General features: G+C 36.3%; 54 protein-coding genes, 1 tRNA gene, 2 pseudogenes and 1 CRISPR repeat array. Of the genes and pseudogenes, 28 read left to right on the top strand and 29 right to left on the bottom strand.

What is annotated here, in order from left to right:
- Positions 1-770: 770 nt before the first annotated feature.
- Positions 771-2,150 carry a UDP-N-acetylglucosamine 1-carboxyvinyltransferase gene (gene murA, locus H6F45_RS19425; protein WP_096567413.1) on the bottom strand — a complete coding sequence of 460 codons (1,380 nt, stop codon included), beginning with the start codon at positions 2,148-2,150 and terminating at the stop codon, positions 771-773.
- Between the two features lie 97 nt (positions 2,151-2,247).
- Here murA and H6F45_RS19420 point away from each other — a divergent pair, with 97 nt between their 5' ends.
- From H6F45_RS19420 to H6F45_RS19400, 5 genes are all read left to right on the top strand, one after another.
- Positions 2,248-2,397, top strand: a complete 150-nt coding sequence (locus tag H6F45_RS19420; RefSeq protein ID WP_190348124.1) for a hypothetical protein — start codon at positions 2,248-2,250, stop codon at positions 2,395-2,397.
- Between the two features lie 55 nt (positions 2,398-2,452).
- A tRNA-Leu gene (locus H6F45_RS19415) sits at positions 2,453-2,534 on the top strand.
- Between the two features lie 60 nt (positions 2,535-2,594).
- Positions 2,595-3,377, top strand: a complete 783-nt coding sequence (locus tag H6F45_RS19410; protein WP_096567412.1) for an RNA methyltransferase — start codon at positions 2,595-2,597, stop codon at positions 3,375-3,377.
- 120 nt (positions 3,378-3,497) lie between these two features.
- Positions 3,498-4,067, top strand: a complete 570-nt coding sequence (locus H6F45_RS19405; protein WP_190348123.1) for a thermonuclease family protein — start codon at positions 3,498-3,500, stop codon at positions 4,065-4,067.
- A gap of 90 nt (positions 4,068-4,157) precedes the next feature.
- Entirely contained in the window at positions 4,158-4,814 is a 657-nt protein-coding gene (locus tag H6F45_RS19400) for a polysaccharide deacetylase family protein (RefSeq protein ID WP_190348122.1), read from the top strand.
- A 203-nt stretch (positions 4,815-5,017) separates the two neighbouring features.
- On the opposite strand, the gene H6F45_RS19395 is transcribed toward H6F45_RS19400, so the two are convergent.
- From H6F45_RS19395 to H6F45_RS19380, 4 genes are all read right to left on the bottom strand, one after another.
- Positions 5,018-5,794: an ABC transporter ATP-binding protein gene (locus H6F45_RS19395; RefSeq protein ID WP_137666749.1), complete on the bottom strand. Its 777-nt coding sequence runs from the start codon at positions 5,792-5,794 to the stop codon at positions 5,018-5,020.
- Between the two features lie 46 nt (positions 5,795-5,840).
- Positions 5,841-6,839, bottom strand: a complete 999-nt coding sequence (locus H6F45_RS19390; protein WP_137666750.1) for an iron ABC transporter permease — start codon at positions 6,837-6,839, stop codon at positions 5,841-5,843.
- Between the two features lie 196 nt (positions 6,840-7,035).
- Complete coding sequence (locus H6F45_RS19385) at positions 7,036-7,227, bottom strand: hypothetical protein (protein WP_137666751.1); 192 nt, start codon at positions 7,225-7,227, stop codon at positions 7,036-7,038.
- Between the two features lie 398 nt (positions 7,228-7,625).
- Positions 7,626-7,810: a CRISPR direct-repeat array (repeat unit 31 nt; unit sequence CAAATCAACTTCCCCGCAAGGGGATGGAAAC).
- A gap of 16 nt (positions 7,811-7,826) precedes the next feature.
- Positions 7,827-9,254, bottom strand: a complete 1,428-nt coding sequence (locus tag H6F45_RS19380; RefSeq protein WP_190348121.1) for an isochorismate synthase — start codon at positions 9,252-9,254, stop codon at positions 7,827-7,829.
- A 298-nt stretch (positions 9,255-9,552) separates the two neighbouring features.
- On the opposite strand from H6F45_RS19380, the gene menA reads away from it, so the two are divergent.
- The 3 genes from menA (at position 9,553) to H6F45_RS19365 (ending at position 13,192) form a co-directional block, all read left to right on the top strand.
- Positions 9,553-10,452: a 2-carboxy-1,4-naphthoquinone phytyltransferase gene (gene menA / locus H6F45_RS19375; RefSeq protein WP_190348120.1), complete on the top strand. Its 900-nt coding sequence runs from the start codon at positions 9,553-9,555 to the stop codon at positions 10,450-10,452.
- 239 nt (positions 10,453-10,691) lie between these two features.
- On the top strand, positions 10,692-11,639 hold the full coding sequence (locus tag H6F45_RS19370) for an o-succinylbenzoate synthase (RefSeq protein ID WP_190348119.1): 948 nt from the start codon (positions 10,692-10,694) through the stop codon (positions 11,637-11,639).
- A 179-nt stretch (positions 11,640-11,818) separates the two neighbouring features.
- On the top strand, positions 11,819-13,192 hold the full coding sequence (locus tag H6F45_RS19365; protein ID WP_190348118.1) for a 2-succinylbenzoate--CoA ligase: 1,374 nt from the start codon (positions 11,819-11,821) through the stop codon (positions 13,190-13,192).
- A gap of 46 nt (positions 13,193-13,238) precedes the next feature.
- On the opposite strand, the gene H6F45_RS19360 is transcribed toward H6F45_RS19365, so the two are convergent.
- The 4 genes from H6F45_RS19360 to H6F45_RS19345 all read right to left on the bottom strand — a co-directional run bounded on the left by H6F45_RS19360 (position 13,239) and on the right by H6F45_RS19345 (position 17,159).
- Positions 13,239-13,688: a thioesterase family protein gene (locus H6F45_RS19360; RefSeq protein WP_137666755.1), complete on the bottom strand. Its 450-nt coding sequence runs from the start codon at positions 13,686-13,688 to the stop codon at positions 13,239-13,241.
- Between the two features lie 127 nt (positions 13,689-13,815).
- Positions 13,816-14,919 carry a T3SS effector HopA1 family protein gene (locus tag H6F45_RS19355; protein ID WP_137666767.1) on the bottom strand — a complete coding sequence of 368 codons (1,104 nt, stop codon included), beginning with the start codon at positions 14,917-14,919 and terminating at the stop codon, positions 13,816-13,818.
- Between the two features lie 76 nt (positions 14,920-14,995).
- The gene (locus tag H6F45_RS19350; protein WP_190348117.1) at positions 14,996-16,234 is read right to left on the bottom strand and encodes an aminoglycoside phosphotransferase family protein; all 1,239 of its coding nucleotides are present in this window, start codon (positions 16,232-16,234) and stop codon (positions 14,996-14,998) included.
- Positions 16,235-16,850: 616 nt separating this feature from the next.
- A complete protein-coding gene (locus tag H6F45_RS19345; RefSeq protein ID WP_096567388.1) occupies positions 16,851-17,159 on the bottom strand; it encodes a TMEM14 family protein in 309 nt (102 codons plus the stop codon).
- A 77-nt stretch (positions 17,160-17,236) separates the two neighbouring features.
- Between H6F45_RS19345 and H6F45_RS19340 the strand changes: the two genes are divergently transcribed.
- The 3 genes from H6F45_RS19340 to H6F45_RS19330 all read left to right on the top strand — a co-directional run bounded on the left by H6F45_RS19340 (position 17,237) and on the right by H6F45_RS19330 (position 21,560).
- On the top strand, positions 17,237-18,565 hold the full coding sequence (locus H6F45_RS19340; RefSeq protein ID WP_190348116.1) for an ATP-binding protein: 1,329 nt from the start codon (positions 17,237-17,239) through the stop codon (positions 18,563-18,565).
- A 222-nt stretch (positions 18,566-18,787) separates the two neighbouring features.
- Positions 18,788-20,074 (top strand): tellurite resistance TerB C-terminal domain-containing protein, encoded by a 1,287-nt coding sequence (locus tag H6F45_RS19335; RefSeq protein WP_242052680.1) that lies wholly within the window; start codon positions 18,788-18,790, stop codon positions 20,072-20,074.
- 160 nt (positions 20,075-20,234) lie between these two features.
- Positions 20,235-21,560 carry an ATP-binding protein gene (locus tag H6F45_RS19330; RefSeq protein ID WP_190348115.1) on the top strand — a complete coding sequence of 442 codons (1,326 nt, stop codon included), beginning with the start codon at positions 20,235-20,237 and terminating at the stop codon, positions 21,558-21,560.
- 174 nt (positions 21,561-21,734) lie between these two features.
- Here H6F45_RS19330 and H6F45_RS19325 read toward each other — a convergent pair whose 3' ends face one another.
- Positions 21,735-23,132, bottom strand: coding sequence for a serine/threonine-protein kinase (locus tag H6F45_RS19325; RefSeq protein ID WP_190348114.1), 1,398 nt, complete (start codon positions 23,130-23,132; stop codon positions 21,735-21,737).
- A 134-nt stretch (positions 23,133-23,266) separates the two neighbouring features.
- Here H6F45_RS19325 and H6F45_RS19320 point away from each other — a divergent pair, with 134 nt between their 5' ends.
- The 10 genes from H6F45_RS19320 (at position 23,267) to H6F45_RS19275 (ending at position 33,514) form a co-directional block, all read left to right on the top strand.
- Positions 23,267-25,441 carry a DEAD/DEAH box helicase gene (locus H6F45_RS19320; RefSeq protein ID WP_190348113.1) on the top strand — a complete coding sequence of 725 codons (2,175 nt, stop codon included), beginning with the start codon at positions 23,267-23,269 and terminating at the stop codon, positions 25,439-25,441.
- Positions 25,442-25,646: 205 nt separating this feature from the next.
- Positions 25,647-27,068: an FAD-dependent monooxygenase gene (locus H6F45_RS19315; RefSeq protein ID WP_190348112.1), complete on the top strand. Its 1,422-nt coding sequence runs from the start codon at positions 25,647-25,649 to the stop codon at positions 27,066-27,068.
- Between the two features lie 325 nt (positions 27,069-27,393).
- On the top strand, positions 27,394-28,224 hold the full coding sequence (locus H6F45_RS19310; RefSeq protein WP_096567377.1) for a metallophosphoesterase: 831 nt from the start codon (positions 27,394-27,396) through the stop codon (positions 28,222-28,224).
- A gap of 186 nt (positions 28,225-28,410) precedes the next feature.
- On the top strand, positions 28,411-29,094 hold the full coding sequence (gene bchM, locus H6F45_RS19305) for a magnesium protoporphyrin IX methyltransferase (protein WP_096567375.1): 684 nt from the start codon (positions 28,411-28,413) through the stop codon (positions 29,092-29,094).
- Positions 29,095-29,283: 189 nt separating this feature from the next.
- Positions 29,284-29,760, top strand: coding sequence for a hypothetical protein (locus H6F45_RS19300; RefSeq protein WP_096567373.1), 477 nt, complete (start codon positions 29,284-29,286; stop codon positions 29,758-29,760).
- Between the two features lie 31 nt (positions 29,761-29,791).
- Positions 29,792-30,172: a DUF423 domain-containing protein gene (locus H6F45_RS19295; RefSeq protein ID WP_137666762.1), complete on the top strand. Its 381-nt coding sequence runs from the start codon at positions 29,792-29,794 to the stop codon at positions 30,170-30,172.
- Positions 30,173-30,327: 155 nt separating this feature from the next.
- Positions 30,328-31,095 carry an ATP-binding cassette domain-containing protein gene (locus H6F45_RS19290; protein ID WP_137666763.1) on the top strand — a complete coding sequence of 256 codons (768 nt, stop codon included), beginning with the start codon at positions 30,328-30,330 and terminating at the stop codon, positions 31,093-31,095.
- Between the two features lie 103 nt (positions 31,096-31,198).
- A complete protein-coding gene (locus H6F45_RS19285; RefSeq protein ID WP_190348111.1) occupies positions 31,199-32,713 on the top strand; it encodes a glycine betaine ABC transporter substrate-binding protein in 1,515 nt (504 codons plus the stop codon).
- A gap of 70 nt (positions 32,714-32,783) precedes the next feature.
- Positions 32,784-33,029, top strand: a complete 246-nt coding sequence (locus H6F45_RS19280; protein ID WP_137666765.1) for a UPF0175 family protein — start codon at positions 32,784-32,786, stop codon at positions 33,027-33,029.
- Positions 33,026-33,514, top strand: coding sequence for a DUF3368 domain-containing protein (locus tag H6F45_RS19275; protein ID WP_187040362.1), 489 nt, complete (start codon positions 33,026-33,028; stop codon positions 33,512-33,514). The genes H6F45_RS19280 and H6F45_RS19275 overlap by 4 nt, the downstream gene beginning before the upstream one ends.
- Before the next feature lie 8 nt (positions 33,515-33,522).
- On the opposite strand, the gene H6F45_RS19270 is transcribed toward H6F45_RS19275, so the two are convergent.
- The 6 genes from H6F45_RS19270 to H6F45_RS19245 all read right to left on the bottom strand — a co-directional run bounded on the left by H6F45_RS19270 (position 33,523) and on the right by H6F45_RS19245 (position 39,028).
- A complete protein-coding gene (locus tag H6F45_RS19270; RefSeq protein WP_199291134.1) occupies positions 33,523-33,798 on the bottom strand; it encodes a nucleotidyltransferase domain-containing protein in 276 nt (91 codons plus the stop codon).
- A gap of 142 nt (positions 33,799-33,940) precedes the next feature.
- Positions 33,941-34,183 (bottom strand): hypothetical protein, encoded by a 243-nt coding sequence (locus H6F45_RS19265; RefSeq protein WP_228051956.1) that lies wholly within the window; start codon positions 34,181-34,183, stop codon positions 33,941-33,943.
- A gap of 283 nt (positions 34,184-34,466) precedes the next feature.
- On the bottom strand, positions 34,467-34,961 hold the full coding sequence (locus tag H6F45_RS19260; RefSeq protein WP_137669097.1) for a DUF427 domain-containing protein: 495 nt from the start codon (positions 34,959-34,961) through the stop codon (positions 34,467-34,469).
- A gap of 113 nt (positions 34,962-35,074) precedes the next feature.
- A complete protein-coding gene (gene egtD, locus H6F45_RS19255) occupies positions 35,075-36,067 on the bottom strand; it encodes an L-histidine N(alpha)-methyltransferase (RefSeq protein ID WP_190348110.1) in 993 nt (330 codons plus the stop codon).
- 82 nt (positions 36,068-36,149) lie between these two features.
- Positions 36,150-37,514: a 5-histidylcysteine sulfoxide synthase gene (gene ovoA / locus H6F45_RS19250; RefSeq protein ID WP_190348125.1), complete on the bottom strand. Its 1,365-nt coding sequence runs from the start codon at positions 37,512-37,514 to the stop codon at positions 36,150-36,152.
- A gap of 329 nt (positions 37,515-37,843) precedes the next feature.
- Positions 37,844-39,028, bottom strand: coding sequence for an FtsW/RodA/SpoVE family cell cycle protein (locus tag H6F45_RS19245; RefSeq protein ID WP_190348109.1), 1,185 nt, complete (start codon positions 39,026-39,028; stop codon positions 37,844-37,846).
- Positions 39,029-39,500: 472 nt separating this feature from the next.
- Here H6F45_RS19245 and H6F45_RS19240 point away from each other — a divergent pair, with 472 nt between their 5' ends.
- From H6F45_RS19240 to H6F45_RS19230, 3 genes are read left to right on the top strand one after another with little or no spacing between them, the layout of a single operon-like run.
- Positions 39,501-39,827 (top strand): TerB family tellurite resistance protein, encoded by a 327-nt coding sequence (locus tag H6F45_RS19240; RefSeq protein WP_334310687.1) that lies wholly within the window; start codon positions 39,501-39,503, stop codon positions 39,825-39,827.
- 35 nt (positions 39,828-39,862) lie between these two features.
- Entirely contained in the window at positions 39,863-40,084 is a 222-nt protein-coding gene (locus H6F45_RS19235) for a type II toxin-antitoxin system HicA family toxin (protein WP_096567347.1), read from the top strand.
- On the top strand, positions 40,084-40,305 hold the full coding sequence (locus H6F45_RS19230; RefSeq protein WP_096567345.1) for a type II toxin-antitoxin system HicB family antitoxin: 222 nt from the start codon (positions 40,084-40,086) through the stop codon (positions 40,303-40,305). Before H6F45_RS19235 ends, H6F45_RS19230 begins: the two co-directional genes overlap by 1 nt.
- On the opposite strand, the gene H6F45_RS26250 is transcribed toward H6F45_RS19230, so the two are convergent.
- From H6F45_RS26250 to H6F45_RS27375, 7 genes and pseudogenes are all read right to left on the bottom strand, one after another.
- Positions 40,306-40,446, bottom strand: a complete 141-nt coding sequence (locus H6F45_RS26250) for a hypothetical protein (RefSeq protein WP_199301858.1) — start codon at positions 40,444-40,446, stop codon at positions 40,306-40,308. It abuts the gene before it with no gap.
- A gap of 258 nt (positions 40,447-40,704) precedes the next feature.
- On the bottom strand, positions 40,705-40,911 hold the full coding sequence (locus H6F45_RS19220) for a phycobilisome linker polypeptide (RefSeq protein WP_096567343.1): 207 nt from the start codon (positions 40,909-40,911) through the stop codon (positions 40,705-40,707).
- Positions 40,912-41,238: 327 nt separating this feature from the next.
- Complete coding sequence (gene apcB, locus H6F45_RS19215; RefSeq protein WP_015213876.1) at positions 41,239-41,724, bottom strand: allophycocyanin subunit beta; 486 nt, start codon at positions 41,722-41,724, stop codon at positions 41,239-41,241.
- Between the two features lie 68 nt (positions 41,725-41,792).
- Complete coding sequence (gene apcA, locus H6F45_RS19210; RefSeq protein ID WP_137669508.1) at positions 41,793-42,278, bottom strand: allophycocyanin subunit alpha; 486 nt, start codon at positions 42,276-42,278, stop codon at positions 41,793-41,795.
- 422 nt (positions 42,279-42,700) lie between these two features.
- Complete coding sequence (locus H6F45_RS19205) at positions 42,701-46,090, bottom strand: phycobilisome rod-core linker polypeptide (RefSeq protein ID WP_190348108.1); 3,390 nt, start codon at positions 46,088-46,090, stop codon at positions 42,701-42,703.
- 585 nt (positions 46,091-46,675) lie between these two features.
- Positions 46,676-47,278: a hypothetical protein gene (locus H6F45_RS19200; RefSeq protein WP_096567337.1), complete on the bottom strand. Its 603-nt coding sequence runs from the start codon at positions 47,276-47,278 to the stop codon at positions 46,676-46,678.
- A gap of 160 nt (positions 47,279-47,438) precedes the next feature.
- Positions 47,439-47,624: pseudogene (locus tag H6F45_RS27375) on the bottom strand (hypothetical protein); the annotation flags it as partial.
- Positions 47,625-47,933: 309 nt separating this feature from the next.
- Between H6F45_RS27375 and H6F45_RS19190 the strand changes: the two are divergent.
- Positions 47,934-48,287: a hypothetical protein gene (locus H6F45_RS19190; RefSeq protein ID WP_137669165.1), complete on the top strand. Its 354-nt coding sequence runs from the start codon at positions 47,934-47,936 to the stop codon at positions 48,285-48,287.
- A gap of 14 nt (positions 48,288-48,301) precedes the next feature.
- The gene (locus H6F45_RS19185; RefSeq protein ID WP_096567333.1) at positions 48,302-48,727 is read left to right on the top strand and encodes a type II toxin-antitoxin system VapC family toxin; all 426 of its coding nucleotides are present in this window, start codon (positions 48,302-48,304) and stop codon (positions 48,725-48,727) included.
- A gap of 196 nt (positions 48,728-48,923) precedes the next feature.
- On the opposite strand, the gene H6F45_RS19180 is transcribed toward H6F45_RS19185, so the two are convergent.
- The 6 genes from H6F45_RS19180 to H6F45_RS19155 form a co-directional block, all read right to left on the bottom strand.
- Positions 48,924-49,271 (bottom strand): hypothetical protein, encoded by a 348-nt coding sequence (locus tag H6F45_RS19180; protein ID WP_137669490.1) that lies wholly within the window; start codon positions 49,269-49,271, stop codon positions 48,924-48,926.
- Positions 49,272-49,284: 13 nt separating this feature from the next.
- Positions 49,285-49,650: a papain fold toxin domain-containing protein gene (locus tag H6F45_RS19175; RefSeq protein WP_137669491.1), complete on the bottom strand. Its 366-nt coding sequence runs from the start codon at positions 49,648-49,650 to the stop codon at positions 49,285-49,287.
- 465 nt (positions 49,651-50,115) lie between these two features.
- Positions 50,116-50,292 (bottom strand): barstar family protein, encoded by a 177-nt coding sequence (locus tag H6F45_RS19170; protein ID WP_190348107.1) that lies wholly within the window; start codon positions 50,290-50,292, stop codon positions 50,116-50,118.
- Between the two features lie 111 nt (positions 50,293-50,403).
- Positions 50,404-52,449: a hypothetical protein gene (locus tag H6F45_RS19165; RefSeq protein ID WP_190348106.1), complete on the bottom strand. Its 2,046-nt coding sequence runs from the start codon at positions 52,447-52,449 to the stop codon at positions 50,404-50,406.
- Between the two features lie 886 nt (positions 52,450-53,335).
- Positions 53,336-54,130 carry a PP2C family serine/threonine-protein phosphatase gene (locus H6F45_RS19160; RefSeq protein WP_137669447.1) on the bottom strand — a complete coding sequence of 265 codons (795 nt, stop codon included), beginning with the start codon at positions 54,128-54,130 and terminating at the stop codon, positions 53,336-53,338.
- A 186-nt stretch (positions 54,131-54,316) separates the two neighbouring features.
- Positions 54,317-54,973 carry a VWA domain-containing protein gene (locus H6F45_RS19155; RefSeq protein ID WP_190348105.1) on the bottom strand — a complete coding sequence of 219 codons (657 nt, stop codon included), beginning with the start codon at positions 54,971-54,973 and terminating at the stop codon, positions 54,317-54,319.
- 249 nt (positions 54,974-55,222) lie between these two features.
- On the opposite strand from H6F45_RS19155, the gene H6F45_RS19150 reads away from it, so the two are divergent.
- A complete protein-coding gene (locus H6F45_RS19150) occupies positions 55,223-55,510 on the top strand; it encodes a hypothetical protein (protein WP_096567324.1) in 288 nt (95 codons plus the stop codon).
- A pseudogene (locus H6F45_RS19145) lies at positions 55,467-55,700 on the top strand (type II toxin-antitoxin system RelE/ParE family toxin); the annotation flags it as partial. The gene H6F45_RS19150 and the pseudogene H6F45_RS19145, both read left to right, overlap by 44 nt.

The following is a 55,700-nucleotide window of genomic DNA, read 5'->3' as shown; positions in this document are numbered from 1 at the left end:
AGACTTAGCTGCTGGTGAAGTTGCTCCTGTTGCTTTGACTGCTCCTGCAATCAACGGTTAATCTGAAACTGGGTTTAATAAGCTTAGTTAAATAAGAAAATACCCTCCAGAAATGGGGGGTATTTTTGTTTTGGGGTAAGCATTCAGCTATCAGTTAACAGCAATCAGCTTTTTGTATCGGTTAGTCCAAAAATCACCTATTGTTGACAGAGATCGTAAGTGTTCTACCGGACATGATATGAATCGCAAAAGCCAAAAGCCAAAAGCCAAAAGCCAAAAGTTAATATTCTCTAATATTCTGCTATATAAAACCTAGACAAAACTAGACTTTACTTTCTACTTCAACGGGAGCATGGGAGCAGTTATCCCTCAGTAGACTTTCACGCCTTAGCCAGACGCGATTGTGTTCCAATTAAGTTTCTGAAAAAGACTACCACCATCATTGCTTGGTTTTCGCGTCGGCAATAGTCTCAATTCAATACTTGATATCACCGTATTATATATCAAGTAGTTGATTTTTTCCTAAAAATATATTGATTTTTGTCAATATAAGTATAGTTTTGTCTATGAAATTGTCAACTTAGGACTTGCTCTAATATTCTCTCCCTGACTCCTGACTCCTGACTCCTATAACACCGATTCATTAATCGTAAGGGCGAAGCATTCGGACGGAATATGAACTGGTTTCAGCAATAGGTTATCACCCGAATGCTTCGCCCCTACAAGGTAAAAACAAATTACCTAGCATTACTGAATCGACGCTCTAGACCCTAGATAGATGCAGAAGCTGACGAGATTTGATGATTTGAATGTAATTCAGCATCTGCCGATGCTTCATTTACTCGAATAATTTTCGCTCCCAGTTGCTGTAACTTCATATCTAATCTGTCATAACCACGATCTAGGTGTTTTAGTCCTTGAATAGTGGTTTTTCCTTCTGCTGCTAGTCCAGCAATGACTAAAGCTGCGGATGCTCGTAAGTCTGTACCTATTACTGGTGCGCCGGATAACATTGGCACTCCGCGAACAAAGGCAGTATTACCTTTAACGCGAATATCTGCCCCCAAGCGGTTCAACTCAGAAGCATGGCGCAGCCGATTTTCAAACACAGATTCGTTAATGATACTGTCACCTTCGGCCAAAGTTAGCAAGGCCATAAACGGTGCTTGCATATCTGTGGGAAATCCCGGATGGGGTAAAGTATCAATATCTGTAGCTCTGAGTTTTTCGGCGGGTAAAACTCGCAAACAGTCTGAACCTTCTTCAATGATCGGTACACCAATATCTCGCAATTTGGCAATGACGGGAATTAGATGATCCGGTGCTACGGGAGACAGTAACAGTTCTGAACGAGTGATTGCGCCAGCGACTAAAAAAGTTCCTGTTTCAATGCGATCAGGAATAATTGTATAGTCGGTAGAATGTAATTTTTCGACACCAACAATGGTAATGGTACTTGTACCGGCACCTTGAATTTTTGCTCCCATTGAATTACAGAAGTTGGCTAAATCAACTACTTCTGGCTCTCTGGCTGCATTTTCAATAATGGTTTCCCCATCAGCTAAGGTAGCTGCCATCATTAAGGTTTCGGTTGCACCAACGCTGGGAGTATCTAAGTAAATTTTCGCCCCTTGCAATCTTTTATTGCTACCAGGAACGTAGGCATTACAAATACCATGCTCAATTTGCACCTCTGCCCCCATTGCTTGCAGTCCTCGGACGTGCAAATCAACTGGTCTCGCACCAATAGCACAACCCCCCGGTAATGGCATTTGTGCTACACCCAATCGCGCCAAAATTGGACCAATGGCAAAAAAACTGGCTCGCAGTTGGGTAACTAATTCATAGGGTGCTTTAGATGTGCTGATATCTATGGCATTGATATCTAACATATCCCCTTGTCTGGTTAAGGACAAACCTAAAGCGGATAAAACTTGCCCCATGCGTTCTACATCCGCCAATAAGGGGACATTGCGAATCCGACAATCTCCTGAACAAAGCAAAGCTCCAGCCATGATTACCAATGCTGAATTTTTTGCCCCGCTGATTCTTACATGACCTTGCAAAGAATGTCCACCCCAAATTTGCAAGACTGAGGAGTCTGCTTCAGGTGACAACTTGCCCTCTGGTAAGCTGCTAGAAGAATTAATAAGCCTACCTCCAAAAAATAAGTAACAATAAAGGTTTGAAGTTGGTTTCGATTCTACAGTAAAGAGTAGATTTGTCTACATTTTCTTTCTTTGGGCATTGGGCATTGGGCATTGGGCAAGATCAAGTCAAAAGTCAAAACTAAATAACTCTTTTCTCCCCTGCACCCTGTCCCCAGCCCCCCTGCTTCTTCCCCAGTCCCCAGTCCCCAGTCCCCAGTCCCCTGTTCCCTATAAAGAATTATATTGACAATTTTCAAGATTTACGCAATAATAGGAAATTGGTGATAAGATAATAAAAGCCAGCGGAACTGGCGGAATTGGCAGACGCGCTAGATTCAGGTTCTAGTGCCGCAAGGCTTCCGGGTTCAAGTCCCGGGTTCCGCATTATTAACATAATATTGGGTTTTAGATCATTCTAAAATCCGAAATCTAAAATTTAAAATCGTGCTGACCAGTTTACAAAATCCCCTAGTTAAGCAGATCCGCAAGTTGCACTCTACCAAAGAGAGGCATAGACAACAATTATTTTTATTGGAAGGGACGCACTTGTTAGAAGAAGCTTGTGCGGTTGATTATCCTTTAGATGTAGTTTGCTGTACTCCGCAATGGGAACAGACACATCCTCAATTATGGCAAGTGGCTTGTAATCAGTGTAATCGGGCAGAAATTGTCAGTACAGAAGTTTTAGCAGCGATCGCAACTACAGTACAACCAGATGGTGTGGTAGCGACTGCAAAACGGGGTGAACAGGAAAACCAAGTTCCTTGGAGTGGATTAGTTTTGGCTGTGGAAACTTTGCAAGATCCCGGTAATTTGGGAACTATTATTAGAACTGCGGCAGCTGCGGGTGCGTCGGGTTTATGGTTGAGTGATGATAGTGTTGATTTAGATAATCCCAAGGTTTTACGTGCATCTGCGGGGCAGTGGTTTCGTTTAAATAAGGCAGTAAGTGAAGATTTAAAAGCAACAGTTCAACAATGTCAGCAAGCGGGAATGCAAGTAATTGCGACTTTACCAACTGCGAGTTTAACTTATTGGGACGTAGATTGGCAAAAACCGAGTTTAATTTTACTGGGAAATGAAGGTGCTGGTTTGTCAGATGATTTAGCCGCAATGGCAGATACTCAAGTTAAAATTCCCCTTAGTCCTGGAGTAGAATCATTGAATGTGGCGATCGCCGCAGCTTTAATGTTATATGAAGCCCAGCGACAATTAACTCATAGGTGAACAATTCTTAATTTTTCGGTTTTTTGTCCTTTTGTGCTAAATATTGTTCAATATCCGCAACTGCATCTTCTAAAGCATCTAGATCAATATTGTCTGTGTCGTCACTGTTGTTATCGTTAAATGAATAAATTAATTAAAAAAATTATCATTGGTTTAAGTGCAGTTCTCATTGTTGTGAGTTTGATGGAATATAATATCCTATTTGCTGGCTCTGGTGAAGTTGTGGAAAGGGTAAGTGATGGTGATACATTGGTGTTAAGAGGTGCAGATAATCAAAAATTTACAGTTAGATTGGCTTGTGTGGATGCACCAGAAATACCTCACACCAACAAAGAAAAAAATAGTAGGCGGGTTCGGGATATAAATCAATTTAATTGGGGAGTAAAAGCACAAATACGGGTACAAGAATTGGTGAAACAGTCAGGCGATCGCGTGAAGTTGGGTATTATAGAAAGCGATCGCTATGGTAGAAAATTGGCAGAAGTGCGATTAAAAAATGGCACTTTTATCCAACAAGTTTTGTTAGAGGAAGGTTTAGCTAAAGTTTATCGTCCTTATTTAACCAAGTGTCCCAGTAAAGATATCATCCAACAGGCAGAAGCACAAGCACAACAGCAAAAGCTAGGAGTTTGGAATGATCGAAAATTTGTTGATCCTTGGGAATATCGGAAGTTTAGGAAGGCTAATTAACATGATGATAATTGCAGAAAATTAAATCTTAATTACAAATTATCAATTATCAATTATCAATTATCAATTATCAATTATCAATTATCAATTATGCAGTTTGCACCTCTATTTCCAATAGTTTACCGCATACTTCAACCAACTTTTCCCCACTGTCTTTGGTGTGGAGATAGTAAGACTAAAAAAATAGCACTTACTTTTGATGATGGTCCCCATCCTCAATACACACCCCAAGTATTGAAGGTTTTAGAACATTATAAAATTACAGCTAGTTTTTTTTGGTTGGGTGTTTGTGTTAACCGTTCACCCGATATTGCTAAAGCTGTTAAAGATAGAGGACATTGGATAGGGTTACATGGTTACGAACATCATTCATTTCCCACCCTGTCAGAAACTCAACTTAAACAGAGTTTAGAAAAAACCCAAACTGCAATTTATAATGCTTGTGAATTACAACCGGAACAAGTGAGAGATGTGCGTCCTCCTAACGGTTTTTTCACACCCAAAACATTACAATTATTTCAACAGTGGAATTATAGACCAGTGATGTGGAGTGTTGTTCCAGAAGACTGGGTGCGTCCTGGTGTTTCTATTGTTGTGAACCGAGTTTTAAAACAAGTTCAAAATGGATCATTAATAGTATTACATGATGGAGTTTGTGGTGGACAAGATGTAGCAGAAACTATCAAAATTTTGATTCCCCAACTGTTACAACAGGGTTATGAATTTATAACTGTTGATAAATTATGACAGTTATAGCAGGAGTCAGGAGTCAGGAGTAAAACCCTCTTGTAGTGGGAGGTTTTTTGAACATTTTTTTAACAATGGACAACTGAAAATTACCTCTTACTGGAAGTGAGAGAATTAGGAAATAGGCAATTTTTTATTTTCTCTCCTAGAAAGGAGAGGTTTTAAAACTTGAGTACAACAATTATCAATTGTCAATTGTCAATTTATAAAGATGAAACTGCACAAACCTGTAAACCAATAGGAGTTTGAATAATTAAAGATTCAACACCAAAAACTTCAGAAATATTACTTGGGTTTAACACAGTTTCCGGTGTACCAACTTCCCAAAGTTGACCTTGTTTTAATAAAGCAATTCTCGAACTATAACGAGCAGCTAAATTTAATTCATGTAAAACAGTGACGATAGTTAATTGTTGTTGGAGATTCAGATTTTTGAGTAATTCTAATAACTGAAGTTGATAATTGATATCTAAATAAGTAGTCGGTTCATCTAATAATAAAACCTTGGGTTCTTGTGCTAAAGCTAAAGCTAAAAAAGCCCGTTGTCTTTCACCTCCTGAGAGATTTTCTACTAGGCGATCGCTAAATTTTTCAAGTTGTGTTTTTTGAATTGCAGTTTCTACAATTTGTTTATCATTACCAGTTAATTCCCATTGCCACCATTTTTGATGAGGAGTTCTACCTAAACTAACTAATTGATGCACAGTTAACCCAGTAGGAACAGGTTGTTGTTGTGGTAAAAGAGCTAATTTCTGAGCAACTAAATTAGGTGGTTGAGAATGAATAGCTTTACCATCCAATAAAATTACTCCACCTTGAGGAGAGAGAATACGACTAACTAACTTTAATAAAGTAGACTTACCAGAACCATTAGCACCAACTAAACTCAACCATTCACCAGTTTGTAAAGACAAATTCACATCTTTAACAATGGGTAAAGCAGTGTAACCACCAGAGAGATTTTCTAATTCTAAAGGCATAGTTTTTAATTGATAATTGATAATTGATAATTGATAATTGATAATTCTAACCTAAACCACTGGAACGACGATAAAGTAACCAAATAAACAAAGGAGAACCTAACAAAGCAGTAACCGAACCAACAGGAAGTTCCACCGCACCGAGTCGCGCTAATAAATCTGCAAACATCAATAACCAAGCACCAGCAACAGCAGAAAAAGGCAAAACAAAACGGTTATCAGTTCCCACCATTAAACGTACAGCATGGGGAACAAGTAAACCCACAAAACCAATTAAACCAGCAATACTCACAGCACCAGCAGCTAATAAAGTGGCAACACCACCAATTAATAAACGAGAACGAAATAAAGAAACACCCAAACCCACAGTTAACTCATCACCCAAAGCCAAAACATTGAGCGATCGCGCTAACAAACAACCACATAATAAAGCCAAAATAATATAAGGACTAGCAGTAGAAATTTCTGGCCAACCACGACCATTTAAACTACCAACCAACCAACTTAAAGCAATTTGCACCTGACCATCTTCCGCCATTAATAATAACGTACTTTGCACAGAACCAAACAAAGCACTAACAGCAACACCGCCCAAAATTAACCTTTCTACAGAAATTCCTCCTGGAGAACGACCGAGGAAAATAACAAGAGCAGAAGTTAAAATTGCCCCCAACCAAGCAGCAAAAGGAATCGCAATAGGGAACACCTGCAAAACAATCATAATAATCACAATTAACCCAGCGCCCGCAGAAATTCCCAAGATAAAAGGGTCAGCCAAACTATTACGCAACATCCCCTGTAAAAGTGCGCCTGACATACCTAAAGCCGCCCCTACAACCATAGCAGCAATAATTCTCGGAAGTCGTAAATCCCAGAGAATAGTTTGTTTAATAGGGTCGCCTTCTCGAAATAAAGCTTGGTAAAAATCAACAAAATTAAAATTAACAGCACCTTGAGAAAGAGAGATAAAAAAAGTCAATCCCAAAGCACCGACCAGAAAAATAATAGACCAGAATAGACGATATTTAGTAAATAAACTCTGCATGGTTAGTAGTAAGGACTTCAGTCCTTTTATATTTTATTTTATATTTTACAATAAATCAAGGTTAAAAAGTTTGAAAAGTTTTTTATGTGAACATCAAAAATTGTAGTTAACCCTGGAAAATGAACACATTAAATAATCACATTTATATTTTAATACAGGTAGGGTGTTGCCAGAAAAATAATTAGTGTAGCCGAATTTAATAGATATTTGGGATTTTTGCTTCTGGATGGGGAATACTAAAATTAGATATTTCCTCACATCCGAGCAAACTTATACCAATATCAATACCTTCGCCAAAATCAAAAATATCTTGATTTGTAGGTTGGGTTGAGGAACGAAACCCAACAAATACGTTGAGTTTACAGCAGTTTTCATGTATTTGTACCACATCCTTCTTGTTATCTTCCTTTCTTCCTTTGCGCCTTTGCGTCTTTGCGTGAGATTAAAAAATGTGGTTCATTTACCTGAAAATCGCTGTAAGTTGGGTTTCACTTCGTTCAACCCAACCTACGGGAAAATGGCAAAGGTATTGTCATCTGTCAAAAACTTGACATTTATGGCGATGTGTTGTATATATGAAAAGTGTATCAAGAACATCGACACACATCTTCCGAACCTTGAAAACCTAATAAATTCGTTGACCTGTGTCGATTGCTTTTGTAGCAAGGCTTTTGACTCTTGAATGAGTCAGTTTTTTCTCAACAAGCACTGATTTTTTCTCAATAAAAAAAGGTGTGTAGATTGGGGTATCTGAAACCCTTGGTCAGTAAAGTTTCTAGAAGTAAACTCTTTACAAATCAACTTCCCCGCAAGGGGATGGAAACTCCCGGGATCAACTGCGCCAGGTTGTGGTCACAACCACCTTTACAAATCAACTTCCCCGCAAGGGGATGGAAACGCTCTCTTTGCTTTGGTGGCAATAAGAATCAAATCCACTTTCCAAATCAACTTCCCCGCAAGGGGATGGAAACAATTATTTACCAAAACCTAAACCAAAGCTTTGAGTAATGCTTGAAGTTTAAGCTGCACTTCAGCAAATTCTTTTTCAGGATCAGAACCGGCGACAATACCAGCACCTGCATAAAGTCTAGCGCGATCGCCATCAATTAAAGCTGAACGAATACCGACAATAAACTCACAATTTCCCTTTGCATCTACCCATCCCAAAGGTGCAGCATATAAACCCCTTTCAAATTTTTCATAACAGCGAATTTCTGCACAAGCAATATCTCTATCTGCACCGGCAACTGCTGGTGTAGGATGTAATTGGGCAACGATTTTTAAAGGGTGGACGTTAGCAGGTACTACCGCAGTAATGGGTGTCCATAAATGTTGAATATTAGATAATTGTCGCAGACGAGGGGCTAAAATTTGCGGAAATAAACCGAGTTGTGATAACCGTTGGGTGATAAAATCAATTACTAGGTTGTGTTCGTGTTTTTCTTTGGTACTATTAACTAAGTTGTTGGCATTGGCCGCATCTTCATTTGGTGTTTTACCTCTGGGGGCTGAACCTGCTAAAGCATCAGTAATGAGTTCCTGATTTTGAATACTAATTAACCGTTCTGGACTCGCACCTATAAAGTTTTGTCCTTTGCCATTGCTGATAGAAAAAACATAACAATTAGGATGGAAATGTCGCAGATTATTTAAAGATTTGAATAAGTTAAAAGAATTATATGATTTGACATCTAAAGCATCGGCTAAAACAATTTTTCTTAAATGTTTGGATTCAATTTTTTCTAAAGCTGATAGTACTGAATATTTAAAATTATCGGCATTATTAATCTTGGTTTTAATAAAATTGGCTGAAGAATGTTCAATGTTTGGCGATGATTTTACTAAAGATTGGAGAGTTTTAATTTTGTCCTGTAATTCCCGTAATATTGTTTGAATATTAATGTCAGCATGAATTAAATGATTCACAACTAAAGTGCAAGAAGAATTTTTGACTGCTACTTGTAATTTAGGCAGAAAAATAGTAGCAGATGAAAATGGATAATCTAAATAGTGATGCTGATCAAAAAAACTGAAGCTACAAAAAAAGTGAGTACCGGCAAAAGGTTGCCCCATTACAGGGTTTATATTGCCAAAATTAATGACGTTTTTGAGACAATCTTTGATAAATTCTTCGGTTTTATGAAATCTATTTTGACCACTAATATCTAATTTTTTGATAGCATCAATGGCTACAATAGCTTCACCTTTACTTCTGTTCTCAAAGTAAAAGTTTAATGTATTTTTTTGGGCAAACTTATCTAATACCACTAAAGGATCTATGAAATCAATTGCCAGGGAAATACTCACAATTTGCTGGCTACGCTGTTCATAGCACTTTTCTTGCACTGCTAACAGTAATTGATGCAAATCTTTATATTCTATAAAGAAACTGCTGCGACATGGTGAAATTGTCATGGATGTATAAGTTAATTTTTTTTAAGTTATCTTCCTAAAGTGTAATAAGTCATGGTCGTATTTCTATAGGTAGCATATTCTGTTACCATTAACCAGCCTCTAATTTGCTGGGTTCTGGTAAAACTGAAAACACATACTCTTGCATACTGCAAAATGTCAAGTCAAGTTTTGTTAACAGGAGGTAAACTATCAATCACAAAATTAGCATTTTTTGGTAATTTACTACCGTAAAATGTCTCAGCCAACTATAAAATCTAATTGATAAGTCAATTTTTAGTAATTTAATTTATCAAGACTGATGACTACAAATCAGATATCAATACCCAAAAATAAGTTATGGATGGCTGCTATCAAACCGCCAATGTACAGTGTTGCTATTATGCCTATATGGGTAGGTTCGGCGGTAGCATTTGCAGAAACTAAGATTTTTAATGGTTTAATATTTGCAGTTTTTATGACTGCGGCAATTTTAATTTTAGCTTGGGAAAATATCAGTAATGATGTTTTTGATGCAGAAACAGGTATTGATAAAAATAAACATCATTCTTTGGTGAATTTAACTGGTAATAAGCAGTTAATGTTTTGGTTAGGTAATTTGTGTTTAAGTTCGGGTTTGTTGGGGATAATAGCGATCGCCTTTTTACAAAAAGACCCTACTGTAATTGGTATAATCTTGCTATGCTGTGCTTTGGGTTATATGTACCAAGGACCTCCTTTTCGTTTAGGATACCAGGGTTTAGGTGAAATTCTTTGCTTTTTTGCCTTTGGACCATTGGGAATGACAGCAGCATATTACAGTCAAACTCAAACTTGGTCAATGACTAATTTAGCAGCTTCTGTGATTGTTGGTATTGTCACCAGTTTAGTTTTATTTTGTTCACATTTTCACCAAGTTAAGGATGATATAGCAGCAGGAAAGCGATCGCCTATTGTGCGGTTAGGTACAGAAAAAGGCGCACAGGTATTAGTTTGGTTTACAGCTAGTATTTATCCCTTATCTTTGTTATTAGTTGTGTTAGGAATTTTCCCCCTTTGGACTTTATTAAGTTGGCTAAGTTTACCTTTTGCGTTTAAATTATGTCGTCATGTTTTAGAAAATCATCACTTACCAGAAAAAGTTAGTAACTCTAAATTTATTGCTGTTGCTGTACATTTCTGGAGTTGCTTGTTATTTGGTATAGGATTTATGCTGGGATAATTGTAAGGAGTCGGGCGACGTAGGGGCAACGTAGGGGCGAAGCTTATGGGCGATAATTTAACGGAAAAATCAGAGATATAGATATCCCATAAGCTTCGACCTGCCCCCATACTGCCCCCATACATAAGTTCCATAATTTCTTTTCTGGAGATGTCTAATGGAAAGTTGATAATTTTTCAACATTGCATGAAACAATTGTCAATTGTCAATTGTCAATTATCTATTATCAATTGTTCAACATGAAATATCAATTTTCTTTTTGTAAGATTAGTCAAAAATTCACTCGTCCTGTGATTACCAATCATGGAGTTTGGGAAATACGAGAAAGTGTAATTATCAGACTGATTGATATAAAAGGTAAAATTAGTTGGGGGGAAATTGCCCCCATTTCTTGGTTTGGTTCGGAAACTTTAGAAGAAGCTTTATATTTTTGTCATCAACTACCAAGAGAAATTACATCAGAGATAATTTTTGAGATAATTTTGAAAATTCCCGATAAATTACCAGCTTGTCAATTTGGTTTTGAATCAGCACTAGAGAATTTACAAGAAAATCACGAATCTCTAAATTACCATCATCTGAATTTTAGCGGATTATTACCAGCAGGAAAAGCGGCTTTAAATCAATGGCAAAATTTATGGAAACAGGGTTATAAAACCTTTAAATGGAAAATTGGAGTTAATGATATAACCGAAGAATTAGCAATTTTAAATTTACTGATTGATCAATTACCAGAATCAGCAAAACTGCGGTTAGATGCTAATGGTGGACTTGATGATAATGCAGCTAAATTATGGTTAGAAAAATGCGATAATTTCCCCAATAAAATTGAATTTATTGAACAACCATTACCTGTAGATAAATTCTCAGAAATGCTGGAATTAAGTAATTATTATAGTACAAAAATTGCCTTAGATGAATCCGTAGCTACATTACAACAACTGGAAAATTGTTATCAACAAGGTTGGCGGAGTATTTTTGTCATTAAACCTGGTATAGTAGGTTCACCATCAAGGTTAAGAAAATTTTGCCAACAACATCAAATTGATGTGGTATTCTCATCTGTATTTGAAACTGCCATTGGTAGACAAGCTGCACTAAAATTAGCAGCAGAATTATCTAGCAATCATCGCGCAGTCGGTTTTGGTATCAATCACTATTTTACCGGTAGCATCCCAAATGTGTAAATTTATTTTTAACTAGGGAAATAAAATGCTCCAAGACTTGATATGATTGAACCGCAAAGGACGCAAAGCACACAAAGGTAAGAGATTATGAGAGATTTTTTAGTGTTGCTGCGTTCATTTTTCCTTTCATTGGGATACTCTCATTTTACCCAACTACAAGCAAACTGGCCTCAAAGTCTATGGAACAACCTTTAGAGTATTTAGAAAAACTCAAAAATCATCATTGGTTAATTGTTGATAATAGCCAGGAATTTTATCAAATAGCTACAGAATTATATTTAGAACTTTTAGAAATAATCGAATTATCTAAAAATACAACACTACCAAAAATCATTGTATCTGAACGCGAACCAGTGAGATTTTTAGCTTGTTTCATTGCTGCTTGTGCTGCAAAATGTCCAGTTTTTTTATGTAACCCAGACTGGGGAAAAAATGAATGGGAACAAGTTTTTAATTTGGTACAACCAGATATAGTTTGGGGAGATTGTTGTCAGTTTACTCCTCATTTACCAATTACCAATTACCAATTACCAATTACCAATTCTATCATGATTCCTACTGGTGGTTCATCGGGAAAGATTAAATTTACAATTCATACATGGGAAACATTAACCGCATCTGTGCAAGGTTTTACAGAGTATTTTCAGTTAAAAACAGTAAATTCTTTTTGTATTTTACCGCTGTATCATGTCAGTGGTTTAATGCAGTTTATGAGAAGTTTTACTACTGGTGGTAAATTAGTCATTACTCGATTTAAAGAAATTGAATTTCAACAAATACCAAATATTAATCCTTCAGAGTTTTTTATATCTTTAGTTCCTACTCAGTTACAAAGACTGCTGCAAAATACACAACTCACAAAATGGCTATCTGAGTTTGAAACTGTACTTTTAGGAGGTGCGCCAGCATGGGATGAATTGTTAGAAAAAGCAAGATTTCATCATATTAGGTTAGCACCTACTTATGGAATGACAGAAACAGCTTCTCAGGTTGCGACTTTGAAACCTGATGAATTTTTACAGGGTAATGTTAACAGTGGTAAAATTCTCCCCCATGCAGAAATTACTATTAATAATTTAACGGGAAATATTAATATTCAAGCTAAATCTTTGGCTTTAGGTTATTATCCCCAACTTTGGGAAAATAGGGATAGTTTAGTAGTAGATGATATTGGTTTTGTAGATGGAGATGGATATTTACATATTATTGGACGTAGTAGTAATAAAATTATTTCTGGTGGTGAAAATATTTATCCGATAGAAATTGAATCAGCGATTATAAAAACAAATATGGTAATTGATGTTTGTGTAATTGGTATACCTGATAAAGATTGGGGAGAAGCGTTAACAGCTATTTATATTCCTCAGCATTCAAATATTTCTATTTTAAATATTGAAAGTCAACTCAAGGATAAACTTAGTAGGTTTAAAATTCCTAAATATTGGATTTCTGTAGCAAATTTACCTCGTAATGAACAAGGTAAAATCAACCGTCAACAACTGCAACAAATAGCACTGGATTTTTTAGCTAAATCATCTCATTATTATGAATAATTAATCATCAATTATCAATTATCAATTATCAATTATCAATTATCAATTACATAATCTCTTCCCTTGACTTTCTTCTCTCAGCACCTTCTGCGTCTCTGCGGTTCGTTTCTAACCAAGAAATTATCTCTTCTGGTAATTCTTGCTTGGTTCTACTATTGACATCAATACAAACGTGGCGAGTAATTGCTTTAGCAACTATTACATCAGTTATGGTAATTTCATAAGTAATGTTAAATTTATCAATACTTATTTTTTGGGGTATTAAACTAATCATTAACTTGTCACCGCAATAAATCGGACGCAAAAAATCTACATTTGCATGAACGATGGGAAAAGCAACAGATGGATGTGTAAAAAAAGTTTTGATATTTATGCCAGAATGCCAAAGTGATTCTTCATAGGCTTCATGACAAATACTTAAAATATTGGCAAAATAAACGACTCCAGCAGCATCAGTATCGGCAAATCTTACAGTTCTTTGATATGTAAAAATCATCGACTAAAAATCCTCTATTAAAACAAAAAAACAGGTAAATTACATTTTCTGTAAGCAGTCAGCAGTCAGCTATCAGCAAAACTCATAAAAAACACAAATTACTGATAGCTGAATACTTACTAAGTTATTAACAATTTAATGGGATATATATATCTTCAGAACTGGGGTTAAGGTAAGGACGTTGTACATCAATTAAATGCTGTGCAAAGTGTTGGTTAATAATCTGTATACGTTCTTCAATGGCGTTTTTCCCTTTTTCCCAAGCTTCTAACAAAGCATTAGCAACTATTTGACAACGGTTCATCCCAAAACTTTCCTGGGCGGCAAATTTTTGGTTTGGTTCTTCTGCTAAACTCAGTCCAGGTGCTAAATATTTGGTAAATAGGGGAATTTCTGGGTGAAAATAAGATTGATTTTCTTGGTAAACTGTCTGAAGAATTTTGTGAATGATGGGGTAATCTTGTCTTTCAAAATAAAGTGTACCAGCATCATACCGCCCATAAGCACCGGGGTTATAAAGAACTTCAAAACTAAAGGGAATATGGTCGTTATTGAGTTGTTGTGTGAGGGTATCCATGAGAGCGATCGCACCTGATGGACTAAAATTAAAATAAATTCGCCCTACTCCTAGATTAGTCTCGGATGTATTTTGGCGTTGTTGTCCTAAATTACTAACCGCCACATAACAGTTATTTTGTAAACGGTTTTTTGGCATCCAAATTGCTATTAAATCACCTACTTTTATCGACTTTTTACTTGATTTGAGATAGCATTCTGGTTCAACATATAATGTTAACCCATTTTTAGTTACTGCTAGAGTTTTATCTGGTTCTCGTCTTAATACTTCCCAATTAGAATCATAGTTACCTATACCATGATTATTTTGGTGTAATTGCTCATAAAAATCCCAATCAATACCCACATTATAATTTTGCTCTAAACTTTTCTGTTGTGAGTTCTGTTGTGAGTAATTACCATCTTCGGCATTGACTGATAAAACAGTTTGCAGCGAACCATTATAATAAATACCGTGGAGAAAATTCCGCAATAGTAAAGCCAGATATTTATGTTGTAAATCTGGTGAATTGTGTTTAAATCTATTCGCTACTGTCGCTGGCAGTGCAAAAGGTTGATAATTGGGATGTTGAATACAAAAGTTTGGGGCAATCTGAATATTGCTGGCAATATCAAATAAAGAATTGAGAATTTGATTAGTAGAGTTATCTAACATGAAGAAATTGCACCTCCAAATTTGAATATCATCTAAAATACTACCTAAAATACTACCTAAAATATTACCTAAAATACTAACAACCACGTAGGCGAGTTTTTTCGTAATAAATCCGTAGTAGTTGTTTTTCTTTTTCAGGTTTAGCTTTGGTGTTTAATCCGGTTACTGATTGGAGAATTTCTGCTTCGGAACTGCCGAAAATAGTTAATACTGCTTGTTCAGGCATAATTAACAAACTTTTGGCAACTTCTAGCATACACAGGTGGGTATTATCAAAGTATTTGTGATACTCAATCATGTTTTGAATTTGGTGAGTTAGTGCCAAACCTGTAAACTGAATCACTCGCAGAATAAAGTCCCGACGGTAATCCAAAATTATGGGAAAAGCATGAAGATAAGCGTGGATAACTGCCAAAATTGAAGGTTGAATAACTTCTAAGGGAATGATTGCCAAATTTAGAGATTCTTCTAAATTTAAACTGGGATCTACTACTAAACTAGAAAGCCAAATTTTGACATAGCTTCCTAGTAAAGTACCTAAATCAAAGGCTGGATCTCCCCAAGTGCAAGCTTCCCAATCAATTAATCTTACCAAACAGTTATCTAGATTTTGCCAACGGGAATGCACCAAAATATTGTTTAATTGTAAATCGTTGTGAGTTAAACAACAAGGTTTCCATTCATAAGCTAAATCGGCGATCGCTGATTCTAAACTTTCATATTGTTGATAGAGTGTATGCAATTTGAGTGCTTCTGTAGGAATATTGCCAAAAATATCTTGATTTATTGATCCTATTCCTTGCGCTGGGTTGTAATAGTGATAGCGAAACTGTCCTTGGGGAGCAGTATTCATAAAATCACGATACTCTCGTTTTTGGAAAGTAGAACGATGTAACACCGCTAATGTATTACCAATGGCGGTGGCAATTTCAATGGGGAAAATACTGTTATTTTCGTAAAATTTCCCCAGTTCCATATATTCGCTGAGGTAACTACGAACCAGGATATAATTTTCTGCATCAAAATGGACCAATAATGATGCGATCGCCGAAATATTCCCCAGCACTGGAAATTTATCCAGTAATTGATGAAACAGCCACTCATTAAAAAATTCATGGGGACTGCTATCAAAATTCCTGCATCGTTCTTGTTTAACCAGAAGTTTACGATTATCTGCCAGCTTCACCAGTAAATTCCGATTATTACCGCCACTTTCTGGTAAATCAGATTCATATAATGCGCCATCTTCTGAGCTACACAGACCTGCTTTGTGCAGATACTGGATAACATTTTGAGAAGACAGTGATAATATCATGTATTAATTTCCTAGTTGCTTAAATTGCTGAAAGAATTACTTAGGTATGCCTTGATTTCCTCTGCTTAGGATTAGGTAGATAGCTACAATAGCGCAAACATTAATAAAGATTGCTACTATCTAGTAATATCCTATTTATTTCAGGAAAACCTGCCAATATGGCAAATTTACCTTTATTTTTCCTTTAAAGTATACTGAAGATACCATAAAATCTTTACACTATTGATAATACTAACTCTAGTATATATAGAGTTCTTTGTTTAAATCTTGTTAATCGTAATTTTTACTAACAATTTAATAATTGCTAGTTCATATCCTTTGCTCTCAAGGATTTTTTTTATCCATACCCTCAATGTGTCATAAAAATCACGCCTTTATTTATAATATAATTGTACTAAAATCAGGCTTACTAGGAACAGTATGTTTCAAATTTAACAGTATTTGTGGTCATCTGGGCGAAAATTCGCCTGTAAAGACCAAATTTACTCACTAACTTTTATCTTTACTGATACAGCAGATTGCATATCAACGAGGTACAGAATCAAAATTGAAACCTAGACACATTCGCCAGTTTCACTCCTGACTCCTGCCTCCTGCCTCCTGCCTCCTGCCTTCGTTAAATTTGATTCAATATGACTACTAATGTCACGATCCCAAAAATAATCATCAATCCCCCAGGCATAAATTTCCGTGTTTTAGCCAATCTAATGGAAAAGAAAAATACTAACACACCAATAACAAAAGCTGCTACACTTAAACCCCAGCTTTGTCCTTGAAGTTGGCAGTAAGCAGCAAAGATAATGAATAAGCCACTAATTATACCACTAATTAAGGAAACTTTGCTCTTGGCTTGGATGTAGCCAATGATTCCACCTAATAATGCTAAAATGCCGTAGCCAAAAGCGGCAACTATACCTAAATTCATTGTTACAGCCTGTGTTGATTTGGATTTTACTTTTAGATTGAGCAGACAAATACAGTTAATTGATGGATGATCAAGGAATGTCTACCGTAAATACTTCGTCTTACACCAAAGTTCAATTCTTCCAACGCCAAGCAGCGTCTCTTTTAATTTACCAATCAGTTCTTAAAGGCGAAGTAGCGATCGCATTTCTTGATCTGCTGCAAGCTATACGTTACACTGACGCAGATGGGCGCGACTGTCTCCAAGCTTACGGTAATTATTTTCAAGCTTTGGCAGCCAGTAAACAAACCTGGGAAGAATACTTAATTAAACAAATTCTCATTGCGGATAACCCCTTTACCAGACTAGCTCAACAGCGAGAATTTACTGATTTACCACCAGCCTTAATTGCAGCAGCCCAGCATGATTTACAAGCCTTACAAAATTTATATGAATGTAATAGTGCTGTTTTAAGTGAGTGGGTGCAAGTGGTATCTCATTTGCCAGTTTCCCCAGTCGTCTGGTATCAAGAACCCCAAGCAGTAGAAGTTGATACTGATTTAATCAGCACTTTACAACAATTAGATACTTGGGCTGATGCTGTTGAAGACTTAGCCGCTTATTATCAACAGCATGGCACTGGTTTATTTGCCCAATATCGCGCTTTTAGGTGGCAAGATGGGCAGTTTTTAGGTATACTCTATCCTGATCCAGTTAAACTAGATACATTAGTAGGTTACGATTGGCAAAAAGATGCTTTGTTAAAAAATACCCTGTTTTTATTGTCAGGACAACCAGCACTGCACGTATTACTATACGGTAGTCGCGGTTCTGGTAAGTCATCTTTAGTAAAATCTTTATTAAACGAATATAGCGACAAAAACCTGCGCTTAATCGAAGTGGCAAAATCAGAATTACAAAACTTACCAAAAATTGTTGAATATTTACGAGGAGTGCCGCAAAAATTTATTATCTTTGTCGATGATCTTTCCTTCGAGGAAGATGATGATGCTTTTAAAGCACTAAAAGTAGTTTTAGAAGGCAGCTTAACCGCTAGACCAGAAAATGTAATTGTTTATGCTACATCCAACCGTCGGCACTTGATTAGAGAGTATTTTAATGATAGACCTACCCCCAAGGATAACGAAGAAGTCCATGCTTGGGATACAATGCAGGAAAAGCTTTCCTTTAGCGATCGCTTTGGTTTAACATTAACCTTTGAAGCCGCAGATCAAAAAACATATTTACACATTGTTCAGCATTTAGCAGTACAAACAGGCATTAATCTTAAACCCGAAGATTTAGAATTTCAAGCTTTACAATGGGCAACTCGTCATAATGGCCGTTCTGGCCGCACAGCACGGCAGTTTATTGACTTCTTAAAAGCAGATTTAGCTGTGTATGGTAATAATAAAAATAGACTGTAATTAATTTACAGCAATCAGCAGTCAGCTTTTAAAACTCTTAACTTAGCGACAGCTATACTATTAAATTTTTAAATACAGCAGATTGCAGATCCATGAGGTACAGAATCTAAATTGAAACCTATACACTAAGCTAGTTTTACTCCTGACTCCGGTTGGTGAGCGAAGCCGAACCACTGACTCCTGCTGTAACACACCCTGACTTTCAATAAAATGTGAACAATAATGACCTTAATAACTACTGATTCTCACCAGATTAATAAGCTAAAAACCAGCAAAATGCAATCAGGAATAGTAAGCAATAAAGTGATTTTAGGGGTATCAGCCTTTAGTGTAAGTTTTGGTTTAAGTCTTGTTCCCAACTGGGATTTTACTCAAGCCTTAGTTACTGGAATCATTACCGTACTTGCCACCTATTCAGCCGCCTTATTTGTGGATAAAAGACGCAGAAATTATGAACTGATGGTTTTAAGTTCTCTCTATAGAAAAATTAGAGAATTGGAAGGCTTAAAATATCGCATTGCCAGAGAATTAGAACAAGTACAACAACATAAAATTCTTCTCTATACAGAATCACAGCAACTACAAAATCAAATCGCAGAATCTCGTAATCAAAGAGATAATTTACATCGAGAAATAGGTAATTTTGCTGGACAAAAAAAGCATTTGGAGCTAGAAATTAATAGTATAAAAAATGCCATAGACAAATTAGAAGGCAGCACAATAGAACTCAAAAAATCTTGTTCTGAACTAGCAGCAGAAAAACGCCGTTTAGAGCTAAATTGTAACGTATCCCGTTCAGAAATAACCCAATTACAAGCCCAAATAGAAGCATTTAAGCAAGAAAAAGAAGAAATCGAAAATCACCTGATTCTCTCCAATAGACTCAAACCCCAACTAGAAGAAAAACTCTATGAACTCAGAATAGAAATCCAAGACTTAGAAAGCAAAGTCTTCACTAAAAATAACTTATTAAAAGAGACAATTAACGCCCAAGAAAATCTAGAAAATAAACTGAAAAATTTACAAAATCAAAAACAAGCACAACAGGCAGAAATTAGCCAATTACACAATCAAATTTCCTTATTACAAGATGAGCGAGACTTATTACAAAACCAAGTTTGGGAACTACTGCAAAACATAGAAAACCTCAATCAAGAACCATTATCTGATAATACCCAGGAAAATGAAGTTGAATTATTTCCCTTTGATGAATTACTAGAACCTATAGAAGAAAAGCTACCTTCAGAATGGAGGAATTTTTTAGCACAAATGCCAACCCATCAAATTCAGGTATTAAAAGCCATAATCGAACAAGATAATCCCCAAGCTATTATTAAACAAATTGCCGAGGCACAAATCACCATGCCTAATTTATTAATTGATGCTATCAATGAAATCGCCAAAAATACTATTGGTGAATTAATTATTGAAACAGCAGAAGACAAACCGGAAATTTACCCAGAACATCTGCTCAATGTCCAAAAAATTATAGTAATTCATGAAGATTAGAGAAATAAATAGCCCTCATTTATAAACTAATTTTAACCAAACTAATTTTAACCAAACTAATTTTAACCATTGATTGAATAGAAAAAATTGTACTTTTATGATATAATATATTATGCTTTCAAGGAAAAATCAATTAATAACAAACACTAATACAAACTACATGAGCAAACAGAAAATATCAAAAAAAGTATCCACAGCTTTAATCAATTCCCTGGGTGCAGGAGTAGTTCCCAGAACCGGAATTGAACATATAGCCGTAGGTAGAGAAAAAGAACTAAATAGCCTCTTACAAAATCTCAATGATATAGCAGAAGGTGTAGCTGCATTTCGGTTTATAATTGGTAATTACGGTTCAGGAAAAAGCTTCATGCTACAGATGATTCGTAACCATGCAATGGAGCAAGGATTTGTAGTTGCTGATGTTGATTTATCCTCTGGAAGAAGACTAGGAGGAAGCAACAATGAAGGTTTAGCAACCTATCGAGAATTAATGAGTCGTTTAGCTACAAAAACCCGTCCTGATGGTGGTGCTTTAATTTCCATTTTAGAAGGATGGATTAATAAAATTCAGCAAGAAGTAGCCAAAGAAACAGGAATGCGTCCCAATGATGTAGGTTTTGATGACCAATTAGAAAACAAAATTCGGGAAGTAATTCATTATATTGAAGACTTAGTTCATGGCTTTGATTTTGGTAGTGTCATTATTGCTTATTGGCGCAGTTATCGCTTAGATGATGAAGAATTAAAAAACGCCTCCCTACGCTGGTTAAGAGGAGAATTTAACACCAAAACTGAAGCTAGAGCAGCTTTAGGAGTGCGTGTCATTATTGATGATGAAACTTGGTATGATTATATGAAATTATTAGCTAAATTCGTTGCAGAAATCGGCTATAAAGGACTGTTAATTTTAATAGATGAAGCAGTAAATTTATATCAAATATCCACTACAGTTACTCGTGAAAAGAACTATAATAGACTCTTGGGAATGTTTAACGATACCATGCAATGTAAAGCCGAAAATCTGGGGATTTTCATTGGTGGAACTACTCAATTTTTAGAAGACCCAAACCGGGGACTTTTTGCCGATCCAGCTTGGCGCAGACGCACCAAAGAAAGCCGATTTGTTACCCAAGCTAATGTACAAGAATACATCGGGCCTGTGATGCGTCTGCACCCCTTAACAGAAACAGAGATACTTACACTTTTCCAAAGATTAACAGAAATTCATGCCTTAAATTTTGGTTATGAACCAAGATTAAAAGAGACAGATTTAAAAGAATTTGTCCAAGAAATTGTGACTCGCTTAGGTGCAGAAGCTTTATTAACACCAGGGGAAATAATTCGGGATTTTATTAGTGTGTTAAATGTTCTTTATCAAAACCCAGAAATTAAATTCTCTGAATTAATTCACGGTGATAATTTTCAACTTACGGTAGCAGGTAAAGATAGCTATTTAGATGATGATGCTGCCGAATTTAGTTTATGATTATTTCGTTTTTTTCGATGGTGTGACTGTTACAAAGCTGACTACTGTTAGCGTAACTTACCGTATGACTCCTACGTCTTCACGCAAGCCATAGGTGTTAGCTGAATGCTTACAGGTTTTAAACCTTGAATGAAAAAATTGTCAATTGTCAATTATCAATTATCAATTGATAACTTACTCTTTTGTAATTGGTAAACCAAGCCATTCACTAAGTTCTTGTGCTAACCAATCTAATTCTATGGTACTAACAGAAAACATATTATTTTGACTGGTATTAATTTCATACTTTGTCAGCCCCGCCCAGATAATTAAACAGGGATGAGGAGCAAGATTATAATATATACTACCACGCTCCAAACGAATAATATTCTTTCTGTGACTGGGAAGAGGATGATAGCGCCTCATACCAAATAAGTCATAACATAAAGAAATTTCTCGTTTATTGATATACAGTCTTTTTTTGCCAAATAAAGACAGTAGAACGATAAAAATCAATAGGAATATATTAAGTGTAGGTAGCAAAGGTGAAAGGATACCAAATATAGGTGAAAAAATCGAAAAAACAATAGAAAGCGGTAAAACGGTCGTAAAATACCAAACAAACATCACCCCTACCTTAGACATTCCTGATTTGGGGGGAATGAGAATTTCTATAAACTCAGCATTTTTATTTAACATCACCTGACTACCAAAAGGCTTTTCTAAAATCAAATTAGATGTCCTTACTGGAGCAGGAATTTTATTAATAGGTACTTGTAGAGCTTGTAAAGCTTGATCCGCAGAAGTAAAACGTTTACTCAACATCGGTTGTGTCATTCTCCGCAACCAATTACTAAAATCACGACTAATATTTGCAGCTTCTTCAAATTTAATGACTAAATCTTGTTGCGGTAAATCTGCTGGATGTTGACCTGTAACTAAATAAATTAAAGTTGCACCCAAACCATACAAGTCAGAAGCAGGACTAGCTTTACCACTAAATTGTTCAGGTGGCATATATCCATAACTACCCACAACAGTCATGGTACTATTACTTCTAACAATAGTTTGCACTGAACCAAAATCAACTAAATAAACATCACCAACACTATTACCAGAGCGATTTGTTAATAATATATTGCTCGGTTTAATATCACGATGAATTACTGGTGGTTGCTGACTGTGTAAATATTTGAGAATTTCTAGCAATGCAGTTGCTAATTGTTTAACTTCTTTTTCACTAAAACTGCGTCCTGCTTTCAGTTGCATTTCCAAAGATTCAGCAGGAATATAACTTTGTACCAGTGCAAATCCTTTGTAGTTTGGTGTGTCTAATTCAAAATAATCTAAATATTGAGGAATAGCAGGATGAGAAAGTGATTTGAGGGTTTCTGCTTCCCGCTCAAATAACTTTAAATCGTGCCATTGAAAATCATCATCAAATGTTAGTAATTTCACTACTACCAGTTCTTGGGTTTGTAAGTCACGAGTTAACAGTGTCCTCCTTCCTGCTTTTTTACCTAGTTGTTGCTGGACTTCGTAGCGTTCTAATAACGTCTCTTTGGTAATATCACCTGCATCTTGATTTATCATTTTCCTAATTTTACAACTTCATTAAATTGATCACTTGACTTCTTGTTACTAGCTTACTGTAAGCTTACTGAAGTCAGCAACTAATATAAAACACAAAATTCTGTATACAACATTCTGTGAATATCCTGCTATCTATGAGTAACAGCACATTTTCTAGACTTGCTCCCTTTATCCAAGAATATATTTATCTTCACAATTGGACAGAATTAAGACCAGTACAAATTGCGGCTTGTGAAGTTATATTTCAAACTGATGCTCATTTGCTGGTTGCTGCTGCCACTGCTGCGGGAAAAACAGAAGCGGCGTTTTTACCTATTTTAACTTTACTACAGGAAAAACCATCTACTACTATAGGTGTATTGTATATTAGTCCTATCAAAGCTTTAATTAATGACCAATTCCAACGCCTCAATGACTTATTAAAAACCGCAGATATTCCTGTATATTCTTGGCATGGTGATGTATCTCAAAGTCGCAAAAACAAACTTTTAAAAAATCCCCAAGGCATTCTGCAAATTACACCGGAATCTTTAGAAAGTTTATTAATCAATAAACATCAGGAATTAAGCAGATTATTTGCTGATTTACGTTTTATTATTATTGATGAAATTCACGCATTTATGGGTTCAGAAAGAGGTTGTCAAATTCTTTGTCAATTACAAAGATTAGCCAAATTTACCAAAATTAAACCTAGACGCATTGGTTTATCCGCAACTCTTGGTGATTATTCAGTAGCGGAACAATGGTTAATTTCAGGAACAGATAAACCAGTAATTACTCCAAATGTTGAAGCAGGAAAGCGACAAATAAAACTAGCTTTAGAACATTTTTTTATTAATGAAGATATTGATGAATCTGATTATGAAAAATATATTTTTAACCTTACCAAATCTCGTAAATGTTTAATTTTTGCTAATAACCGGAATCAAACAGAATCTGTTATTTCTTCTTTGCGGAACATAGCACAAACCGCAGGGTTTCCAGATATATATCATGTCCATCATGGTAGTATTTCTGCCAGCTTACGACAAACTGCGGAAAATGCTATGCGAGAAGCTAATACTCCTGCGGTGACAGCAGCAACTTTAACTTTAGAATTAGGGATAGATATCGGTTATTTAGAAAGAGTTATTCAATTAGAATCACCTTTATCTGTTGCAAGTTTTTTACAAAGATTGGGACGCAGTGGGAGAAGGGGAGAAACTGCGGATATGCGTTTTATTTGTGCAGAAGAAAAACCATTATCAGAAGCTTTTTTACCAGATCAAATTCCCTGGCAACTTTTACAGTGTATCGCTATTATTCAACTTTATTTAGAAGAACGTTGGATAGAACCAATTACACCAATTAAATATCCTTTTAGTTTACTTTATCATCAAACTATGAGTATTTTAGCAGCAACGGGAGCAATTTCACCTGCTGCTTTAGCTCAACAAATTTTGAATTTATCACCTTTTGCTAATATTTCCCAAGATAATTATAAAACCTTACTTCGTTATTTAATTGATATTAATCACATTCAAAAAACGGAAACTGGTAAATTAATTATTGGTTTAGCAGGGGAAAAAGTAGTTAATAAATTTCAGTTTTATGCTGTGTTTGCTGACTATCAAGAATATACTGTGAAACAAGAGACAACAGAAATAGGTAGTATTGCTACACCTCCTGCTGTGGGTAATCAATTTGGGTTAGCTGGTAAGAGTTGGGAAGTGTTAGAAGTTGATTTTAAAAAGCAGGTGATTTTGGTTAAACAAGTTGAAGGTAAGGCTAATGGTAAAGATAATATCTATTGGCGTGGTGGAAGTGGGAATATTCATGGGAGAATTTTACAAAGAATGCGTCAGGTTTTGTTAGAAGATACAGAATATAGTTATTTACAAAAAAATGCTCAATTGCGTTTGCAGGAAGTGAGGAAATTAACGCGCAAGGTGGGATTAGATAAACAGAATATTATACAATTAGAAAAAAATAAATGCTGCATCTTTCCTTGGATGGGTACGGTAGGTTATCGAACTTTAGAAAGATTATTAAATTGTTTTTGTCGAGAATCTTTAGAGATTAGTAGTATTGGTGGGATAAATCCTTATTATTTGACTTTGAAAGTGGGTAAGGATAAGTTTTCTGCTGTTTATTCAGAAATAGTTGGTTTATGTGAGCAAAGAATTACAGCAGAACATTTAGTGAGTCATGCAGAAGCACCGAAATTACAAAAATATGATCAGTTTATTCCTGATGAGTTGTTGCGTAAAGCCTTTGTTAAGGATTATTTGGATATAGAGGAGATGAGGAAAGAGGTTTTAAAATGGTGATTTTGGATCAGCAAAAATTGAATCATTTAAGTTGTATATTTAGGGCGGGCAAGACTTGTACTCAGCGGTTAGTGAGCTTGTACTGAGCGTAGTCGAAGTAAGTCGAAGTGCGGAGTCGAACTATGTCGAACCATGCCCAAACCACAAAATTTTGATAAAATTCTGATATGTAACATAAATTTGTTTTAACTCAGTCTATTTTGAAATGATGTATTCAAATAATTCCACATCTACAGAAAAAACTGCTGTTGTGATTGGGGGAAGCATCGCCGGAATGTTGGCGGCTCAGGTGCTGACTTGGTATTTTGACCGTGTAATAATTGTAGAAAAGGACTTGCTAGGGTCAACTGCACAACCAGAAAAACGCCCTGGTGTTCCCCAATCTTTTCATGTTCATGCCCTACTGATACGGGGGCAACAGATTTTAGAACAATTGTTTCCTGGTATACTTGCTGAATTAGCAGAGTCAGGTACACCTTTTGTAAATTGGACAGCAGATGTTCCTTGGTTGGGTTCTAGCGGATGGTGTCCCCGTTTTCACTCTCATTTAGCTACCCACACCTGTAGCCGGAATTTGCTAGAGTGGATTATCCGCCAGCGTTTGGTGGCAAATGATCGTGTGAAATTGAGGTTAGGTACACAGGTAACTAGCTTTTTATCAAACGCGGACAAAACTCAGGTTACTGGTGTACGGATACGCACTGGTAATGAACCGGAAATAGAGATATTTGCGGATTTAGTGGTAGATGCAACTGGACGAACTTCGCGCACACCTCACTGGTTGCAAGAAATGGGCTATGAACCAACCCAGGAAACAATTGTTAATTCTTTTTTAGGCTACGCTAGTCGCTGGTATCAAATTCCATCAGATTTGCAAATAGATTGGCAATCAGTGTATATAACAGCACAACCACCAGGTACTCGTGGGGGTGTGATTTATAAAGTTGAAGGTAATCGGTGGATTGTGACACTGGTGGGTATAGGTCGAGATTATCCACCTACGGATGAGGGTGGTTTTTTGGAATTTGCTCGCAGTTTGCGATCGCCTATTATTTACGAAACCATCAAAAACGCTCAACCAATTTCACCAATTTACGCCTATAAACGCACAGAAAACTGTCTGCGTCATTATGAAAAACTGTCTAGATTCCCAGAAAATTTAGTAGTAGTCGGTGATGCTGTTTGTAGCTTCAATCCTGTTTACGGTCAAGGTATGACTACCGCTGCTTTAGGTGCTGTAACTCTGGATGAATGTTTAAGTAAGCAAGAAAATTTAACTGGTCTATCTCGACGGTTTCAAAAACAACTTAACAAGGTAATTAGTATACCTTGGATGATTGCTACAGGTGAAGATTTCCGTTGGTCTACCACCGAGGGAGGAAAACCCAGTTTAATCAATAAAATGATGCAAAAATATTTAGAACAAGTGCTGGTTTTACAAAGCAAAAGTGGCGAAGTTCATCAGTTGTTTTTAGAAGTAATCAACATGATCAAACCTCCCAGGGCATTTTTCCATCCCAGAATTTTCATGCAGGTTTTGAAACAGGTTTTAACTTTCCACGTTCAAGGGGAAAATTTGAGTCATGGGGAGAATTTAACCAAATCTCTACCTGCTGTTTTAGAGTAGGTTTTCAGAATTTATCCGCTTTGTTAGGGTTGGCATTAGCTTTTGTGGGATGGGCATACTATGGCTAACGCCACGCTACGCGAACGACAAGCTCAGTACAAGTCTTGCCCGCCCTAATTCTGTAAACTTTACTACTTTTTAAACATCCTCTTAAAAAACTCAGGGATTTGAAAAAAACTAAAGTTATGTTTAAAAAGTTTAAGTAAAAACACGTAAAAACACACAAATTTTGTAAAATTTTCCAAAAGTTATCTTATTCCTACAAACAACCCGAAAGTTTTCAGTTAACTTATAAATAACACTATTCAAAATCATCAAAATCATTATGCACAGATTATTATCTGGACCGTTGACGACAGAAAAATTAACGGTAAAAATTGCGGGTTTACCTGCATCATTACAAGGTAAAAAACTGGTGCAAATGTCAGATTTTCACTATGATGGTGTACGGTTATCAGATAAAATGTTAAGTCAGGCGATCGCCATCGCTAACCAAGCAAAACCCGACTTAATTTTATTAACCGGCGACTTCATCACCACCAGCACTGCAACCCTTGATCAACTAGCAAAATACCTGAAAAAATTGCAAAGTCGTCATGGTATTTATGCCGTACTAGGAAACCACGATTTATATTATAAAAATTCCCAAACTGAAGTGACAACCACATTAACAAATATAGGTATTCATGTTCTTTGGAATCAAATTTCCTATCCATTAGGAAAAGAATTACCAATTGTAGGACTAGCAGATTTTTACTCAAAAGAATTTAATCCTACACCAGTGATGAACCAACTAGATCCTGATACACCTTGCATAGTTTTATCCCATAACCCAGATACAGCAGAAATATTGCAAAAATGGCGCGTAGATTTGCAATTATCTGGTCATACTCACGGCGGACAAATCGTTATTCCTGGGTTGGGTCCTGTCTTAATGATTCAACATAAAATTCTCAGAATAACACCCAAAATATTACAAAATTTCCTGCCATTTTTCAGAAAAAAACACCCTGTATGTAATCATTGGGAATGGTCACAAGGTTTCCATAAAATAGGCAAAAATCAACTATATATTAATCGCGGTTTAGGTACTTATTTACCAGGACGTTTATTTTGTCCGCCAGAAGTGACTATCATTACTTTACAAAGTAAATAAAAATTGGCAGATCATAAAATATCTATCAGCTTTCAGCAGTCAATGTTTGAGAGGTTAAGCCAAAAATCACTATTTGATAATCTATCAATTTATCAAAAATTATCAAAAATTCTGACTCCTGACTTCTAAATTCTGACATTATTTTATTATAATTTTAAGAATTGTTAACTGTCAAAAATTAAGGTCATGAACGCAGCCGACGATAAAACAATAGTCCGCGAATACTTCAACTCTACAGGTTTTGACCGTTGGAGACGCATCTATGGAGATGGTGAGGTCAACAAAGTACAGCTAGATATCCGTACTGGACATCAACAAACCGTAGATACCGTCATCGGCTGGTTAAAAGATGATAACAATTTATCCCAGTTAACCATCTGCGATGCTGGGTGTGGTGTTGGTAGTCTCAGTATTCCCCTGGCTACTGAAGGTGCTAAAGTTTACGCCAGTGATATTTCCGCCAAAATGGTCTCAGAAGCACAGGATAGGGCTGCATTAGCTTTAAAAAATACAGTTAATCCTGATTTTACAGTACAAGACTTAGAATCGTTAAGTGGCAATTATCACACAGTTATTTGTTTGGATGTGCTGATTCATTACCCCCAAGAAAAAGCAGATGAAATGATTTCTCACCTGTGTTCTTTGGCACAATCACGCATCATGATTAGTTTTGCCCCAAAAACCTTTTTTCTGTCTATCCTCAAAAAAATAGGTACTTTCTTCCCAGGACCAAGTAAAACAACTCGTGCTTATTTACACCGTGAAGCAGATGTAGTGAAAATTCTGGAGAAAAATGGCTTTAAAATACAAAGAAAAGCCATGACTAGAACCCGTTTCTATTTTTCCCGCTTGTTAGAAGCTACAAGGTAAAAATTCCTTGTTTCTCGTTCCCATACTCTGTATGGGAATGAATTTTAGCAGACTCTGGCTGCGATTAAATCAGAGGCAGAGCCTCTTCATCGCATTCCCAGTGAGAGACTGGGAACGAGATAATATTAGTGGAACATAAAAGCAAGTCAGGTTAAAATCGCAAGCAAAGTCTAACTCAGAAGTAAAACTATGAAAACGGCGGAAAAATTGGCTGCTGGTTGGCTGCTTACACTCGGATTCATGTTTTTAACGATATCAGTAACCGCAGGAATTGAAAAACTGACAGCAGAAAAATCAATAAATATACCTACTCAAGATGAGTATGATTGGCAAAATCCCGATTATGAGAATAATGACACTATAGTAGGGGGTATTATTTTTGGTGTTCCTAGTTTGATATTAGGTGGTTGGTTAGCATTAGGACTATATAAGCAAAGCCGACAAAATAAAAAAGCGATTACTCAACAAAATCATGAGCGGTTACAATCCCAATTTTATCAAATATTACAAACAAATAATGGCAGAATTACATTGTTAGGTTTTGCCATGCAGTCACAGTTACCAGCCGCAGAAGCTAAAGAATATTTAGACCAAAAAGCTAAAGAATTTAATGCTAATTTTCAAGTCAATGAAGAAGGAGGGGTATCATATCACTTTGATGTTTAATGTCACTTTGCTCATTTACAGCTAGGTTATAATGACGCATATTTTTTTGACTGTAGGCGCTATTTTCGGTGGTTTATCTGTAGCTGCTGGTGCGTTTGGCGCTCATGCTTTGCGGGAAAAAGTCAGTGAAAGAATGTTGGAAATTTTCGACACTGGCGCACGTTATCAAATGTATCATGCCCTGGCATTGTTGTTAGTGGCTATCCTCATCAGTCGCTTTGAAACTCCACCTACAACTCTGTTAGCTAGTGGCTGGTTATTTATTATTGGTGTGGTGATTTTTTCTGGCAGCTTGTATGCTATCACATTTTCTGGTATAAAATCACTGGGAGCGATCGCACCATTAGGAGGAGTTTCATTAATGGCTGGTTGGGCTGCTTTAGCTATTACTGCTGCAACTATCAAATTTTGATATTTATCAGTTATCAGAGATAATTAGGGTGTAGGGACTATTTATCCTGATACCTGTAAGGGTTTAGAAATTCTAAACCCCTACTGACTCCTAAAATATTGCATTTAAAATATTCCATTATTCATGATTACCTTTGATTGTTTTATTACACTCTTATGTCGCCAACAAAAGAATTAGCAGTTGAATTTAAAAATGTCAGTTTTGAAATTAATCACCGTCTCTTATTATCTAACCTAAATCTTAGCATTTATCAAGGAGAAGCATTAATTTTATTAGGGCGTAGTGGCAGTGGTAAAACTACAACTTTAAAATTAATCAATCATTTACTGACACCCACCCAAGGACAGGTTTTAGTACAATCAAAATCCACTACCCAATGGAATGTAATTAAACTGAGAAGAAAAATAGGTTACGTTATTCAAGAAACAGGTTTATTTCCCCATTTTACCGTAGCTGAAAATGTGGGAATTGTACCATCTTTAGAAAAATGGTCAGCAAATAAAATTCAAACAAGAGTCCATGAAATGTTAGAATTAGTAGGTTTAGAACCTACAAAATTTGCCCAACGTTATCCCCATCAACTATCAGGAGGCCAACGTCAAAGAGTAGGAGTTGCTAGGGCTTTAGCCGCAGATCCACCTATACTATTAATGGATGAACCTTTTGGGGCGTTAGATCCTATTACTCGTTTAGAATTACAACAACAGTTTCAATATTTACAACAACAATTAGGAAAAACCGTGATATTTGTCACCCATGATATTCAAGAAGCTTTCTTTTTAGCCTCCAGAATTGGTTTAATGTATGAAGGAAATTTAGTTGCTTTAGGAACGAGAAGAGAATTTATTAAATCCCAGCATCCTGAAGCACAGGCTTTTTTATCTTGTTTGAATGCTTTAAAACATTGGGAAGAACTTAATTAAGAAAGGAGTCAGGAGTGGGGAGTAAGGTTGAATTTAAACGCTTTATTAACTCTGAATTAATACTTTAGATACATCAATTAAAAATATATAACAATCAAAAATCATGTTTTTATTTAAATATGCTTCAGAAATTATCCTCCGCAGTGGCGAACATTTAATATTAGTAGCTATAGCCATGATAGTGGCCATTTCTATTGGTATTCCTTTGGGTATTTTTATTACCCGTAAACCAAAACTTGCACCTCCCATTTTGGGTTTAGCAAACGCTATCCAAACTATTCCCAGTTTAGCCATATTTGGTTTTTTAATTTCCGTTCCCTTTTTAGGAGGAATCGGTAAAAATCCGGCTGTTGTTGCCTTAACTCTTTACGCCTTATTACCGATAATTCGTAATACTTATATTGGTATTAATGGCATTGATCCCGCCATTAAAGAAGCGGGCATAGGTATAGGAATGACAGATAGAGAATTATTATTTCAAGTAGAAATTCCTTTAGCTTTAGGAGTTATTTTAGCAGGTGTAAGAGTTGCTACTGTTATATCTGTAGGAATTGCCACTATTGCTGCTGCTATTGGTGGTGGTGGTTTGGGAATCTTTATTTTTAGGGGTATTTCTACAGTTAATAATGAATTGATTTTAGCAGGTGCAATACCCGCAGCTTTAATTGCTTTAGGTGCAGATTTTGGATTAGGTTTTTTAGAAAAAACCTTCACTAAGCAACAAGGAAGTAAACCAAAAATAGCTGTGATTTTAGGAATAATTGTCTTTATTATATCTGGATTATTTGTATTTAACTCTCAGCAAACATCAGCGACAATCACTATTGGTTCAAAAAACTTTACTGAACAAGTAATTTTAGGTGAAATATTAGCACAAACAATAGAAAACAATACTAATTTAAAAGTAGATAGAAAGTTTAATTTAGGTGGTACATTTATTGCCCATGAAGCAGTAAAAGCTGGAAAAATAGCGGGTTATGTAGAATATACAGGTACTGCGTTTACCGCAGTTTTAAAAGAAAAAACCATTACAGATCCGCAAGTTGTTTATGAAAGAACTAAAAAAGCATATCAAGAAAAATATAATTTAACCGTCATGCAACCTTTAGGTTTTGAAAATACCTATGCGATGCTTATTCGTGCTGAAGATGCAAAAAAATGGCAAGTTAAAAACCTGTCAGAAATTGCTAAATATACTCCCCAAATGCAAGCAGGTTTTGGTTATGAATTTTTAGAACGTGCTGACGGTTATCCTGGTTTATCTAAAACTTATGGTTTAAAATTTGCTAATATTAAACAAATGGAATTAGGTTTAATGTATCAAGCTTTAAAGGAAAAACAAGTTGATTTCATAGCCGCAAATTCTACAGATGGTTTAATTCCAGTTTTAAATTTAGTGATTTTAGCAGATGATAAAAAATACTTTCCACCTTATGAAGCTGTACCTGTTTTCAATCAAGAAATTCTTGAAAAATATCCAGAGTTAGTAGAAACTATTAATAAATTAGCGGGTAAAATTTCTACAGCAGAAATACAGCAGATGAATTATCAAGTTGATAATCAATCTCAACCTGTGGAAGAGGTGGTAAAGGAGTGGTTAAAATCTAAAAAAATATGAGAAATAATGAGAAATAATATGAATTTTGTGTTACCATTATCAGTAAGTGTTTGAAACAAGATAGCAGAGTATGAATATTACTATACCTGATGAAATTCTTGAATCTGCTCAAATCTCAACGGATGATATTAAAGTTGAACTAGCAATTTTATTATATCAACAAAAAAGAATTAGCATAGGTCAAGCTCGCCATTTAGCAGGAATGCACTTAATTCAATTTCAAAAAGAAATGGCAAGTCGGGGAATTTGCATTAATTATGGTGTTGAAGATTTTGAGGATGATATCAGAACATTGAAAGAATTAGGTGAATTATGATTGTTGTCAGCAATACTTCACCTATTACCAACCTAGCAGCTATTCAGAGAATAGATATATTGGAAAAAATCTATGATACTATTATTATCCCTCAAGCTGTTTATGACGAAATGTCAAATTTAAGTTATGAAGTTCCAGGAACAAAGGAAGTTAAAACCCTAGCATGGATTCAAGTTCAACCCGTGAGCAATTCTACATTAGTTGCAGAATTAAAAACAGAAATTGATCCTGGTGAAGCTGAGGCAATAGCATTAGCGATGGAAATAAAAGCTGATAGAATAATTATAGATGACTATAAGGGTAGAGTTGTAGCTTCTCGTTTAGGATTAAAAGTCACAGGAATTTTAGGAGTTCTCTTAATCGTTAAACACAGGGGATTAATTAACAATATTAAACCCATAGTGGATGATTTAATAAATATAGCAGGATTTAGAATTAGTCCCAAACTCTACAATCATATTTTAACAACTGCTAGTGAATATTAATACATTCTTCATAGAAAAATACCCTCTTTTTTGACATTATAATTAAAGGGAGTATTTTCCTTTTCAAATTTTGCAGAAGATATAAAATGACGGGAAATAACCACATCATGATTTAGGCAAATTTCAGATATTATCTGACTGGTTCTATCAATTTCGTGATAGGGGTTAATTTCTGATTTGAGAACTATCAAAATATCAATATCAGAAAATTCTTTAGCTTCTTCTCTCGCTTGAGAACCATATAGTATTATCGCTGATAATTGATCTTGATAAAGATTTTGCAAAGCTCATTTAACTTCTTGCAATATCAGATTAAGCTGTGATTTGTTCATGACTGAAATCATCCCTTATAGTTATATGCTTAAAACTGAACTCGCAATTTTATTATATCAACAAAAAAGAATTAGCATAGTCCAATATCGTCAATTACAACTGTTCCTTGATTTTCTCAAATATCCAATCAGGAATAGCGTGTTCTGTGCTATAAACCGAATTATATTTCTGTTCTATTTCCTGCCAATTAATGCCCGAATTTGATAAAATTTCTTCAGTGAACATATCCAAAGCTTTACCTGTTAAACCTCTTTCTACACATCTTTTCATATACAACCGACTTTCTTCAATTTCTCCGATACATTCAAATGGTGTATGTTCACTTAAACCTACCATTTCTCGGAAAGTAGGAAGTAAGTCTAAATCATCAAATAAGTTGTTTTTGAAAACTTGATTAACTATACATACATTTGTACAAATAAATCTAATACCGCAGGTTCAAGATATTCGGCAATAGTTCATGAATTTTCAATTCGTCAATTTTAATAAGTGATATTTTCATAATTAAAGTTATTGTTCAGAAAAGTAGGTTGGGTTGACGTTAGGAAACCCAACATTGATAGATTAATAGGTTTTTGTTGGGTTGCGCTATCGCTTAACCCAACCTACGAAAACTTATTTACCATCCCCAAGTACCAGGTTCGCCTTTAAATGGACCAACAACATCAGCAGTGATCCATCCTCCATAAAAACCACCAGCTTGGGGTTTAACTAATTCGTCATTGACATAACAAGCATCCATTAAACTAGGATAAAAACTAAAGTATTCTTGAATTGATTTAAAGTTAGGAGTTGGTTGAATATAACGCCAAGCTGCATTATTTACATATTTATCTCCTACAGAAATATCATAATATTCACATATACCTTTCCATTCACATATCGTTTTTCTAGCTGTAGCTATTAAATATTCTGTTTTAATATCTTCAGCAGGAATATAATAACCAGGAGGATGACTGGTTTCTAAAACTCTTTTCGCTTTATTTGTGTCTGCTAAAACAATACCATTAAAAATTACTTTGATATGTTTATTGCTGTCTTGTAAAATTGCTGGACGAGGGTAGTCCCAAACTGATTCTTGTCCTGGTTGTGGGGGAATGGGATTTGGTTTCATGGTTAGTTAAAATCTCAATTCAGGTAATTTATTATCATTCCTACCAAAATGATAACATTAATCTTGGGTTTAGCAGTGCTAAACCCTGGCAAAATTATTAAATCTAAGATTGATTATTCAACCTGACACAAAATCAATCCAAACCATCCCTTTTCATCTGTCCAAGTTTTGATAGTTTTTAATCCTTTGCTTTCTAGTTGTTGTGACATCTTTGTTAAATTAAACTTGCAAGAAATTTCTGTAAGTATGCTTTCTCCTCCTTCAAAAAATACTTTTAAATCTAATGCTTCCAAAGTAACCCAATGGCTTTTTTGACAATGTAGATACATTTCAATTTGATTTTCTACCTCATTGTAAATTGCTTGGTGTTTAAACAAACTAATATCAAAATCACCTTGAAAACGCCAATTTAAATGAGAAAGCATATTCAAATTAAAAGCAGCAGTCACACCTTGACTATCGTTATAAGCAGCTTCTAAAATATCCTTGGGTTTTTGTAAATCAATTCCAAGTAAAAAGTAGTCACCTGTTTGTAAGGTTTTGGAAATTTGATTTAAAAAACCATCGCATTCTTCTGAGTTAAAATTCCCTAGTGAACTTCCCAGAAAGAACAACATCCGTGACTGTAAATAATTGCTTTCTAAATGCACCAAAGCTTGATCATAAGTTCCTAATAAACCGTGAATTGCAATATCAGGGTATTTCTCTTGTAACTGTAAAACACTGGTTTTGAGAATACCCCCACTGACATCAATAGGAAGATAACGACAATTATCAGCTATTTTTTGATAAGCGTCTAATAAAAGTTGAGTTTTTGTAGAACTCCCACTTCCTAACTCTATCAACTCACAACAATTTGTAATTGCCGCAATTTCATCAGCATATTGTTGTAAAATAGCTGCTTCTGTACGAGTAGGATAATATTCAGGTAAATCACAAATTTCTTCAAACAACAAAGAACCACGATCATCATAAAAGTATTTTGGTGATAAAGTTTTATGTTTTTTACTTAATCCCTCAATCACATCTTTACCATCAATAGCTAACTCTTGATAATGATGATCTAAAACGGTTAAAATTTGTGGGTTTAATCTTTCTGCAATCATAGTAAATATCCTGGGAATTAACTGTTTACAATTTTGGTTTTCAGAAATTTAAAACTGTCACCTGTCACCTGTCACCTGTCAACTAATTCAAACTTTCAGCAATTCTAAAACCAACGTGCTGATAGAAAAAAGGACGAAACCAATTTCGATAACATGGTAAAGCCATAGTACCATTAGTTGCCCAAGAACCACCTAACATCATTTGATGTCTATTATCAAAAAATGGTGCAGATTGATCTTCATAAAGATAATGGGTTTGAAATCCTGGTAAGGGGTAAAATGTACTAGATAACCATTCCCAAACGTTACCACGTAGATCAGAAATTCCTGATTTCTTATTTTTGGAAAACATTCCTACTGGTGAAGGTGAAACATATTGTAAATTGAGATTATAGTCACTTTCTAAACCCTCACCCTCGGAAAATTGTAAAGCTTGATTCCATTCTGCTTCTGTCATTAAACGAGTACCTTCACCTTTCCATTGACAGTAAGCCATTGCTTCATAATAATTGACTTCTACAGGCCAGTCTAATGGTAAATCTATTTCATCAAATGTGGTACGATAGCGGTATTTACCATTATTGTTGTCCATAAAATCTGGTATCCAAAATTTTGGATGTTGCACATTATAGAGTTTCTTCCAATCCCTAGCTTCCAGCATCCAATATTCTAAATTATCATAACCACCAGCTTGAACAAATTCTAAAAATTCCCCATTTGTGATTAAATTTTGACTGGCTAAAAACGGTTCAACTCCAATTTCTAAACTACCATATTCACTGTCCCAAGCGAAAGTTAAATCATTTGCTTTTTTACCTAATTTTACCACGCCACCGGGAATTTCGATCATTTTATTTTCAGGAATTTTCCCATTTGTCGGCGCATAATTCCAACCTTGGGGGCGTTTTAATTGATCAACAGGTAATTGACGCAGTAACATGGATGAAGTTTCAAAATGGATACGACTGTGTTCAATTGCCATTAATAAAGCCCATAAAGGATGTTGTTGATCAATGGGCAGATTTAAAGGGGTATTTTTGATAATGTTTGTAATTGCGGTTTTGGCTTTTTCTCGATATTGCCAAACTTGATCTATATCAGGCCAAACTATATCTTTTGTTGCTGCTTCTAGTTCATCTGGTGTTTCTGGATCAACACCAATTTCAAACAAAATTTCAAATTGGGGATGAATGCGATTTTCTAATAAACCAACCCGAATTAATTTGTTGATGTAAAAAACTGCGGAATGTCCCAGATAAAAGATTAATTTGTTTCTTAAAGGATCAGGACTGCGGTAAAATGTATCTGTGCTATTTATGCTTTTGAGTAGGGTTGCTTCTAGTTCCCAAGAATTTTCAAAATAGTTAAGTAGGTTTTGGGTACTACAATGATCTAGCTTGGGTATTTGATTAGATGCTAAGTTATTCAGCCTGGGAATTGTTTGCATTGTATTATCTTGAGTTCTACCAATGTGCGAAAATGTGCGATGCACAACTTTTTATTATCCTTATTTTTAAATACCGCACATCGGTACACTTTTTTCAGTGTTAACCAAAATTTAACTTTTTTGACATTTTTGCTGAAGAAAAGTTAAAATATCTTGTTTTGCGTAACATTTTATAGTTAAGTTTTCCCAATAACTACTAGTATATATACCTATTTGCCAAATTTTGTGCCAAATTTTGTATTAATTACAAGAATATCAAAAATATCTTGTTTCATTGACTCTACTTTTATCTATTAATAATCAGGTGGGAATTACCCACCAAGAAAAATCTAAATTCTTTTTCTACGTCTAGTTTCTGGTGTATTAATTGGTAAAGGCAAAACCTCAGCTTCACTGCTTTCTCTAGCAACACGAATTAATAATCCAGAAGCCACCAAACTAGCAATCATAGAATTACCACCATAACTAAACATTGGCAATGGTAAACCCGTTGTTGGTATCGCCCCCGTAGCCACACCAATATGTAATAATGATTGTCCAATCATCACCACAGTAATACCTATTGCCACCAGCCGATGGATAGAACTTTTTGCTTTCATGGCTACAATTAATCCTAAGGTAGCGAAGACAGCTAAAAGTAACAAAAATAGCATACTACCCACAAAACCAAATTCTTCAGCAAAGATGGCAAAGATAAAATCAGTATCTTGAATGGGGAGATAAAAAAGCTTTTGTTGAGAAAGTCCAAAACCCACACCCCAAGTTTTCCCTGTACCTACTGCTAATAAACTTTGTACCAACTGATAACCATCTCCGGTAGGATCAGCCCAAGGGTTGATGAAAGACATCACCCTTCGGCGTTGATATTCTTTGATAGTAATACTTAATAGGGCTAATAAAAATCCACCAATAGCTGTTCCTCCTAAGTATTTGTATGGTATTCCACCAGCTAGGGCAATTAACCAAACTGTGATGCCACAAAGTGCAGTTGTACTGAGGTTTGGTTGAGCTAAAATACCTAATAGCACCAGACAGAACACACCTAACCAGGAAAAACGAATTTCCCACGTTAATCTTTCCCAATGGCCAAACAGCTTCGCACCTTGCAATACTAAAAACGGTTTAATCAATTCTGATGGTTGCAGGGGAATAGGACCGATCGCTATCCATCGTGCTGCGTCAAATGCTTTTTTTCCCACTCCGGGAATAAGAGTGACGAAAATTAACAACAAAAACAGGAATAAAAACCAATGAGACACTGCCAAAATTTTCCGTAAAGGCAGATTCACAATAACGTTAAATAGTATTAGTGAGACTAATACCCAAATTATTTGACGCTTAAAATAATACATTCCATCATCCTGACGTACATCAGCTACGGGATAGGATGCAGAAAAAAGTACAACTAAACCAACAAACAGCCACAGAAAGGTTAACCAGCGCAATAAACGCGCTTCCAAAGCCCAACTGGCAACGGAATTATCAAAAATAGGGATGAATTGGCGTAAATTCACAAGTTACAGGAATAGCAACATAAGCTATTGTAGGTTTTAAGGTTTCATTTAGTCTAAAATAATTAGGACTTACGCAGGATTGAACTCAACAGAGGGGTGTAGATTTACAAAGATTCATTTGCAAATTGGGTAATGTGTCTAACGTTACAATGTTAGAAATTGCTGCTGCCATTCTTGGTGTGATTGAATGGGAGTTTTGATTGTATCGGCGATCGCTCACAATAGAATGGATAATTGACTATAACAGATGGGATAATTAATAAACCCAGTTGCTTAAAAACTCTACTTGTCCCTGCATATCTTTTGCTGATTTGGTGTTATGAATAAAATTATACTGTAAAATTGTACTGAAGAAATAAATATGTAAGATACAACCGGGAAAAGGTTGTATTCAATACATCGGTTATATCTGTAATCAGTTTTTGACCTAGAAGTAAATACTATAACAGGATAAAGACTAGAATTATTAAAGATTAAAACCCTGATTAATTTAATGAAAGTTGATGGTAGTATTGAACCTGAAGAAAAAGAATATCTCAAGACAATTATTACCAATGCTAATTTAACATCGGCAGAAATTCAGGAAATCAAAAATTTATTATCTGCTCAGAGAATAGAGGTAGATTATTCAATAATAGCTAAATATCCCGATGATGCTTTAGGTTTATTAATTGATTTGATCGCACTTGCAAAGCGTGATGGAGATTTTCACATAACGGAAAAAATGTACATTAAACAAGTGGGAAAATTAATGAGATTTTCTGAGGTAGATATTGCCGAAATGATGTTAGCTTATTAAAGTTAAGACCAAGAATAAATAAATATCTAGAATAAATGCCCAGAAAAATTCGGGAGTTAAAAGCCGAGATTGCACGTAAAGGGTTTGTGTATCTACCAAAGCGTGGGAAAGGCAGTCATGAAAGATGGAAACATCCTTTACTGAGGAAAACATTAACAATTCCAGGTAAAGATGGAGATGATGTTCCACTTTATCTAGAAAAGCAATTAGCAAAATTATTAACTGAACTGGAAGAATTAGGAGAGGAGCAAAATTAATGAGTCAATACAGTATGATTATTCAATGGTCAGAGGAAGACCAACTTTTCCTAGTTACAATTCCCGAATTTAGTCATCTTGTAATCATGCCTTGTACTCACGGAAAAACTCGTGAAGAAGCAATTAAAAATGGAGAAGAAGTAATTGAAATGTACCTAGAAGCTTGGGAAGCAGAAGGTGAATCTATCCCTGAACCCAACATATTGCAAATTGCATCTTAATTACCAAATACCCAAACGTTTACGCGCTTCCTCTAAAGATACTCGTTTATCAGATTGAGAACGTCGGGCTAAAAAGTCCATAAATTCCTGATTTTCTTGCAGTGCTTGAACTTCAGCAGCAAAATCATCAACCACACACAAAACAAACTCCCATCAGCTTTCTTAATAATTACAGTATCATTTTCCGCTAATTCTAATAATTCGGATATTGTTAATGTAGCTTGGGAAAGCTCAATAGTTCTCATAAATTTTCATCCTGTTCATCCTTTAATCCTGGACATCCTGATATGGCTACGCTACGCTATCAGACATCCCTATTCCCTGCTATCAATAAAAAAAAGAGGTCATCACTGACCCCTAAAAAATCTACCAAAATAATCTCTGATGTATGTATAGAAATTACGCCAAACCAGTATTTGTACCTTGCTTACCAGTTGCTAATTCCACTTTAACAATCTTACCGCCCATTTTTTGAATCCGTTGTTGTTCACGGAACCAGTTTTCATAAGGAACTAACTTAGTGAAGTAAGTATTTTGTAATTCGCGTTGGGTGCGAGTGCGAGTTAAGCTAGGAACACAAGCAGTTACTTTAAATAAACGAGCCATTTTTTTCTAAACTCCGTGTTTGTTTGGAAAAACTTTTTTATCTCAAAAATCTTGAGTACAAATCTTTAATTTATCTGTAAGGATTTAAATGATTTAGCCGTCAGTTGTCACATATCAATCTACCAAGCCAAAATAAATAAATAAATATTAATTATTCTGACTCCTGACTCCTGACTCCTTACTCCTTACATTTCAAAGCCTGGAAATCAAACATCAACACTAGACCGCTAATACTCATGTTTAGTAAGCAATAGAACGACCTAGAACTCATGGTTGATTTCCAGACCTTAATCAAGCCGCACCTAAATTATAAGTGCAAACTTACTCCTAGCTCAAGCCAGAGGAGATATAGTCGAAGTAAACGCCCATTTCTTTACCAGCGTCAGGACCAACCAAGCTTGCAGTTACTTCTTTCATAGCTTGGATAGCTTGAACGGTAGCGCCTACGGGTACACCCAAGGAGTTGTAGGTTTCTTTCAAGCCGTTTAATACACGCTCGTCGAGGATGGAAGGATCTCCAGCCAACATAGCGTAGGTAGAATAACGCAAGTAGTAATCCAAGTCACGGATACAAGCTGCGTAACGACGAGTGGTGTACATATTACCACCGGGACGGGTGATATCAGAGTACAACAAGGATTTAGCTACAGCTTCTTTAACGATCGCAGCAGCGTTAGCACTGATGGTTGTAGCTGCACGAACGCGCAGTTCACCAGTAGCGAAGTAACCTTTGAGCTTTTCTAAAGCAGCGGTATCAAGGTATTTACCTTGAACGTCAGAGGAATTAATTACAGAGGTAATTGCGTCTTGCATTGTTGTTATTTCCTTATTTCCAGATTGATTGCAACAGTTTTCAGTTTCAGCAGTTAATTAGCTGTAACCTATGACATTGCACCAACAACGTAGTCGAAGTAAGCGCCAGCTTCAGATGCGTCTTCAGCAGACAACAAGGTAGAAGCAACAGCTTTCATAGCAGCAACGCCACCAGCAACAGCGTCAATGGGAGTACCCAAGGACTTGTACATTTCACGTACACCAACGATACCGATTTCTTCGATGGGGGTGACATCGCCAGAAACGATTCCGTAGGTTACAAGACGCAAGTAGTAGTCTAAGTCACGAAGACAGGTAGCTGTCATTTCTTTACCGTAAGCGTTACCACCGGGAGAAACAACATCAGGACGCTTTTGGAACAATTGATCGCCAGCTTGCTTAACGATGCGCTCGCGGTTGTCGGTCAATACTTGAGCGATGCGGAGACGTTGTGCGCCACCAGAAACAAAGCTCTTAATGCGATCTAATTCACCAGGGCTGAGGTAGCGAGCTTCTGCATCAGCATTCACGATGGACTTCGTGACGATACTCATTAATGGATTCCTCCAAAACTAATGACACCAGTTTTTAAACTGGTAAGACTTTGATTTGATTGATAACTGTTTTGCATCTTAGTACAAAGTGAGTCACATTTACTCAACAAAAGTACATAAGTTGAAAAACTTAATTATCCTTCCGCAAAATATTCTCCGGCATTATGTTGAGCATTTATTACTGCTCTTAATACTTTGTAATATTTTCTTTCAGAAATGGGAATAGGAGTCAGGAGTCAGGAGTCAGGAGTCAGGAGTCAGGAGTCAGAAGTCAGGAGTCAGAAGTCAGGAGTCAGGAGTCAGGAGTCAGAAGTCAGAAGTTAATATTCTCCCCCTGCTTCCCCTGCTTCCCCTGCTTCCCCTGCTTTCTTCACTGTCACCAGTCCCCAGTCCCCAGTCCCCAGTCACCAGTCCCCAGTCACCTATCTACCACCGCGACCGGTTAAAACAGAAGGAGACAAGCTAGACCAAGATTGTTTTACCAGGTCAGCATCAGCCTTAACACTACCCAAGTAGTTACCCGCAGGTAAGGAGGGGAAGCGGTTGTAAGGTACAACATCTTCACCGAAGTAACGAGCGTATTCTGGGCTATTCACCATTGTTTCTACAGCCGCCCTTAAACCGCTATCAGCCAATAGTTTGTTATATTGGCGGATTTCGCCTTGGGTTGCGGGTGCGCGTCCCAAAATGTGACGGAATAAAAATTCAATCACTTTGGTGTTGGGATAGGGTGTGTAGAAACGCTTACGGTAAATTTCTGAACTTGCCAACTCTAGGACAAATTCACGCACGGTAATTTCACCATTACGCAGTTTGCTATCTAAATCACTGCGGCGTAAATAGTCAGGAATTTGCCCGCTAAATACGTCCATCACCTGAACATAAATAGCGTTAATTACCTGATTGGTTTCAGTTGAATTTGTACCAGTGGTAGCGCGGAAAATACGGGTTGGTTTGCGGCGACTTGTACCAACACCAACTTCTACCGACTGACCACGACCATCGTTGAAAGAACGACCTAACTCAATGAACAAGGGTTTGGTCTTGTCCATTTGTCTAGCTTGAGCCGCCAAATCTGCGATCGCATTCGCTAACATTGGCGTATTCTCAGTCTTGATCCGAGGCTTCACAGTCTCAAAGCTAGGTACAACCAAATCATCATTTTGCTTGGTTAGCTGGTTGTAAAGCTTCTCAGTATTGGGGAAGTTAGCCGCAGGTAAAGTTGGGAAGCGACGGTAAGGAACAGTATCTTCACCAAAAGCTTGAACATACTCAGCACTATTCACCATTGCACCGATAAAGGCTTTGATACCTTGAGTAGCCAAGATTTGGTTATACTTGCGGATTTCAGCTTGATCCATTGGCGCACGGCCTAAGAAATGCTTAGTACCCATCTCAATCACTTTAGTGTTGGGATAGGGTGTATAAAATTCCTTAACGTACAGGCTAGAACAACCTAAACCTTCAATAAATTCCTTAACGGTGATTTCTCCGTTACCCAGCTTACTTTCTAAATCAGTAAACTCGTTACCAGCAACATAAGGAGGAATATCACGCTCGAAAATTTGACGGTAAGCAGCACCAATCAAAGTTTTTACCGCTACTTTATCACCAGTACCAGCGATCAGTTTAAAGACCTTGGTTTGCTCACGCTGCTTGGTAACACCTTGGTTAATACGGAAGTCAATATCTGGTTGGGTCCGCATTTCCTTAACTTCACCCAACTCCACAAAGCGAGGAGTTTCTTCCTTCTCAACTTTGTTGATATCTTCACGGATAGTTCCCACACGCAGTTGACGCAAGGAAACACCAGCAGGTGTTAAATAACGCTCATAAGGAACAGTATCTTCACCGAAAGCTTCACTGTACTCTACAGTGTCAAGGATGGCATCAACAACAGCATAGAAGCCTTTTTTGGAAGCAATATCAAAATACTTGTTGTTTTCTTGACGACCGTAGGTAGGACGACCTAACAAGCGACGGTGAATGTATTCAATCGCTTTACAAACATACAAAGATGTCCAGTACATCTTGCGGAATAAATCGGACTTCGCCAACATCCGCACAAACTCGCGGACGGTGATTTCGCCGTTTTCCAGTTTGATTTCTGCAACTTTCAGCCGTTGACCTTCGTAAACATCACGACCGAATACTTGTAAGTAACAAGCCTTAATTACTGCTTGGGTAGAACTTTCAGAGAATTTAACACTTGTACCCTTACCAGCATTTCTGCTCATAGTACCGGGTAACTGGTCTAATTTGAACACTTTCGCGCCCAAAGCACCAGGAGCAACACCACGCGCACCGGGGTTACTGAGTTGGTTATTGATACCAGGTCCTTGGTGAATCAAGATCCGACGGGTATCTTTACCAAAAGGTGCAGGACTGCTGCTGGGGTTGCGGGTTTCTTTCGGGAAAATCGCCCCAAATTGAATTTCTAGCGGATCATTACCAGCACCGTAGGGATGTTGATCAGGTAATGGTTGTTCGTAAGCTGCAAAGGTGGTAATAAACTGAGGTACTTTGCGGAAAGGCGCACTGTACTTAAACAGGTCTTGCTGTGGTCCCCAGTTGCGACACTCTTGAGCTTCTTGACCCAGACCCCGAATGTAGGGAACGGTTTCTTCCCCAAAGTAATCTGCGTATTCTTTGGAGTCTACCAAAGCATCCACTAAAGCGGGTAAACCACCGTTAGAAATAATTGCAAAGTATTTTTGCACTTCTTCCCGGCTGCTTGGTCCACGTCCCAAAATGTGACGGAAAGCCAGTTCTATTACCCGGCTGTTAATAAAGGGTTGATAAAACTGTTTTTGGTAAAGGGGAGATTTAGCTAAACGGCGGATAAACTCCTTCATGGAGATATCGCCATTTTTAACTTTGGATTCTAAGTCAGAGATGGATAAGCTGTAAGCACGGGTAATATCGCGCTCAAATACTTGGCGGTAAGCAGCTTTGACTACTTCAGTTTTTTCGCTAGAAGACAAACCAGGCTTCATAGCGTACTTGGGACGGCGTTCTGCGGCGTTGAAGTAAATTTGAGGTAGTTGTAAACCTTGTTGATCCCCAGAAGGACGTTGACGGACTTTTGTGGATGGTGTAGGTGCTTTGAACTCAGTCAGCAACACATCCATGTACTGAGTCACGATTTCTGTTGCTTCAGGATCTTTGCGGAAAAATGACAAAGAAGCAGTTTTAATTTCTTGTAAAGCCACGATGGTAGCTTCACCAGAACAAGCATTTTCAATGATTTCCCGCAAACCTCTGGTATTTACAGAGATGATGTTGGGGTCGCCGGCAACAATGGCATAAGTAGCATAGCGCAAGAACCAGGACAAGTCCCGTAAGCTCTTGGACATATTGCCAGGACCATAACGAGCAACGTTAATGGGTCTAAAACCAGGAGGTGTGGGACCACCTGCGGAAGTGTTGAAGATGGAACGGAGGTTTTCAAAGAAGCCACCACGACTTTCAACGTAGGTGACTGTTCCTAGTTTCATGCCTTCTTGCACACTAGCACCAGCGCCCACCATTGCCATTTCCGGTTCTTGGGGCTTTTCTAAGAAAGCCATTGGTGAACCACCAACGAAGATCCGGTTAGCCGCACGAGAAACAATGATCTCAGAATTTTCGGTGAGGATCTGGGCGATTTCTAAACGTTTTGCACCAGAAGCAAAATAGCTTCCCAGTTCGCTTAGTTCACCTCTTCCCAAAAAGCGGTCTTGTTGTTCTGCTTGGGAAATGGTCGCTACAGGTAAGGTTTGATATAGTTGCGGACGCGCAACTGAGCTTCCACCACTTGCCTTAACACTCATTGGATTTCTAAAACTCCTATAAATAAGCTTATGTGTTAAGTCTGGGTTGCTTTTTGGCTTGACATATTGGTGTATTTATGTATAGTACGCCAGTCAAACTGCCAGTAAATTAACCCAGTTCAGTTTTTAGATTAGAACGTTTTGCGGTAACGCTGCTGATTTATTAAGAAGTATGTCAATTCTGTAATCTAAATCTGCCTGTTGGCATAAGTACCTACTGTGGACAGGCTGTGGAATGTTGAAGTTTTGTATCTATATGTTACATTCGCTTGCAGCATATTTTGTAGCTGATTTATCTCTATTTTAGATTTTTTTTAGATTTTTTTCATGTTTTTGGGATTATTAATGTAAATAAGATTTTATTTGTTTAGATGAATTTAAATTTAAAAACAAGGATTAAGTTATGAGTATTTTTGGTATGATAGGTCTAAATAGGCTTTCCTGAAAAAGTGTTTCCAGATTAAGGATTTCAATGATTCAGGAGTTCAAGGATATCAATTGAATGGGGTGAAATGTGGTAGATACCGTAGGCAGGAAGATTTTTATTTTCAAATTGCAGGCAAGATGCCCGCACTACATTAAAAATTATTCCTGCTTAATTGCACTGATTAAAATTCCTAAAATCTTTTTCACATCCTTGATATAATATTCACTTAAATCAATGGAAACAAGTTTATCTTCTAACTTCAAAAATTGCCAAATAGTACCAATAGTTACAGCACCATAAATAGTCCTAATATTATTTTCGTTTTTCTCATTAAATAACTGAGCCGCAATCATTTCTGCTATACATTGAGCCAAACCTGATTTCAAGTTTTCATTTTTGGTTTCTACCAATATAATTACAGGTGCGCGAACAAAAAGCTGTTCTTTAGAAAGAGAAATTAGGAAATCACAAAAACCATTTAAACCTTGTTGATTATCAACATTAAAATCTACCCCTGAAAATAGACTGATTTGATTATTTAACTTTCTTCTTAATTCTAGTAAAATTGGGCTAATTATCATTTCAGAACGGGCTTTTTCAGTGTTAATGGAAACAGCTAAATCAACATTCTCTTTGAGAATTGTTGTTAGTAAATCACTGGGTTCTTCTTCCATTGTATCTGCAAATAACGCTGATACTTCATTTAGTGTCAACCCAAATTTCTGGATAATTTCACTTAATTTAAAATCACTGTAAGCCATGTTTATTACCTTTCAAAACAAAATCAACAGTCATCAGTCAACAAACCTCAGTCTCCTAATAAGCTGTTGTGCATTTAATTTGTATAAGTGGAACAGGCATCTTGCCTGTTAAACAAGAGTTCAGAATATTAGGATTATACAATTTAGCTGTGTAACAGCTTAATATCCTAATTGCTTTTAATGCCTGACTACGCTTCCCATGACTAATCTTAGCAAACCAATAATGGGATTCTTCATAACTCATGGATTTTATTCCTTGGGCAATATTAGCAATTCTTTCAGGTTTAGAAAGTGGTTGAACTGTCGCAAATAACAAAGCTAAATTTATACTCGTTTCTTCATTTAGAAACTATTAGCGGGCAAGACTTTTACTGAGCTTATTGAAGTATACCCGCACTACAAGAGTTTTATCATTAACATCTGTACGTCATAATAACGGAAACTGCTCTATTTTAACAACAAATATTGAAATATCCATAAACTACAGGATGATGATTTTGTCTGAATCAGGATATCCAGGATTAAAGGATTTACAGGATGGTGATTTTGTCATCATCATCAAATCAAAGCACCAATTATAACTAAAAATGATTTATTGCTATATATTATGTAATCTCTGCTATAATTATCTTACCAAGAAAAAGGTGACAGAATTATGATTTTAGACATTAAACAATCTGCGTCTCAATCTTCACTGAAAATTGCACCTAAATCAACTTATGATCTATTGATAGAAAATCAAACAGATGGAACTGTGAAAGCGACATTATTGAGTTTACCAGAATGTCAAGGTGTAGGAAATACAGAAACGGAAGCAATAGAAGCATTAGATAAAATTCTGCAAGCTCGTTTAGGAAATGCTAAGATCGTGACTTTAGAAATTGCAGCACCAAAAACAGAAAATCCTTGGATGAAAATAGCGGGTAAATATAAGGATGATCCGCAATTTGATCAAATGTTGGAATATATAGAAGAATATCGTCGTCAATTAGATGCAATTAATGAATAAAGGTTAATAAAGAAGTGAATAATTTAAGAATATTAGATACAGATCATCTATCTTTATTACAACGAGGTAATTTTTTGATTAGACAGCAATTAACCATGTTTAATCCTGAAGTTATTGCCATAACTATTATCACCGCTACAGAACAACTACGGGGAAGACTGAATATTATTAACAGGTGCGAATCAGCAAATGAATTAGTTTTAGCTTATGCTAGGTTAGAGGATACATTAGAAGACATAAATAGTCTAAATGTCCTACAATTTACCGAAGCTGCGGGTAATATTTACACTGAATTAGTTAAGCAAAAAATCCGCGTTGGTACTCAAGATTTACGCATTGCTGCAATTACTTTATCAGTCGATGGGATTTTAGTTACTCGTAATTGGAAGGATTTTGAAAAAGTGCCAAATTTGCATTTAGAAGATTGGAGTATTAGTTAATAATGTCTGAATCAGGATATCCAGGATTAAAGGATTTGCAGGATGGTTTTGACCATTTATTTAGGGTTTTTTGTTAATGATAATGATAGGGAATATATCTTTTATCTGAATCAGAATTTATAATTATTCAATCTTCACAGACAATCTAAAAATAACAATCCTGTACATCCTCAAATCCTGGTTATCCTGATTCAGACTATTTTCTTGAACTGACTTTTATACTATCTTGTGATTGAGACAGAGAATCATTGTTTATAAACTCATCAAACAAGTTAAAAAATTCTTCAAAAGCAGAGTTTTCATCTTTAGAGAAAAAGAGAATAATCTGATCCCACGTTTGATTATAAGCAACATTATATTTTTGTTTTATCCAAGTTTGAAAATTTGAAAATTCCTGTTCTTGTGTAGTTTGCGGTATTTGCATTTGACGACGTGCAAAACTGTAACCAGCTATAAATGTACGCAGGTTAGATATAGTTGAACGTCCTAAATACATTGCTGGACGTTTTTGGATGTTGCGGATTAAATCGTATAAATCTAACATAATATTCCTCTGGTTAAAATTCTGTTTCAGTAATTTGAAATTCCCCACCTAAGTCTTGGATAACACAATAAAAGTTATTTATCCAGTTTACCCTAGAAATGCCTTCGGGGTGAATGTTATCAAAAATTAGTTCTTGTCCATCAATTTCTACTGCAATAGCATAATGTCTACCATTAATGGAGATATTTTGTTGTAGAATTTCATGATAAATATTACAGAAAGGATCTTCTGTACTTCCTGTAAACAAGTTAATTTCTTTACCAGGTATTTTTTGATGATTTAGAAATTGACGCAAAGCATCAGCACAAGCAGTACATTCAAAAATATGAAATTGTTCAGCTATATCAGTTAGTTGACTGCGAATATCATTGTTAGTCATAAGGTAAGATATTTTTTGTCTGAATCAGGATATCCAGGATTTAAGGATTTTCAGGATGATGATTTTGTCTGAATCAGGATAACCAGGATTTAAGGATTAACAGGATGTTTTTGACCACTTATGGTTTTCTTTGAATAATAGGAATTATATTTTTTATCTGCATCAAAATTTATCATCATTAAATATTTACAGACAATCTATAAACTGCAATCCTGTACATCCTCAAATCCTGGTTATCCTGATTCAGACAAGAGAATATATCTTTATTATTCACAGATAATCTATAAATAACAATCCTGTACATCCTCAAATCCTGGTTATCCTGATTCAGACAAGCTATTTTTTAATAGTTAAAAATTTTAAAAAAATATTATTACCTTCCCAGTATTCCTGGGCTGAATTTAAAATATCTAATGCTATTTGTTATTGGGTCGGTTTAGCTTGAGCAAAGATATCAGCATGATCTTATGATATGACATATCTTTGAGCCGGACACCATGTTAAATCGGTAATACATTCATCAAAACCATCCCAGTTATGGCCGAAGTATGCAGGAAATTCCATTGCTTCAGCAGCTTGTTTTAAAAATGTTTGTTTGTTATTGATTTTTTTACCGTTAAGATAAAAAACTTTATGATTCATAGATTTATGGTGAGGAAATATGTTAGTAAAATTGTCTGAATCAGGATGTCCAGAATTTTAGGATTTACAGGATGATAAAATAGATCATTGCTAATAAAATCCTATCAATGACTACTTTAACCGCCAAATCTTGATAGTCTTGTCACCACTCCCACTAGCAAGAGTTTGACCATCAGGGCTATATGCTACTGACGTAACCCAGTGAGAATGACCAGTGAAGATTTGTAGGAGGTTTCCCGTTTTTACTTCCCACAGTTTAATAGTCGTGTCATTACTTGCACTAGCAAGAGTTTTACCATCAGGGCTATATGCTACTGACGTAACCCAGTGAAAATGACCAGTGAAGATTTGTAGGAGGTTTCCCGTTTTTACTTCCCACAGTTTGATAGTGTTGTCACGACTTCCACTAGCAAGGGTTTGACCATCAGGGCTGTATGCTACTGACCAAACCGAGTTAGAGTGACCAACGAAGGTGTGTAGGAGGTTTCCCGTTTTTACATCCCACAATTTGATAGTGTTGTCATTACTTGCACTAGCAAGAGTTTGACCATCAGGGCTGTATGCTACTGACCCAACCCAGTAAGAATGACCAGTGAAGGTTTGTAGGAGGTTTCCCGTTTTTACAGCCCACAGTTTGATAGTGTTGTCATTACTTGCACTAGCAAGAGTTTGACCATCAGGGCTGTATGCTACTGACCCAACCCAGTAAGAATGACCAGTGAAGGTTTGTAGGAGGTTTCCCGTTTTTACAGCCCACAGTTTGATAGTCTTGTCACCCCCACTAGCCAGAGTTTTACCATCAGGGCTGTATGCTACTGACGTAACCAAGTTAGAATGACCAGTGAAGGTTTGTAGGAGGTTTCCCGTTTTTACAGCCCACAGTTTGATAGTCTTGTCACCCCCACTAGCCAGAGTTTTACCATCAGGGCTGTATGCTACTGACGTAACCAAGTTAGAATGACCAGTGAAGGTTTGTAGGAGGTTTCCCGTTTTTACAGCCCACAGTTTGATAGTCTTGTCACCCCCACTAGCCAGAGTTTTACCATCAGGGCTGTATGCTACTGACGTAACCAAGTTAGAATGACCAGTGAGGGTTTGTAGGGGTGATTCCACAATAAGAGATGGTTTTACCTTAACAACACCAGCAAAAATATCAACACCCAACTTTGTAGAGCGATCGCACCAATAACAACTACCATAAGTTCTACTATAAAAATGACTATCTACCCTATCACATACAGTTAAGTTATCATTTCCTATTCTTAAAACCTCTAACCACTCCTTAGCAGTCGGACGTAAATGAGGATTTTTATACCCATCATTAAAACATCTCAGAAAACATTCCCGAATTGCAGGATGAACAATTATCATAGGAATTGTTCTCTCTACATGCTCAATCAAACTATTTTGAGAATACAACCATATACCATGCTTAATAAGTTCATTAACTTCTGGAGTTTCTCCCCCACCTGTCCATATTCCCTGAAAAGGACTATTACCACCAAATAACAATTGATAAATAATTACTGCTAATCGAAATCTATCATGTATTTCCGTTTGTTCAATCCTAGAAAAATCTTCACCAATTAATTCCGGTGGTGTATATCCTTCTGAACCAACTAAACAACGATAAACTTTACCATTTTTAGGATTTTTCACCTGAAAAGAATCTGTGTCAATAATTGAAGGTAAAGCACGATTATTAACTAAAATGTTTTGTGGTTTAATATCACCTAATACATAACCAGCTTCATGTAATGCTGCAATAATTGAAGCAATATTTAAAGCCGTAGTGTGTAGAAAACGCCAATCAATCTCAAGCTTTAAGCTCTTACGAAGCTGGGGGTTATAAATATTAATAAGCTCTTTTCCACCTTTAACTTCTGGCATTAAAAAACCTACATAATCACCTTTATCATCTTTTAATGATGAATTAGGCCAAGCAAAAGAAATATGATTAAGATGGGAATTTGGCTCTTTTGGTGCGTGCGCTATCATTGCCGCTAATTTTTCCATTCTTTCAGGTGTTGGTGAATGGTAAATTTTAGCTAAATAACCATGATGATTAGTTCGCCAAACTTTAGCTTCTCCACTAGCAGCTATTTCATTTAACAAAGTAATTCTTTCACTCGTACTATCACAAATTAGAAACGTCATATAATTTTTCAGTAAATGGGATGAAATCAATATCAAATAGTATTGTTTACTAGGACAGGCTAGAAGCCCGTCCCACAATCAATATATAACCGAATATAACCGACTTTTCGCACTTCAAAATATCATACGTTAATACTTCAATAAATTTTACAAAAAATGTTGATATTATTCAATATTTAAACGTATTAATTATAGCCATTCGGAGATCGCTATTCAACCACCATTAACCGTAATTTTCGTAATCTTCATGTATTACAAAGCGAAGTTCGGAATGTGGGATATACAGCAGATTACATTGCTATGAGGTACAAATTTTGATATACTAAAAACGGGTTACAGCCTTACTATTTAAATCGCTAAGAGTATTGCTATACAAAGATTTTTGCCTGGGCAAAAGTCTAGTAATCATCCGTTTTTACTATAATAAGCTGATGTGCAGCTAAACTGTATAATTAAAAAACCTGAAGTTACAGTAGCACAAGCATCTTGCTTGTATTAATTATTCAAGTTAAAGGCATAACAGCTTAAAACTCTTGTGGGGTGGGCATACTTCGACATAGTTCGACTGCGCACTTCGACACCGCCCTTCGACACCGCCCTTCGACACCGCCCTTCGACACCGCCCTTCGACACCGCCCTTCGACACCGCCCTTCGACACCGCTCAGGACAGGCTCAGGACAGGCTCAGGACAGGCTCAGGACAGGCTCAGGACAGGCTCAGGACAGGCTCAGGACAGGCTCAGGACAGGCTCAGGACAGGCTCAGTACAAGCTCACTAACCGCTCAGTACAAGTCTTGCCCGCCCGTGGTGTACCTCATAACACCAGAAAGTGCTGTAACTTTTGTGGGCTGGGCATCCTGCCCGCCCATCATTTAATTGAGTCTACTAAATCTCTTTTTCAAACAAACATAAAACCAAAGTTTTATCATCATTAGTACGAGCATTTAACCTATCAGACTCAAGAAAATCCATAATATAATTCTCTCCATCACATCCAGGATTTTCTGTTTCTCGCAAATATGCCTCTAAAGGTTTAAAAAATGGCAGGAAAGGTTGCCAGTCACTAAATCTAATTGCTACTTTTTCTAGTCCATCAGTAGCAGCACAAATAAATTCTTGCTTTCCTGAAAATACCTTTACCTGCATTTCCTCCAGTCCACTCACTGAAGTGACAAAAGTTGTCTCGTTGAAAAATTCCCCCTTATCTGGTTTAAACAACATTTGATATTCTGTATCTTGAGAACTCATGACAATAAACCCGTCTCCAATTTGCATAGCTGCAACCCATTCAGGAGTTGCTATAAAAACCAATAATGTACAAGCTAAATCATTAACAGAATAATCTTTATTTGCTGCTTGTTTTGTTAAATCTGAAATTACATGATTAACGGTTTTAGTAAAAAGCTTTTTTGCTTCTTGCTCTGAAAGTGGTTGATAAACCTTCTGCCAACATCGTTTTCGCTGCTGAAGATACTCACTAATTGTAGAAAGATATTTGAGCGTAGTTTCTACCGCTAGTTTAGAACCAATATGAGAATATTTAGCACTTCCAGCACCATCAGCAACCGCACCCACAATCACATCATTAAAAATGCGATAATGTCCGTAATCTTGACAAGGTATTTTTTGCTCTTGATGACTCGTTCCCACCGCAAAACGCGCTATAGCTTTCCAACTCACAATTAATAAATCCTGTATATTGTATTAGATTTTATAGGATATTTGTAACTCAAAACCCCTCTCCAAACCTTTTCCCTACAAGGGGAGAGGCCTTAAAATACGCCGTTTCACCACTTATCTTTTCGTATTCCCTCTCTTCTTAGGAGAGGGTTAGGGGGAGGTTCTTATAGCTTACTTATACATCCTCTAAGTTGTAATTTGCCCCCATCCCACCGGCGGTAATGCTACAGCTTCCCCTACTTTGTCACTAGAAACCCGTTTCATAGAAGTGGAAAGCCAAACAAATAAAGCACGAAAATCTAAGCCATTTAACATCACTGGAGACCGCCCAGGTGGTGCAATTTCTCTGAGTTTATTCATATCCGCATTTTGAACAGCAACAGTAAAAAACAACATTCGGCGCTGTTCTTCTCCTTCCCTCACCCTTTGCGCTGCATTTTGCCAATAATCTGTAGGCGCACCGTCAGTAATTAAAAATACCCAAGGACGATAATAAAGAATACCGTTATCCTTATACGTTTGTTTACGTTTTTCCACTAAATCTAAAGCGTATTCTATCGCTTCACCCATTGGCGTTACACCATCTGCTTCTAGCTTTGGCAGTGTAAAATGGTCTATAGTAACAAAATCTTGTATAAGTCGCACAGGTCCAAAAGTAACTATAGCCACTTCCACACTTAAAGAAGCATGAGCATCCTTTAATACATCTTCCTTAAAAGCTGCCAAACCTGTATTTAACTCCTCTATAGGTTGCCCTGACATTGAACCAGAAGTATCTAATAAAAGAACTACCGGACAACGATTTTCAGGGTTTTCAACAAACTCAGGTAAACCAAGCGCCATTATCTATATTCCTGGTTAATCAAATGGTAAATAACAACTAGATGCTAAACATTATATTTTAGATCATACTCGTTAACACCTAATCTAACATGGGTATTTTTACGGAATCAATACCTTGCCTAAACTGAAATCAAGTAGCAACCAAAACCGAGTACATTCATATAATGTTTTTCATAAAAGAGTCAGTGATGAAACTCAAAATTGCCAGTAATCGTTAAACTAAATATAAATAACCATCCGGATCAACAAATGAAAGCAATAGAAGTCACAGGGAACATTGATGAAAAAGGGGCATTATTTTTAGACGAACCACTGAATGTAGAAATACCCGGAAAAGTCAGAGTAATCATTCTTTTTAATGAACCTACAGATGAATTAGAAAACGATAATGATGATACTCCCATTGAAGAAATCAAAGCTAGTTTAAAAAGAACAGTACAAGAAGCAAAAATAGGAAAACGTATTCCCCTATCTCAAATGTGGGAGGGAATATATGTCGAAGGAATTGCCGATAGTAGAAATAGACTTAACACCTGAATACAAAAGCAACGTCTTTAAAGTCAGAGTTAAAAATAGCAACATTCAAAAAGGCAAAAGTGCTGGTTATCGCATCATTTATCAAGTTGAATCACCAACCAGTGTACTTTTATTAACCATTTACTCTAAATCATATCTAGAAGATATCACCCCACAGGAAATTAAAAACATTTTAGCTGAGTCAAATCAA

The organism is Sphaerospermopsis sp. FACHB-1194, from assembly GCF_014696235.1.
Lineage (GTDB): Bacteria > Cyanobacteriota > Cyanobacteriia > Cyanobacteriales > Nostocaceae > Sphaerospermopsis > Sphaerospermopsis kisseleviana.
Note: the sequence above shows the minus strand (reverse complement) of the source record. Positions and strands in the feature narration are given on the sequence as shown.

Coding starts and splice junctions, on each gene's coding strand:
- H6F45_RS19405 (WP_190348123.1), top strand. CDS start 3,498: ATGAATAAATTAATTAAAAAAATTATCATTGGTTTAAGTGCAGTTCTC.
- H6F45_RS19400 (WP_190348122.1), top strand. CDS start 4,158: ATGCAGTTTGCACCTCTATTTCCAATAGTTTACCGCATACTTCAACCA.
- H6F45_RS19395 (WP_137666749.1), bottom strand. CDS start 5,794: ATGCCTTTAGAATTAGAAAATCTCTCTGGTGGTTACACTGCTTTACCC.
- H6F45_RS19390 (WP_137666750.1), bottom strand. CDS start 6,839: ATGCAGAGTTTATTTACTAAATATCGTCTATTCTGGTCTATTATTTTT.
- H6F45_RS19380 (WP_190348121.1), bottom strand. CDS start 9,254: ATGACAATTTCACCATGTCGCAGCAGTTTCTTTATAGAATATAAAGAT.
- menA (WP_190348120.1), top strand. CDS start 9,553: ATGACTACAAATCAGATATCAATACCCAAAAATAAGTTATGGATGGCT.
- H6F45_RS19370 (WP_190348119.1), top strand. CDS start 10,692: ATGAAATATCAATTTTCTTTTTGTAAGATTAGTCAAAAATTCACTCGT.
- H6F45_RS19365 (WP_190348118.1), top strand. CDS start 11,819: ATGGAACAACCTTTAGAGTATTTAGAAAAACTCAAAAATCATCATTGG.
- H6F45_RS19360 (WP_137666755.1), bottom strand. CDS start 13,688: ATGATTTTTACATATCAAAGAACTGTAAGATTTGCCGATACTGATGCT.
- H6F45_RS19355 (WP_137666767.1), bottom strand. CDS start 14,919: ATGTTAGATAACTCTACTAATCAAATTCTCAATTCTTTATTTGATATT.
- H6F45_RS19350 (WP_190348117.1), bottom strand. CDS start 16,234: ATGATATTATCACTGTCTTCTCAAAATGTTATCCAGTATCTGCACAAA.
- H6F45_RS19345 (WP_096567388.1), bottom strand. CDS start 17,159: ATGAATTTAGGTATAGTTGCCGCTTTTGGCTACGGCATTTTAGCATTA.
- H6F45_RS19340 (WP_190348116.1), top strand. CDS start 17,237: ATGTCTACCGTAAATACTTCGTCTTACACCAAAGTTCAATTCTTCCAA.
- H6F45_RS19335 (WP_242052680.1), top strand. CDS start 18,788: ATGACCTTAATAACTACTGATTCTCACCAGATTAATAAGCTAAAAACC.
- H6F45_RS19330 (WP_190348115.1), top strand. CDS start 20,235: ATGAGCAAACAGAAAATATCAAAAAAAGTATCCACAGCTTTAATCAAT.
- H6F45_RS19325 (WP_190348114.1), bottom strand. CDS start 23,132: ATGATAAATCAAGATGCAGGTGATATTACCAAAGAGACGTTATTAGAA.
- H6F45_RS19320 (WP_190348113.1), top strand. CDS start 23,267: ATGAGTAACAGCACATTTTCTAGACTTGCTCCCTTTATCCAAGAATAT.
- H6F45_RS19315 (WP_190348112.1), top strand. CDS start 25,647: ATGATGTATTCAAATAATTCCACATCTACAGAAAAAACTGCTGTTGTG.
- H6F45_RS19310 (WP_096567377.1), top strand. CDS start 27,394: ATGCACAGATTATTATCTGGACCGTTGACGACAGAAAAATTAACGGTA.
- bchM (WP_096567375.1), top strand. CDS start 28,411: ATGAACGCAGCCGACGATAAAACAATAGTCCGCGAATACTTCAACTCT.
- H6F45_RS19300 (WP_096567373.1), top strand. CDS start 29,284: ATGAAAACGGCGGAAAAATTGGCTGCTGGTTGGCTGCTTACACTCGGA.
- H6F45_RS19295 (WP_137666762.1), top strand. CDS start 29,792: ATGACGCATATTTTTTTGACTGTAGGCGCTATTTTCGGTGGTTTATCT.
- H6F45_RS19290 (WP_137666763.1), top strand. CDS start 30,328: ATGTCGCCAACAAAAGAATTAGCAGTTGAATTTAAAAATGTCAGTTTT.
- H6F45_RS19285 (WP_190348111.1), top strand. CDS start 31,199: ATGTTTTTATTTAAATATGCTTCAGAAATTATCCTCCGCAGTGGCGAA.
- H6F45_RS19280 (WP_137666765.1), top strand. CDS start 32,784: ATGAATATTACTATACCTGATGAAATTCTTGAATCTGCTCAAATCTCA.
- H6F45_RS19275 (WP_187040362.1), top strand. CDS start 33,026: ATGATTGTTGTCAGCAATACTTCACCTATTACCAACCTAGCAGCTATT.
- H6F45_RS19265 (WP_228051956.1), bottom strand. CDS start 34,183: ATGGTAGGTTTAAGTGAACATACACCATTTGAATGTATCGGAGAAATT.
- H6F45_RS19260 (WP_137669097.1), bottom strand. CDS start 34,961: ATGAAACCAAATCCCATTCCCCCACAACCAGGACAAGAATCAGTTTGG.
- egtD (WP_190348110.1), bottom strand. CDS start 36,067: ATGATTGCAGAAAGATTAAACCCACAAATTTTAACCGTTTTAGATCAT.
- ovoA (WP_190348125.1), bottom strand. CDS start 37,514: ATGCAAACAATTCCCAGGCTGAATAACTTAGCATCTAATCAAATACCC.
- H6F45_RS19235 (WP_096567347.1), top strand. CDS start 39,863: ATGCCCAGAAAAATTCGGGAGTTAAAAGCCGAGATTGCACGTAAAGGG.
- H6F45_RS19230 (WP_096567345.1), top strand. CDS start 40,084: ATGAGTCAATACAGTATGATTATTCAATGGTCAGAGGAAGACCAACTT.
- H6F45_RS19220 (WP_096567343.1), bottom strand. CDS start 40,911: ATGGCTCGTTTATTTAAAGTAACTGCTTGTGTTCCTAGCTTAACTCGC.
- apcB (WP_015213876.1), bottom strand. CDS start 41,724: ATGCAAGACGCAATTACCTCTGTAATTAATTCCTCTGACGTTCAAGGT.
- apcA (WP_137669508.1), bottom strand. CDS start 42,278: ATGAGTATCGTCACGAAGTCCATCGTGAATGCTGATGCAGAAGCTCGC.
- H6F45_RS19205 (WP_190348108.1), bottom strand. CDS start 46,090: ATGAGTGTTAAGGCAAGTGGTGGAAGCTCAGTTGCGCGTCCGCAACTA.
- H6F45_RS19200 (WP_096567337.1), bottom strand. CDS start 47,278: ATGGCTTACAGTGATTTTAAATTAAGTGAAATTATCCAGAAATTTGGG.
- H6F45_RS19190 (WP_137669165.1), top strand. CDS start 47,934: ATGATTTTAGACATTAAACAATCTGCGTCTCAATCTTCACTGAAAATT.
- H6F45_RS19180 (WP_137669490.1), bottom strand. CDS start 49,271: ATGTTAGATTTATACGATTTAATCCGCAACATCCAAAAACGTCCAGCA.
- H6F45_RS19175 (WP_137669491.1), bottom strand. CDS start 49,650: ATGACTAACAATGATATTCGCAGTCAACTAACTGATATAGCTGAACAA.
- H6F45_RS19170 (WP_190348107.1), bottom strand. CDS start 50,292: ATGAATCATAAAGTTTTTTATCTTAACGGTAAAAAAATCAATAACAAA.
- H6F45_RS19165 (WP_190348106.1), bottom strand. CDS start 52,449: ATGACGTTTCTAATTTGTGATAGTACGAGTGAAAGAATTACTTTGTTA.
- H6F45_RS19155 (WP_190348105.1), bottom strand. CDS start 54,973: ATGGCGCTTGGTTTACCTGAGTTTGTTGAAAACCCTGAAAATCGTTGT.
- H6F45_RS19150 (WP_096567324.1), top strand. CDS start 55,223: ATGAAAGCAATAGAAGTCACAGGGAACATTGATGAAAAAGGGGCATTA.